Source organism: Roseateles sp. P1_C1_2 (genome assembly GCF_056406535.1).
Map to the genome: position 1 here is coordinate 1 of NZ_JBFUAB010000030.1, position 55,516 is coordinate 55,516.

The following is a 55,516-nucleotide window of genomic DNA, read 5'->3' on the forward strand; positions in this document are numbered from 1 at the left end:
TTTCTGGTCACAACCCTTCGGGAAGGCCCGTCGCCAGGGGCCACTCAGCGTTGCATCGCTGGCCCGCACGCGAGTGCGGGCGGCGCGCTGCGCCTTGATTGGCCCCTGGCGGCAGGCCTTCGCGACCCATTGCCGCAGTGTGAACAGGCCCTCGCCATGCGCTTTCGCTCGCCGTCGCTGGCCGAACTCCACGCCTTTGCCGCCGTGGCCGAGCTGGGCAGCTTTTCCGCGGCCGCCCAGGCCTTGTCCGTCACCCAGGGTGCCGTCAGCCGCGCGGTGCAGCGGCTGGAATCGGAGCTGGGCCTGGCGCTGCTGGCGCGTGGCGGCGCGCAGGTCATGCCGACGCCGGATGGCGCCAGCTACCTTGCCCGCATCAAGCCCGCCCTGGACACGCTGGAGCGAGCCGTTCCGCTGACGGCAGCGCCCGCCGGCCAGTCGCTGCGCATGGCACCCGTGCCCTCGCTGTACGCGCGCTGGCTGGTGCCACGGCTGCCGGCCTTGCAGGCCCAGCATCCCCAGCTCAAGGTCGAGTTCCGGCGCTGGCGCCACGACGACCGCTTCGAGCGCGACGATGTCGACTGCTGGGTCAACCCCAAGCCCAGCGCGCACAGCCGCTGGCCCGAAGGCGTCGTCGCGCAATACCTGCTGGGGCGCGAACTGGTGCCCGTGTGTCGTCCCGCGCGCGCTGCCCGGCTGACCCGGCCGCAGGATGTGCTGCAACATCCGCTGCTGCACCACAGCGCCCATCCCGGCGACTGGGCGCTCTGGCTCAAGGCCCAGGGCGTGCAGGCCGGCCCGCCCCAGTTGGCCTCGGGCTTCGACCTGGCCGCCGCGCTGATCGAGGCCGTCGTTGCCGACATGGGCATCGCGGTCGTGCAGCTCTGCCTCATCGAAAGGGAGCTGRCCGGCGGACAGCTGGTCGTGCCGTTTAGCGGCTGGGTGTCGTCGGGCCGCGGCTTCTATCTGTGCCGGCGGGCAAGCCAGGAGGGTTCATCCGACCTCCATGCCTTCGCGCAATGGGTGGTGGCCGAGAGCCGGCGCTGGCGGCGCGAGGCCCTGGCGGCGCTCGACTGACAGCGCACCGGCAAGGGACTTGCCGGCCATGGCACCATGCCGCCCCATGTCCCTTTACGTCGCCTGCCTCTGCGCCGCCTGGTGCCGCACCTGCGAGTCCTACCAGCAAGTCTTTGAAGCCGCCTGTGCCGAACTGCCGCAGGCCGGCCTGCATGTGCGCTGGATCGACATCGAGGACGAGGCCGAGCTGATCGGCGACCTGGACATCGAGACCTTTCCGACGCTGCTGATCGCCGACGACGCGCAGGTGCGTTTCGCCGGCCCTTTGACGCCGCAGCCGGAGACGCTCAAGCGTGTGCTGCGGGCGCATCTGGCGGATGCCAGCGCGGCCCAGGTCGATGCCGACTATCTGACGCTGGCGAAGCGCTTGCGCGCCTGACCCCGGCCGGGCTTGCCGCCATCCAACAGAATCCGGCGTCATGACGATGCGCCTTCTCCAAGCCCTGTGGCTCGCCGCCACCTGCAGCCTGCTCTCGCCCATGGCCTCGCTGGCCGCGCCCGGCGACCCCATCGCCGCCGGCCCAACGGCTGCCGGACAAGTTCGCTACGAGCTCGCGATCTACTACACCGACAAGCCCGCCAGGCCGCCGCTGCAGGTGCTCAAGGAGCGCCTGGCCGCGAGCAAGTCCGGGCCGAGGCTGGTCGACGCGCTGCCACGCCGGGCCGATGAGGCCGTCGTGCTGGCCCGCCTCGACACCGAGGCGCAGAAGAACTACCGGCCACCCGGCCTGGACATGCTCACACGCTTCGGCCGCGGCCTGTCGCGCGAACAGGCCGTCGCGCTGCAGGCCAGCAACACCGCCTTGGTGCTGCAGTTTGCCCATGCGCAGAAACGGGGCATGCCGGCCTATCGCCAGTCACTGCAGTTGATCGAGCAGGTCGCCAGGGAGACCCGGGGGCTGCTGTGGGACGAGGAGACCCGCGAAGTCTTCACCGCCGACGAATGGCACAAGCAGCGCCTCGAGACCTGGGAAGGCGACCTGCCCGACGTCAGCAAGCACACGGTCATCCACGCCTACCGGAGCAGCAAGCTCGTGCGCGCCATCACGCTGGGCATGGCCAAGCTCGGCCTGCCGGACGTCGTCGTCGAGGATTTCCCCTGGTCCATGAACCACCCCATGGGCAGCCTCGTCAACCTGCTGTCGCAAGCGCTGGCCGAAGGCGCGGTCATCGGCCCCAAGGGTCGCTGCGATGTCGACGCGAAGGCGCTGCGCCACACCGGCGTGCGCGCGGCGCAGACGACCGACCTGCTGCAAGGCAGCACCGGTCGCGCGCAGCTGATGCTGGTCGAGGGCCGGCCCGAGGATGGCGACCCGGCCAACCGCCTCGCCGAGATCCGCTTCACGGCCCAGGCCGGCAACGACGTCCACGCGGCGCAGCAGGCGCTGATCAGCTCGCTCTACGGCTCCAAGGACGCCATCTCCTACGTCAAGCACAACCAGGCCCTGACCGCCGCCAGCGAGGCCGCACGCGCCAGGCTGCCGGCCCTGCAGAAGGCTTTCGCCCAGGGCCTGGCGCCGGGTGAATACCTCCTCGTCAAGGCCCCCTTCGAAACACCCGCCGGCGGCAAGGAATGGATGTGGGTCGAGGTCACGGCCTGGAAGGGCGACAGCATCAGCGGGCTGCTGAAGAACGATCCCTTCAACATCCCGACCCTGCATGCCGGTCAGATCGTCACGGTGAAGCAGGGCGGGCTGTTCGACTACATCCGCCATTTCCCCGATGGCAGGCAGGAGGGCAACGAAACCGGCCGTCTCATCGAACAACAGGAGAAGGCCGGCCGCTGAGCCGCCGCATGGCCTGCCCATGCGCTCAACCAAGCCGTCAGTTTGGCAGCCAGTGCGAGAGCCGCGTCGGCGCGTTTCACGATGCGGCAGGGATGCCGCTTTTCATGGGGGAAGCGTAGGACTGCGCTGACAGAGACACGCGATACAAGCCGCTGTGACGACAAGGCCTCGACACCCAAAGTCGAGGCATGTCCGCACCGCCTCAACATCCGCCACATGACCTGACGCCCACGGGTGCTGCGCAAGCCTTTGTCAAGCTCGCCCATGGTGCCGAGGCCGCTGCGCCGCCGGTGCGGGCGGTGCAGTTCGGTGCCGACCGTTTCGCCGAGCATGGCCGCAGCCTGGCCGCCGCCCAGCGCGTCGACGACCCGCGCAGCCAGCCCCGGCCCTTCTCGCCGCGGCTGCGCAGCAATCTGCAGGTCTGGGCCGCAGCGCTCAGCGTGCTGTCGGAGGAAGGCCTGCAGGCCGACATCGACCCCGCGCATGCCTGGCTGCTGGACAACGCCCGCATCGTCCAGCAGCAGCTCGACGAGGTGCTGCACGACCTGCCGCGCAGCTATTTCCAGCGCCTGCCGCGCCTGGCGGACGAGCCTCTGCAGGGCCTGCCGCGTATCTACGGCGTCGCCTGGGCCTGGGTGGCTCACTCGGACAGTTCGCTGGACCTGGCGCTGCTGCACCACTTCCTGGCCGGCCACCACGAGGCCGAGGCGTTGACGCTGCGCGAACTGTGGGCCCTGCCGTCGACGCTGCGCGTCGTGCTGGTGGAGAACCTGCGCCGCCTGGCCGAGCGAGCCGCCTGGCGTCATCTGGCGCGTCGCTCCGCGCAACGCCTGTTCGAGGCCCTGCCGCATCTGGACGCCGCGGCCGTGCGCACGCAGCTGCAGCAATGGCAATCGGCCTGGCCGCGCGACTCCGCCATCAACGCACTGGCCCTGCGCCTGCATGAGCGCATGACCGACCGGGCCATGGGCCTGGCCGACCAACGCGATGCCGAGGATTCGTCCTGGGCCGCCGTGCAGGGCTGGCTGGCCGAGGTGCTGCCCGACCCCGCCACCGCCCAGGCCGCCGAGCAGGCCGAGAGCGCGGCCGACCACCAGAGCATCCGCAATGCCATCGGCAGCCTGCGCAACCTCGGCGCGGCCAACTGGGCCGGGTTGTTCGAGGCCGTTCACCCCACCCTGCGCGCGCTGGGCCGCATCGACGTCTACCGCCAGGAGCACGAGGCCACGCGCGACATGGCCATGCACGCCATCGAGGCGCTGACCGAGCGCCACAAGGTGCCCGAGGCCGACGTGGCCCAGGTGCTGCGCCTGCTCTGCAACGACCCCGGCTGGGCCGAGGATGCCGAAGAGCGCGCGCCGCTGTACTGGCTGTCCGGCCTGGGCTACGGGCGGCTGCTGGGCGAGTTGCGCCTCAAGCCCACCACCGGCGAGCGCTTCGTCGCCGCGCTGCGTCGCCACCGCGTCGCCCTCTACCTGACCAGCCTGGCCGGGCTGCTCATCCTGGCCGAGCTGACGCTGCTGCTGCTCGGCCTGCCCGCCGGCGCCCGCTGGCCCATGGTGGTGGCTGCCGTGCTGCTGTCGCTGCTGCCCGCCAGCGAGACCGTCGTCGCGCTGGCCAACCGCCTCATCAGCGAATCCGCCTCGCCGGCGCGCTTGCCGCGCCTGACCTGGCCGCAGGGCATCCCGTCCACGGCGCGCAGCCTGGTCGTCATTCCCTGCATGCTGACCCGGGCCAAAGGCATTGCGACGCTGCTGGCCCAACTGGAACGCCACCATCTCGCCAACCTCGAAGACGAGGCGCAGTTTGCGCTGCTCAGCGACTGGACCGATGCCAAGGCCGAGCATCAGCCGCAGGATGCCGCCCTGCTCGCCCAGGCACGCGCCGGCATCGAGGCGCTGAACCAGCGCCACGGCACGGCCAGCGAAGGCCGGCCGCGCTTTCTGCTGCTGCACCGCGAGCGGCGCTGGAGCGAGAGCGAGCAGCGCTGGATAGGCTGGGAGCGCAAACGCGGCAAGACCGAGGCCCTGGCAGCGCTGCTGGCCGGCCAGGCGCCCGAACTGCTGCCGGACCGCTTCGTCGACCTCGGCGAGCTGTCCACGCCGGCGCCCGGCATCCGCCACATCGTCACGCTGGACGCCGACACCGCCCTGCCGCCCGGCGCGCTGCGCGAGATGGTGGCCATCGCCGCCCACCCGCTGAACCGCCCGCGCCTGTTGCGTTCCCCCAGCGGTGCCGTCACCGTCGTGCGCGGCCACGGCATGCTGCAGCCACGCGTCGCCACGCCGCTGGCCACGGCCGCCGGCAGCTCCACGGTCCACGGCACCTGGTTCCACAGCCTGTTCGCCGGCCAGCCGGGGCTGGACCCCTACAGCGCCGCCAGCTCCGAGGTCTATCAGGACCTGTTCGACGAAGGCMGCGCCACCGGCAAGGGACTGATCGACGTGGAGGCCGCGGCCGCGGTGCTGGCGCACCGCCTGCCCGAGGGCCAGGTCTTGAGCCACGACCTGCTGGAAGGCTCGCTGATGCGCTGCGCCGGCGTCAGCGACGTCGTGCTGGTAGAACCCGCGCCCATGCACGCCGACGTGGCCGCTTCACGCATCCACCGCTGGACACGCGGCGACTGGCAGCTGCTGCCCTTCCTCGGCAACCGGCGCCGCTGGGGCCTGCGCGGCATCCATGTCTGGAAGATGCTGGACAACCTGCGCCGCTCCCTCGTGGCGCCCGCCGCGCTGCTGCTGCTGGTGGCCTCCTGGGTCGGCGTGGGCCTGACGCCGGCCTGGGCCCTGGGGCTGGTGGCCGCCACCTTCGGCGGCGGACCGTTGATGGGGGCCCTGGCGGCCTGCGCGCCGTCGGGTGAGCGCCTCTCGCTGCCGCGCTTCTACCGGCAGGGCGCCACCGAACTCGGGCGCGCCATCGGCGGCGTGGCGTGGCATATCGCCCTGCTGCCGGCGACGAGCTGGCTCAGCATCGACGCCATCCTGCGCGCGCTGTGGCGCCAGCGGGTCAGCCACCAGCACCTGCTGGAATGGACGACCGCCGACGCCGCCGAGGCCGCGGCGCGCACCGACTGGCGCTCGCTGTGGCGCCAGCACAAGCATGTGACCTTTGCCAGTGGCGCCCTGGCGCTGCTGCTGATGACGCCGGCCCTGATCGGCCGCCCTGTCGACTGGGACCAGGCCTTGCCGCTGCTGCTGGCCTGGACGTTGACGCCGCTGTGGACAGGCCTGGCCAGCCGCCCGCGCGCCCGCCCGCGCCGCGAGGCCATCAACGACGATGACCGCCAGTACCTGCTCAGCGTGGCGCGCGACACGTGGCGCTGGTTCGAGCGCTGGGTCACGGCCGAGGACCACGACCTGCCACCCGACAACGTGCAGTTCGACCCCGACATCGCCGTCGCCCACCGCACCTCACCGACCAATATCGGCCTGTATCTGCTGTCGGCCTGCTGCGCGCGCGAGTTCGGCTGGCTGCACGACGTCGGCCTGGCCGAGCGCGTCGGCCGCACGCTGGACACGCTGGACCAGCTGCCCCGCCACCGCGGCCACTTCTACAACTGGATCGACACCCAGCGCCTGGCCGTGCTGGAGCCACCCTATGTCTCGGCGGTGGACAGCGGCAACCTCTGCGCCCACCTGCTGGTCGTCGCGGCCGCCTGCGAGGGCTTCGCGCGCGGTGGCGAAGGCATGCCGCCGCCGCCGGCCGTGGCCGAGGCGCTCAACAGCGTCGCCACGCGCGCCCGTGCGATGGCGCTGGCGCATGAATTCGGCTGGCTCTACGACACCCAGCGCCACCTGCTGCACATCGGTGCCGTCGCGGCCGTGGGCTCCGAGCCCGGCACCGAGAGGCTGGACCAGAACCACTACGACCTGCTCGCCTCCGAGGCGCGCCTGGCCAGTCTCGTCGCCATCGCCAAGGGCGACATCCCGCCGGCGCACTGGGGCGCGCTGGGCCGGCCCTTCTTCTCGCGCGGCCGCGTCACCGGGCTGAAGAGCTGGTCGGGTTCGATGTTCGAGATGCTGATGCCCTCGCTGGTGCTGGACGAGCCCACCGGCAGCGCGCTGGCGGACGCCGCACGTGCCGCCGTCATGGAGCAGATCCGTGCCGGTCGCGCGGCCGGCCTGCCCTGGGGCGTATCCGAGAGCGCCTATGCCAAGCGCGACCACAGCCTGGCCTACCAATACGGCCCGCAGGGCGTGGCCAGCCTGGCACTGCGCGACACGCCTCCCGAGGAGATCGTYATCGCGCCCTACGCCAGCCTGATGGCGACCATGGTGATGCCGCGCGCGGCCGTCGCCAACCTGCGCGCGCTGCAGGCGCTGGGCGCCCGGCATGAAGGCGGCTTCATCGAAGCGCTGGACTACACGGCCAGCCGCCAGCCCGAGGTCCCCGCCGACGCGCCGCAGCCGAAGCAGCGCTTCCAGCGCATCGGCACGGCGATGAGCCATCACCAGGGCATGTCCCTCGTCGCGCTCACCGAAGTGCTGTGCGGCGGCGCGCCGCAGCGCTGGGCCGACGCCGAACCACGGCTGTGCGCGGTGCGCTGGTTGCTGCACGAGCGTGCGCCGCACAAGGTGGCCCCATTGCGCGAACCGCCGCCCCAGCCCACGCGCAGCGCACCCCGCCGCGCCCGCATCTCCCTCGTTGTGCCCGAGCTGCATGGTCGCGCCCTGCCGGCCACCGCCTGGCTGGGGAGCGGCAAGCTGAGCGCGATGGTGCGCGAGCATGGCGGCGGCACCCTGGTCTGGGGCGAGCCGGGCGGCCAGGTGCTGGTGAACCGCTGGCGCGACGACCTGCCGCAGGACCTGCTCGGCCACCATCTGCACCTGCGCGACCTGGACCTGCCCTGGAACGGCGCGCCCGAGTCCAGCCCCTGGCGGTCGCTGACGCTGCGCCCCACGCCGGGCCCGCAGTGGCGCTATGGCTGCCGCCTGCACCCGGCCAGTGCCCAGTTCACCGCCGAGGGTGAGGAACTGCGCGCCCACACCGAGGTCTGGGTGGCGGTGGAAGACGACGTCGAACTGCGCCGCATCACGCTGCGCAACCTCGCCCAGCGGCCGCGCCGCCTGGCCCTGGTGTCCAGCTTCGAGCCGGTGCTGGCGCCGGCCAAGGCCGATCTGGCCCATCCGGCCTTCGGCAAGCTTTTCCTGCAGGCGCGCTGGGAACCGGGCCAGCAGGCCCTGAACTGGCAGCGCCTGCCGCGCAGCCCCAACGAAGCGTCCCTGCATGCCGTGCATGCGCTGGTGGGCGTCGAGCTGGAAGGCGGCGCGCGCCTGGACCGCGTGCGTGCCGGCGCCGACCGCGCCCATTGGCTGGCCCGCGGCGGCCTGTCTGGCCAACCGGGCGGCGTCGTCGCACATGCCGGCGTGCAGGCGCTGCTGGGCACCGACGTGGCCGGGCTCAACACCGCGGCCGGCATGCTGGACACCGGCAACGACCCGATCTCACTGCTGCACCTGGTGCTGCAACTGCCGCCCGGTGCCAGCGTGACGCTGACGCTGGCCACCGCCGCCGCACGCGAACCGCAGACGCTCAGCCATCTGCTGGACAAGCTGCGCCAGCCGGCCCTGGTCGAACGGGCACTGACGCTGGCCCACACCATGGCCGGCGTGCGCACCCAGGGCGCCAGCCTGGCGCCGGGCGCCTGGCGCGCCGGCCTCATGCTGCAGACGCTGCTGACCTCGCAGGCGGCGCGCGAAACCCTGCCCCTGCCCGAGACCGGCTACGAGCGCGACGCGCTGTGGCGCCACGGCATCTCGGGCGACGACCCCATCATCCTGATGCGTGTGGCCGATCCGACCGGTGTCGTCATGGTGCGCGAGCTGTGTGCGCTGCTGCAGGCCCAGGGCAGCCCGCTGCCGGTGGACGTCGTCGTGCTGGACGCCGAGCCGCCGTCCTATCTGGCACCGGTATCGCGCGCGCTGCGTTCGCTGGCCGAGCAGCAGGTCCAGGGGCGCTGCCGCGTGCATGTGCTGTCGGACGAGACCGTGGGGCCGGACACCCGCTTTGCGCTGAACCTGCTGGCACGGGTGCGCTGGTTTGCCGACGGGCGCCCACTGGCCCAGCAGCTCGAACGGCTGGGCATCAATCATGAGCAGGCCGCCAAGGCCAGGCGCGGTGCCGGCGCGACGCTGGTGTCCACCCTCGCCGCCCCGCCAGGCGCCGAGACCCCGGCCAGTGACTTCGACGCCGACAACGGCGCCTGCCGCTTCGAGCTGACCGAGAGCGCCCAGCCGGCGCGCCCCTGGATCAACGTCATTGCCAACGAGGACTTCGGCTGCCAGGTGTCGGAGCGCGGCGCCGGCATGGCCTGGGCCGGCAACAGCCGCCTGCACCAGATCACGCCCTGGTCCAACGACGCGCTGCTGGACTCACCGGGCGAGTGGCTGATGCTGCACTGCCTGTCCAGCGGCAAGGCCTGGCTGCTGGGCCGCGCCAGCGCCAGGCAGGACGTGGCCCATCTGCCCGGTGCCACGGCCATGGCCTTCCAACTGCCCGGCATGGTGGTGCGCCTGCGCTGGACGGTCGACGCGGTGACGTCCGTCAAGCAATGCCAGGTGGAGCTGCATGCGGCGCCCGGCAAGCCGCCGCGGCTGCTGCGCCTGCTGGCGGCCGCGCAGTGGCAGCTGGGTGCCGACAGCAGCGCCCGCCGCAGCGTCGTCACCCGCCTGGAGCCGCCGCAGGGCGATGGCCCGCTGCTGGCCCTGGCCACGCAGGCCGACGGCCTCAACGGCTTTGGCGGCCACACGGCCTGGATGGCCCTGCGCCCGACCCGTGAAGGCGACACCACGGCCGACCAGATCGAGGCCCTCTCGAGCGACCAGGCCCTGTGGCCCTGGCCCGCGGATGCCGGCTTCACGCCCGACCTGAATCGCCCCCGCCCCTGGACGGCCACCATCGAGGCGAGCGGCGACCGCCGCCTGCTGTTCGACGACGAAGGCCGCCTCGTCATGCCGCATGCACTGGACGGCCAGGCCGGCCCCGCCACCGACCCCGCCGCGCTGCTAGCCGTGCCCATCCGGCTGGAGCCCGGCCACGCCTGGCACGGCACCGTGCTGCTGGGCCACGCCACCAGCCTGCCCGCCGCGCGCGAGCAGGCGGCCAGGGCCTGGGCGGCGGACCCGCTGCAGCGCCTCGCGGCCCAGCGCGACGTGTGGCGGCGCCTGAGCGCGCCCGTGCAGGTGGACACGCCCGACCCGTCCTTCGACGCGCTGATCAACCACTGGCTGCCGGCCCAGGTGCTGGGCTGCCGCATCTGGGCCCGCGCGGGCTTCTACCAGGCCGGCGGCGCCTTCGGCTTCCGCGACCAGCTGCAGGACGCGATGTCCCTGGTGCAGCACGCCCCCGAGCGCCTGGCCGCACAGATCCGCCGCCACGCGGCCCACCAGTTCCCGCCCGGTGACGTGCAGCACTGGTGGCACGACCCGGCCGGCGCCGGCGTGCGCACGCATTTCGCCGACGACCGGCTTTGGCTGGCGCTCGCGCTCGCGCTGTATGTCGAGCGCACCGCCGACACTTCGCTGGCCGACGAGATGGTCCCCTTCCTGCAGGGCCGCCCCGTGCCCGAAGGCGCCGAGGACATCTACGAAGTGCCCGCCATCAGTGATGAGCAGGCGAGCATCTACGAGCACGCGGCGCGCGCCATCGACGTCAGCCTGCCCGTTGGCGCGCATGGCCTGCCGCTGTTCGGCACCGGCGACTGGAACGACGGCATGAACCGCGTCGGCGCTGAGGGCCGCGGCGAATCGGTGTGGATGGGCTTCTTCCTGTGCGCCGTCATCGACGCCCTGCACCCGCTGGCCATCGCCCGCGGCGAACAGGCGCGCGCGGCCAGCTGGCGCCAGGCCCGCGACAAGCTCGCCAAGGCGCTGGATGTCGAAGCCTGGGACGGCCGCTGGTATCGCCGCGGCTGGTTCGACGACGGCAGCGTTCTCGGCACTCACACCGACACCGAGTGCCGCATCGACCTCATCGTGCAGGCCTGGGCCGTGCTCACCGGCGCCGCCGAGGCCGACCGCGCGCGCCTGGCCCTGGACAGCGCCTGGCGCGAGCTGCACGACCGCGATGCCCATCTGCTGCGCCTGCTGTGGCCGCCGCTGAAGGACCACCAGCCGCAGGCCGGCTACATCCAGGCCTACCCCGGCGGCGTGCGCGAGAACGGCGGCCAGTACAACCATGCCGCCACCTGGGCCTTGATGGCCAGCGCCAAGCTCGGCCAGGCTGAGCGTGCCTGGGCCGCCTTCACCGCCATCAGCCCGGCCCATCGCGGCGCGCATGGCGCGGCTTACGGACTGGAACCCTTTGCCGTGGCCGGCGACATCGAGGCGGCCGCACCGCATGCCGGCCGCGGGGGCTGGAGCTGGTACACGGGCGCGGCTGGCTGGCTGCTGCGCGCGGCCGTCGAATCGCTGTGSGGCGTGAAGCTGGCGGACGGCCTGCTGCGCGTGCAGCCCTGCCTGCCGCCGCACTGGGCCCAGGCGCGCGTGCGGCTGCTGCACCAGGGCCGGCGCATCGAGGTGATGCTACAGCGCGCACCAACCGGCGCGGGCACGGCGCCACCGGCCGGCTATCGCATCGTCACGCCGGGCTCGACGCTGGCGCTGGGCGAGGCCGACGGCGACCTGCGGCTGTGGGTGCCGGTCACGGACACCCAGCCCACCCGCCAGCCGGAACCGGCGGCGGCATTCTGAAAGCCAAAGAAGAAGCGGCCCCGTGGGGCCGCTTCGATGGCGCAGGAAGGGCTCAGACGACCAGGCTCAGAACCGCAGCCATGAAGACGCTGCCCATGACCACCGTCGTGAACAGCCTCTCGCCGATGGCCGAGTCCAGGGCCTCCAGGGAGCTCAGCATGCGCAGGCGGCGGTCCGACAAGGTGCGGCATTGGCGCAAGTGGGCACCCAGGCTTTCCAGGTGCTGACGCAGCAGATGATCGGTAGCGCGCGGCATGATGACCTCCTCTGAAAACAATGTCTCCAACTCTAGACAGGGTCGGGCCTGGTTGCATTCGGACACGATGGCACTCGCATGTAGGGCGAGTCCGACACGGCAGGGACCGCCATGAGGCACCATGAGGGAATGAACATCCGTCGGCAAGTCCTGCTGCTGCTGACCCTGCTGACGGCGTGGGTTGCTGCTGGGGCAAATGGCGTTCCTGGCGCTGCTGGCACGCCAGCGCTGCAAGTGGGCTCCAAGCGTTTCACCGAGAGCTATCTGCTCGGCGAGATCGTCACGCAGACCCTGGCCGCCCAGGGCATTGCCGCCGAGCACCGCCAGGGCCTGGGCAACACGGCCATCCTGGCGGCGGCGCTGCAGCAGGGCCAGATCGACCTCTACCCCGAATACACCGGCACCATCGTCCGCGAGCTGCTCAAGCGCGAGGCCGCGGCCGACGCGCAGGCGCCGTTGGCGCAGATCAACGCGTGGTTGAAGCCGCTCGGCCTGAAGGCCGCCGTGCCGCTGGGCTTCAACAACAGCTATGCGCTGGCCATGCGCGAGACGGACGCGGCGCGGCTGGGCATCGCAACGATTTCGGAATTGGCCCGCAAGGCGCCCGCGCTCAAGCCCGGCCTGTCGCATGAATTCCTGGCCCGCGCCGATGGCTGGTCGGCCCTGCAGGGCGCCTATGGCCTGAAGCAGCAACCGGGCGCCGGCCTGGACCATGGCCTGGCCTACCAGGCGCTGGCGAACGGCCAGGTCGATCTCATCGACGTCTACACGACCGACGCCCAGTTGGCCCGCCAGGCCGTGCGTGTGCTGCGCGACGACCGCGGCTTCTTCCCACGCTATGACGCCCTGCTGCTGCTGCGCGCCGGCGTCGACGAGCGGCCGCTGCAGGGCCTGGCCGGTCGCCTGACGGAGGCCGAAATGACCCGCCTGAACGCGGCCGCGGAGCTGGACCGACGCCCGTTTACCGATGTTGCGAAAAGTTTTCTGCAATCGGCGCCGGACACCGCGGCGCAGCAGGGCCTGCTGGACCGCCTGCTGGCGCCCGACCTGATGAAGCTGCTCGCCCAGCATCTGGCCCTGGTGCTGGCCTCGGTGGCGCTGGCCATCGCGGTGGCCGTGCCGCTGGGCATCGCCGCCCACCGCCTTCCACGCCTGGCCGCGCCGGTGATGGCCGTGACGGGGCTGCTGCAGACCCTGCCCTCGCTGGCGCTGCTGGCCTTCCTGATCGCCTTCGTCGGCCGCATCGGCTTCCTGCCGGCCCTGCTGGCCCTGTTCGTCTATGCGCTGCTGCCCATCGTGCGCAACACGCATGCGGGGCTGCAGGCGGTGCCCAGGGGGCTGAGCGAATCCGCGCTGGCGCTGGGCCTGACGCGCGGGCAGACGCTGCGCGCCATCGAGCTGCCGCTGGCCCTGCCGACCTTGATGGCCGGCGTGAAGACGGCGGCCGTCACCAACGTCGGCACGGCGACGGTGGCGGCCTTTGTCGGCGCCGGCGGCCTGGGCGAGCGCATCGTCGCAGGCCTGGCCGTCAACGACAGCACGCTGATGCTGGCCGGCGCCCTGCCCGCCGCGGCCCTGGCCGTGGCCGTGCAACTGCTGTTCGACGCACTGGAGCGGCAAGTCGCGCACAATGGGCCGAAAGAATCTCGGAACCGAGGGGCATGAACGCAAGGGCGCGATCGGGCTTGTTGCTCTGGGGCTGGCTGGCTGCAGCAGCGGCCCAGGCCGCCTGCACGCGCCCCATCAACGTGCCCATGTCCCCCATCGGCCTGAGCGTCAGCTTCGAGGAGGGCCAGGCCCAGGGCATCTACCCGACGGTGCTGCGCGAGCTGGCTGCGAACGCCCACTGCCGGATCGACATGCACAAGGTGCCGCGGGCCCGGCTGCAGAGCCTGTTCGACGCCGGCCAGGCGGACCTGCTCATCCCGGCCTCGGCCACGCCCGCGCGTGACGCCGCAGGCGAATTCGTGCCGCTGATCCAGGTGCGGGCCAGCCTGCTGACGCTGGACGCCGAGGCGGCGGTACCGCGCTCCCTCGCCGAACTGCTGGCCCAGCCGGACTACAAGCTCGTCGTCGTGCGCGGCTTCTCTTTCGGCCCGACCTACGACGCGGCCATCGCGACGTTGCGCCAACGCCAGCGCCTGGTCGAAGAGGCCGACGCCAGCGGCGTCGCCCGCGCACTGCGCCAGGGCCTGGCCCAGGCCACGGTCATGACGGCGTCCATCCTCGTCGGCACCCTGGTCATCGAGCCCGAGCTGGCGCCACTGCTGAAGCGCCTGCGCGTCGAGCCGCTGGACGAGCTGGGCTGGCACGCCAGCGGCCTCTATCTGTCGCGTCGCGCCCTGAACGAGGCCGACCGGCGCACGCTGCGCCAGGCGCTGGGCCAGGTGGCGCGCAGCGGCCGCGTCTGGCAGCTGTTCAACGAGCTGCACCCGCCCGGCAGCCTGGGCGTCAGCATCCGTCCGCTGACGCCCTGAGCCCATAACGCCCCGCTTCAGCGCACCTGGCTGCTGTAGTCCAGCGGCAGCCACTGCCAGCCCTTGCCGACCTGCCGCAGGCGGCCGACGCCAGGGAAGTTGAAGTGCGTCACCGCGACGAGGCTGCCATCCTTGGCCAGTTCGGCGAACACGCGGGCACGGGTCTTCGCGGCCTGGGGCTCGTCGGTGTCGAAGGCGATGGTGACTTCGGGCGCGGCCAGCTACACCGACGCGACATGGATGAGGTCGCCGACCAGCACCAGGCGCCTGCCTTCACTTTCGACCGCGTAGACGCTGTGGCCGGCGGTGTGGCCATGGGCCTGCAACGCGCGGATGCCGGGCAGGATCTCGCCATCGCGCACGAAGGGAGCGAAGCGGCCGGCCTGCACATAGGGCGTCAGCGAAGCGGCCGCGCCCTGGAAGAAGCCCTTCTGCTCCTCGCCGGCGACGCCGAGCCGCGCGGCCTGCTGACGGTGACGGCGCCGACGGTCTTCGGCCGCCGCCATGTCGTCGGGGCGCTGGCGAGCTTCCTGCGCCGCTACCCGGACATCGAGGTCGACCTGCATCTGGTCGACCAGATCGTCGACCTGTCCGAACAGCGCATGGACGTAGCTATCCGCATCGGCCTGCTGCCCGACAGCGATCTGCGCGCGACGACGCTGGCGCCGGTGCGCCTGGTCACCTGCGCCAGCCCGGCCTATTTGGCCCGCATGGGCCGGCCGAAGACACCCGAGGACTTGCTGCAACACGACTGCATCACCGTGGCCTCGCCGCCGGCGCCGAGCTTTGTCTGGCGCTACGCGGGCGTGAACCGCAACCAGCCGCTGCCGGTGCGCGGCAAGTTCAGGACGGACGACAAGGACGGCATGCTGCAGGCCGCGCTGCAGGGCCTGGGCGTGCTGCATATCGCGACCTGGGTGGTCTGCGACCCGCTGCGCTGCGGCGACTTGATCGCCCTCTTCCCTGAAGAAGCCCAGGCGCCGGCCTCGCCCGGCATGCCCGGCATCCACGCCGTGCGCCTCCCGGGGCGCAGCCACGCCACCAAGGCCAGGCTCTTCATCGACCATCTGCGCGCCGAGATCGGCGACACGCCCTGGTGGGACCGCATGCTGCAGACCGACGGCGCGTTGGCCACCGCATCCTGCTGATTGGGGATTCGCAGGCGGCGGCGGGCGCATAAGGTCGGCGCTTCCTACTTTCTCCGGGAGCACGCATCATGTGCATTGCCAAGAGCGTCGGGCAGGGTGCCCGCAATGACGTTGCCGACGTTCGCATCATCCAGATCCTGCTCAACATGAACAGCGAGGCCTGGAGTGGTGCGGCGCAGAAGAAGCTGGAGGTGGACGGCCAGATCGGCCCCAACAGCATCGACGCGATCCGCGCCTTCGAGACCCGCGCCATGGGCTTGGCGGAGTCGGATGGCCTCGTGACGCCGGGTGATGCCACCATGGCCCGGCTGCTGGCGGGCCTGCCGCCCGGCGCGACCAAGGAAAAGCTCGAGATCGTCATGCCGCGGGCGATGCAAAAGCGCATCGACCTCTACTTCGATCCGCTGGTGAAGGGCATGACGCGCTACGGCATCGACACGCCGCGGCAGATCGCCCATTTCATCGCCCAGCTCGCTCACGAGTCGGGCTCGCTGCTCTATGCCGAGGAGCTCGCCAGCGGCAGCGCCTACGAGGGCCGCACCGACCTCGGCAACAGCCAGGCCGGCGACGGCGTGCGCTTCAAGGGCCGCGGCCTGATCCAGCTGACCGGCCGCAACAACTACCAGCAGTACAGCAAGTTCACCGGCATCGACTACGTCAGCGACCCCACCAAGGTGGCGCTCGACCCCTTCGCCTGCGTGGATGTGGCCTGCTGGTTCTGGAAGGACCGCAACATCGGCCCGCTCGCCGAAGCCGACGACGCCAAGGCCGTCACCAAGCGCATCAATGGCGGCTACAACGGCCTGGATGACCGCCTGGAGCATCTGGCCCGGGCCAAGGCCTTGCTGGCCCTTTGAGGTCGTTCAGGCTGGGCCTTTGCGCCAAGCGGGCAAGAAAAAAGGACCTGGCTCTCGCCAAGTCCTTTTTCTTTCTTAATTTTGGTGGGCCCTGAGTGACTCGAACACTCGACCTACGGATTAAGAGTCCGCTGCTCTACCAACTGAGCTAAGAGCCCTGATTCAGCTTGATACTGCCTAGCTGAGCCAAAGATTGTAGCGTGATTCCGTCGAATCACCGCTCTAAATTCTGGTGGGACGTGCAGGATTCGAACCTGCGACCAACGGATTAAAAGTCCGCTGCTCTACCGACTGAGCTAACGTCCCGTGTCAAGCAGAGCCCGCCATTATAGGCAGGTTTTTGAGGGCTCCGCAAGAAGTTCGTGCGCGGTTGTCAAACCGGATTTCGATTCAGGTGCAGGCGCTGCAGTTCGGCGGCAGCGCACAGGCCGAAGGTCGCCGTGACGGTAACGCTGGAACCGTAGCCATGGCAGTTCAGACTGCCATCCACATCACAGGCATCACCCTCACCCTGCTGCGGCAGGTGCACTGGCTCGCGCGAGTAGACGCAGGCGACATCCATCTTGCCGGCCCGCGGCGCCGCGTGGTGCTTGCGCAGGCGCTGGCGCATTGAAGCCAGCAGCGGGTCGTGGGTCGTGGCGCTGAGATCGTCGAGTTGCACGCGATGCGGTTCGCGCTTGCCGCCGGCGGCGCCGACGGTGACGAAGGGCAGGCGCTGCTCACGCGCCCAGGCGGCGAGCGTGGCCTTGGCGCGAACCTGGTCGCAGCAGTCGATGAGGCCGTCGAACTCGGCGCCACCGATCAGGCCCGGCCAGTTGTCGGGCTCGACGAACTCCTCGATGACACGCACGGCGCAGCCGGGTTGGATGTCGGCGATGYGCTGGCGCAGCGCCTCGGCCTTGGCCATGCCGACGGTCGAGCCCAGGGCCTGGATCTGGCGGTTGATGTTGGATTCGGAGACCTGGTCCAGGTCGATCAGCGTGAGCTCGGCGACGCCGCTGCGCGCCAGGGCCTCGACGGCCCAGGAGCCGACGCCGCCCAGGCCCACGACCGCGAAACGCGCGGCGCGCAGGCGCTGGTAGGCGGCGTCGCCGTGCAGGCGGCGCAGGCCACCGAAGCGGCGCTCCAGATCAGCGTCGAGCTGATCCACAGTCGTCACTTCAGGGCGTGCAGGCGTTCCTTGCCCGCTTGCGCGGCCTCGGTGCCGGGATAGGCCTTGATGAGGTCTTCGAGGCTGCGGCGCGCACCCTTGTTGTCCTTCAGCTCGATCTGGCAGTTGGCCAGCGCGAGCAGGGCTTCGGCCGCGCGCGGATGGTCGGCGTTGCCGGCGATGAAGGTCTTGAAGGTGGCGATGGCGTCCTTGTAGTCGCGCTTGCCGTACTGGGCATTGCCGAGCCAGAAGCGCACCGAGTCGGTGTAGCCGCTGGCGGAGTAACGCTTCAGGAAGGCATTCAACGCGGCCACCGCCTCGGCGAAATCGCCGCGGCGCACGAGGCCGATGGCGGCTTCGTACTGGTTGCGCTCGTCGGGGTTGACCTGGAACTCGCGGCCATCGAGGCTGACCTTCTGCGGCTCCAGCGGCTTGAAGCGCGCTTCGACGGACTGCGACTGGTCGGTCAGCTTGCGCTGCGTGTCGGCCAGGTCGCGGGCGAGTTGCTCGTTGGCGCCGCGCAGCTTGGCGATCTCGGCGCGCAGCGCGTCGATCTGGCCGTTCAGGTCCAGCATGCTGCGGCGCAGCGGCTGGAGCTGATCCTGGACCAGGGCGTTGAGCTGCTCGTCGCGCCGCTTGGCGGCATCCTCGTTGGCCTTGACCTGGGCGCGAAGTTCGAGGATGGCCTTGCGGGCTTCATCATCCTCGAACAAGCCCGCCCTGGCGGGCTGCATGAAGGCCGCGCCCGCGGCCAGAGCCACGAGGGTCAGTCGCAGAGCGCGCATCACTTTCACTTGTCCTTGAGCTCGACGCGGCGGTTCTTGGCCCAGGCTTCTTCGCCGCCACCTTGAACGGCGGGGCGCTCCTTGCCGAAGCTGACGGCCTCGACCTGGCTGGCTTGGGCGCCGAGCAGCGTCAGCGACTTGGCGACGGCTTCGGCACGACGCTGGCCCAGGGCCAGGTTGTATTCACGACCACCGCGCTCGTCGGTGTGGCCTTCGAGGTTCAGCACGGCCTGGGAACGGGCCTTCAGGCGCTTGGCGTGCAGGTCGATCAGGCCGCGGTACTCTTCCTTGACCACGTCGCTGTCGTAGTCGAAGTAGACGACGCGATTGGCACCCTTGTTGACTTCCTGCGTGTACTGACTGAACAGGTCGACCGTCGGGACAGCGGTCTGCGCGGTCGTCGGCTTCTGCTCAGGAGTCGCCGGGGGCGGCGTGGGCTGGCGCGTCTCGACCGGCGCGGGATCGTCCAGTTTGACGGCGGAGCTGCAGCCAGCCAGAGCGGCGGCGGCAATCAGGGGGAGCGCAAAGCGGGTCAGTTTCATTCGAATAGTCTCCACAACAGACGGGGGCGGGGGGTGGGGGGCACGGCACCATGCGGCGGCGCGGGCGCTGCATTGTCCAACATGGTGCGAACTGTCAAGTTACTAGCGTGTAAATGGGCCCCAGGTGGGCTCACGAACCTCGGCAAGCGTAACCAGCAGGGGCGTCTTGATCTTGCCGTCCAGCGTCGTCGTCATCAGCACTTCCTTGCCGCCGGCGCGGCTCGCATAGACGATCAGCTTGCCGTTGGGCGCGAACGCCGGGCTCTCGTCGTCATTGGCCTCGCTGATCTGCTGGGACTGGCCGGTGCCGAGGTCCATCACCGACAGCCGGAAGGCTCCGCCCAGACGGGTGATGTAGGCCAGCGTGCGGCCATCGGGGCTGACGGCCGGGCTGATGTTGTAGTTGCCGCTGAAGGTCACGCGCTCGGCGCTGCCGCCGCTGGCCGGCATGCGGTAGATCTGCGGGCCGCCGCCGCGGTCGCTGACGAAATAAATCTTGCTGCCATCGGGCGAGTAGCAGGCCTCGGTGTCGATGGAGCCGCTCTGCGTGAGGCGGCGCAGGCCGGAGCCGTCACGGTTGATGACGAAAAGCTGGGTGCCGCCGTCGCGCGACAGGCTGAGCACGAGCTGCTGGCCGTCCGGTGACCAGGCCGGCGCGCTGTTCGTGCCCTTGAAGTCGGCCAGCACGCGGCGACCGCCGGTCTGCACGTCCTGGATGCGCACGGTGGCCTTGCGGCTCTCGAAGCTCACATAGGCCAGCTCGCGGCCATTGGGCGCCCAGGCGGGCGAGATGATGGGGTCGGGGCTGGTCAACGCGATCTTGGCGCCCTCGCCATCGGCATCGGCGACGACGAGGCTGTAGCGCGGGCCGGCCTTGGTGACATAGGCCATGCGCGTGGCGAACACGCCTTTGTCGCCGATGAGCTTTTCGTAGATGGTGTCAGCGATGCGGTGGGCGGCGAGGCGGGCATCGTCGGGATGGATGGCCTGGGCCTGGCCGACAAGCTCGGTCCCCTTGGCCACATCCCAGAGCTTGAAACGGATGTCCAGCCGCCCGTCGGCCAGGCGCGTGACCGAGCCCGCCGCGAGTGCATCGGCCTGGCGGGCCTTCCAGTCGGACCAGGCCGGGCTGCTCGTCTCGTTCAGGCCGGCGGGCGCGTCGACGCTGCGGAACAGGCCGCTGCGCTCCAGGTCGGCACGCACGATGGCCGCGATGGGCTGGGCCGAGGCCTTGGCATCGTCGCGGAAGTCGACGATGGCCACCGGGATGCGGGTGCCGCCGACGCCGGCGATGTCGATGCGTACCTGGGCCAACGCCGAGGCGGCAGGGAAGGCCGCGAGCGCGGCAAGGCTGAGACGGCGAGAGATCATGCGGTGGGCTTTGCAGTGCGGTCCGGAATTCTGCCGCAGCGCCGCGCCACCTCAGAGTAGGACGATGTCGTAATGTTCCGTCTGGTTGGTCGGCTCGGCGGTCAGCGAGATGGGCTTGCCGATGAAATCGGACAGGCCGGCCAGATGGGCGCTCTCCTCGTCGAGCATCATCTCGACGACATTGGCCGCGGCGACGACGCGGAACTCGCGGGGCGAGAACTGGCGCGCCTCGCGCAGGATCTCGCGCAGGATGTCGTAGCAGACCGAGCGCGCCGTCTTCACCTGGCCGCGGCCCTCGCAGGTCGGGCAGGGCTCGCAGAGCATGCGGGCGAGCGACTCGCGCGTGCGCTTCCTCGTCATCTCGACCAGGCCGAGCTGCGTGAAACCACCGACGGTGACCTTGGTGCGGTCGCGACCCAGCTGCTTGCGGAACTCCGCCAGCACGGCGGTCTTGTGCTCCTCGCGCGTCATGTCGATGAAGTCGACGATGATGATGCCGCCCAGGTTGCGCAGCCTCAGCTGGCGCGCGATCGAGCCCGCCGCCTCGAGGTTGGTCTTGAAGATGGTGTCGTCGAAGTTCTTGGCGCCGACGAAGCCGCCGGTGTTGACGTCGATGGTCGTCATCGCCTCGGTCTGGTCGAACACCAGCGAGCCGCCGGACTTCAGCTCCACCTTGCGCGCCAGCGCGCGGGCGATCTCGGCGTCGACATTGCACAGGTCGAAGATGGGCCGCTCGCCGCGGTAGTGCTCCAGCTTGGCCGTCGCGGCCGGCATGAAGGTCTCGCCAAAGCCGCGCAGCACGTCGTACTGCATCTTGGAGTCGATGCGGATGGAGCCGGTGCGCTCACTCGTCAGGTCGCGCAGCACGCGCTCGACCAGGCTCAGGTCCTGATGCAACAGGCTGGCCGGCGGCGTCGTCAGCGCACCCGCGCGGATCTGCTGCCAGGTCTTGCGCAGATAGGCGATGTCGGCGCCCAGTTCCTCGTCCGAGGCATCCTCCGCGTTCGTGCGCAGGATGAAGCCGCCGCCACCGCCCTGCTCCTTGGTGCCCACCAGAGTGACCATGCGCGCCCGCAGCGCCTCGCGCGCCTCGGGCGAGCCGATCTTCTGGCTGATGCCGATGTGCTCGTCCTGCGGCAGATAGACCAGCATGCGCCCGGCAATGCTGATCTGGCTGGACAGGCGCGCCCCCTTGGTGCCGATGGGGTCCTTGATGACCTGCACCGTCAGCGGCTGGCCCTCGAAGACGAGGCGCTCGATGGGTGTGGGCGGCACTTCGGCGCCATGGCCGTTCTGGTGCCGGCCATGGCCGAACTGCGAGGCACTGTGCAGGTCGGCGACGTGCAGGAAAGCGGCACGTTCCAGGCCGATGTCGATGAAGGCGCTCTGCATGCCGGGCAGCACGCGCACGACCTTGCCGAGGTAGACGTTGCCCACCAGGCCCCGTTCCAACGTGCGCTCGAGGTGCAGCTCCTGCACCGCGCCGTTCTCGACCACGGCCACCCGCGTCTCCTGCGGTGACCAGTTGATCAGGATGTCTTCCATCTCTAGCCTTTGAATGCTGATGCGTGCCGCCGGCCGAGGCGGCACGCATCAAAACTCACCGTCAAAACTCAAAGCCGAATTTGTCCAACAGCTGCGCCGTCTCAAAGAGGGGCAACCCCATGATGCCCGAGTAGCTGCCGGCAATCTTCACGATCCAGGCCGCCGCCTGGCTCTGGATGGCGTAGGCGCCAGCCTTGCCGAAGGGCTCGCGGCTGGCGACGTAGCGGTCGATCTGGGCGGCGGACAGCGGCGCGAAATCCACCTGCGACACATTCAATGCTGCCACGCGGCGCGTGGCATCGGCCACGGCCACCGCGGTGATGACGCGGTGGGTGCGGCCGGACATCAGCGCCAGCATGCGCGCCGCATCGGCATCGTCGGCAGGCTTGCCGAGGATGAGGCCGTCGACGGCCACCGTCGTGTCGGCGCACAGGATGGGCGCTGGCGCCAGGCCGCGCACATTGAGCCGGACCAGGGCTGCGTCGAGTTTGGCCGCCGTGACGCGGGCGCAATAGGTCTCCGGCACCTCATCCGCCTGGACTGCCTCCAGCGCCTCCGCATCCTCGTCGGCACCGGGCAGCAACAGCTCTTGCCGAACGCCCAGTTGCTCCAGCAGCTGGCGGCGGCGCGGGCTTTGCGAGGCGAGGTAGATGAACGGTCCGGCGACGGGCCGCCCCGAGCCGGACGCGCCCCCCTGGGGGGCCGACGACGAAGTCGTCTTGGGGGCTGTCATGTCACTCACGGTGGTAGGGGTGGCCGGTAGTCACGGTCCAGGCCCGATAAAGGCCTTCGGCCAGCAGCACGCGCGCAAAGGCGTGGGGCAAGGTCAGGTCGGACAGACGCAGCGTCTCGTCGGCCGTGGCCTTCAAGTCGGGATGCAGGCCGTCAGGCCCGCCGATGATGAGGGCGGCGTCGCGGCCCTCGCCCATCCACAGCTTGAGACGCTCGGCCAGTTGCACCGAGGTGCGGCGCTCGCCGCGCTCGTCCAGGATGATGCGGCGCACGCCTCTTCCTGATGACTGCAAAGCCGCTTCGATGCGCGCTGCCTCGGCCGCCATCAGTTGCTCGGCCGTCTTGCTGCCACGCGTCTCGGCCTTGACGGCCTTCAACTCCAGCTTGAGCTCGGGCGGAAAGCGCTTGGCGAAGTCCTCGTAGGCGGTGTCGGCCCAGGCCGGCTGGCGCTGGCCCACGGCAACCAGGAAGAGGCGCATCAGCCCCTCTTCGGAGCTGCCTTCTTGGCCGGGACCTTCTTGGCCGCTGGCTTGGCCGCGGTCTTGGCGGGTGCCGCCTTCTTCACGCCCACCGTGGTCTTGACGGGCGTCTTCTTGGCTGCGGGCTTCTTGCCGGCGGGTTTGGTCGCACCGACCGTCATGGTCTTGGTCGCCGGTGTTTTTGCACTCACCACATGGCTGGGCGCCTTCTTGGCCGCAGGCTTCTTGCCGGCGGGCGCCGCCTTCTTGGCCGCCGCGGCAGGCTTGCCGGGCTTGGCAGGCTTCACGCCCACCGGACCCAGCGGCTTGCCCGACTTCTTGGCGGCCGTCTTGCCAGGCTTGGCCGACACATCCTCGGACGCCTTCACCAGCTTGACCTCGGCCGAGCCGAGCTTGAGCTTGACCGGCTTGTCGCCCCAGATTTCCTCGAGGTGGTAGTAGTCGCGGATGGCGGGCTGCATCACGTGCACGACGGCGGCGCCGCAGTCCACGATGATCCATTCACCGTTGTCCTCGCCTTCAGTGCGCATGACCTGCATGCCGCGGCCCTTGACGGTCTCGCGCACGCTGGAGGCCAAGGCCTTGGTCTGCCGGTTGCTCGTGCCCGACGCGATGATGACGCGTTCGAACAGTGGCGACAGATGCTCGGTGTTGAACACGACGATGTTCTGGGCCTTCACGTCCTCGAGACCATCGACGATGGCGCGTTGCAGCTTGCGGATGTCCATTCAGTACTTCTTCTCGTAGAGGCGGTGCGAGGCAATATAGCTCGCCACCTCGGCGCCCACCATGGGGCTGATGTCCTCGCCGCGCGCAACAGCGTCGCGCACGGCGGTGGACGAAAGGGGGGTGTCGGGCAGGTCCAACACCTGCAGCCGGTGAGCCGGCAGGCCCGGCGGCGTGACGACGGCCTCGCCGGCGCGCGGCACGACGACCAGTGTCGCCAGCGTCGTGACGGTCTCGACCTGGTACCAGCTCGGCAGGCGCGAGTACTGATCCTGGCCGATCAGGAACATCAACTCGGCACCGGGGTTCTGGCCAGCGAACTCGCGCAGGGTGTCGGCCGTGAAGCTCGGGCCACGGCGATGCAGTTCACGCTCGTCGAGCACGAAGCGCGGTTCGCCGGCGATGAGGCGCTTGATCATGCCGGAGCGGTGCACGGCCGCGGCCATGATCTGGTCGGGCTTCTGCCACTGCCGGCCGGCGGGCAGCCAGACCATGCGCTCGGGCGCCAGCGCGTCCAGCGCAAAGCGGGCGAAGGCCAGGTGGCCAAGATGGGGCGGGTCGAAACTGCCGCCGAAGATGGCCAGCTTCACAGCCATAGCGCCGTCGGGGTTTCGTCGGCCCAGTCACGCGGGCGCAGAAAGTCGCTGTACAGCCGCGCCTCGGGCGTGCCCGCCTCGGGCGTCCAGTCGTAGCGCCACTTCACTTGCGGGGGCATGGACATCAGGATGGATTCGGTGCGGCCACCGGACTGCAACCCGAACAATGTGCCACGGTCCCAGACCAGGTTGAACTCGACATAGCGGCCCCGGCGGTACGCCTGGAAATCACGCTCGCGCTCGCCGTAGGCATAGCCCTGGCGGCGCTCGACGATGGGCAGATAGGCCTGCAGGAAGGCGTCGCCCACCGAACGGATCAGCGCGAAGCCGGCGTCAAAGCCGCCGTCGGCAAAGTCGTCGAAGAAGATGCCGCCGACGCCGCGCGGCTCATTGCGGTGCTTCAGGAAGAAGTAGTCGTCACACCAGGCCTTGAACCTGGGATGCAGTTCGGCGCCATGCGGCGCCAACGCATCGCGGCAGACGCGGTGGAAGTGCTGGGCATCGCGCTCATAGCCGTAATAGGGCGTCAGGTCCATGCCGCCACCGAACCAGGTCACGGCCGGCGCGTCGGGCGGCAGCGCGATGAAGGCCCGCACATTCATGTGCACGGTCGGCACGAAGGGGTTGTGCGGGTGCATGACCAGCGACACGCCCATCGCCTCGAAGGGCGCGCCGGCCAGCTCGGGGCGGTGCTGGGTGGCCGATGGCGGCAGCACCCGGCCCTTCACATGCGAGAAATTGACGCCGCCGCGCTCGAACACCGCGCCGCCCTCGATGAGGCGCGACAAGCCATCGCCCTCGAGCCGGCCGCCGGGCTCGCGCGTCCAGCCGTCGCTGACGAAGGCATTGCCGTCGGCCGCCTCCAGCGCGGTGACGATGCGCTGCTGCAGCCCAAGCAGATAGTCGCGAACGGCTTGCGTGTTCATGTGCGCGGGCGGATGGGGCTGGCCAGCTCGGGGCGCTTGCCGACACGCGGGCCGAGGTAGGCGGCGAAGGCCGCGAAGTCGGCGTCGACGTCGCCGGTCAGCTTGACGAAGCGCGTCAGCGACACCACGCGCTGCTGGAAATCGAAATAGCACAGCCCGACCGGCACGCCGGCCTGGACCGCCACCTGGTAGGCCCCGGTGCGCCAGCCGCTCTTCAGCGAGCGCGTGCCCTCGGGCGCCGCGGCCAGCCAGAAGCGCTCGCCGCGCGCCGCGGCCGCCTGCATCTGCTGGACCGTGTCACCCACGATGCCGTGCCGGCTGCTGCGGTCCACCGCCACGCCACCGATCCAGCGCACCCAGCCGCCCAGCAGCGGCACCTTGAAGAGGCTGTCCTTGCCCCAGAAGCGCAAATGCAGGCCGAGGGCCCATTTGGCCAGCACGCCGATGACGAAGTCCCAGTTGGACGTGTGCGGATAGACGAGGATGACGCCCTGCTCGGCCGGCAGGCCGGGAGACTCCACCGTCCAGCCGAACAGGCGCAGCAGCCCACGCGCCAGGCGGCTCTGGTGGCCGTGGGGGTGCAACGGCCCGGTCAGGACGGTGGGCGCCGTGGTCAACGCTTGAGGGCCCGGTGGCCGATGTCGGAACGGTACTGGCGGCCCGCGAACTGGATGCCCGAGGCCATGTCGTAGGCGCTCTGCGCCGCGGTGCGCACGGATTCACCTAGCGCCGTCACGCAGAGCACGCGGCCGCCGCTGGTGACCAGCGTGCCGTCGACCATCGCCGTGCCGGCGTGGAAGACCATGGCCTCGTCTTCGTCCTGCGGCAGTCCGCTGATGGCGTCGCCCTTGCGCGGGTTCAGCGGATAGCCCTCGGCCGCCAGCACGACGCCGAGCGCGACGCGGCGGTCCCATTGCAATTCGACCTCGTCCAGCGTGCCGTCGGTGGCGTGCATCATCAGCTCGAAGAGGTCGCTCTTCATGCGCATCATGATGGGCTGGGTCTCGGGGTCGCCCATGCGGGTGTTGAACTCGACGGTGCTCGGCTGGCCATGGTCGTCGATCATCAACCCGGCGTACAGGAAGCCGGTGAAGGGATGGCCGTCCTTGGCCATGCCGGCGATGGTCGGCTGGATGATCTCGTGCATGACCTTGGCATGCACATTGGGCGTGACGACGGGCGCGGGCGAGTAGGCGCCCATGCCACCGGTGTTGGGGCCGGCATCGCCGTCCAGCAGGCGCTTGTGGTCCTGGCTGGTGGCCAGGGACACGACCTGCTTGCCGTCGCAGACGACGATGAAGCTGGCCTCCTCGCCGGCGAGGAAGTCCTCGATGACGACACGCGCACCACCGGCGTTGTGCGTCACGCCGAGCTTGTTGTCTTCCAGGATCCACGAGATCGCCTCGTGGGCCTCGGCCAGCGTCATCGCGACGACGACGCCCTTGCCCGCCGCCAGGCCGTCGGCCTTGATGACGATGGGGGCGCCGCGGCCGTCCACATAGGCGTGGGCGGCGGCCGGGTCGGTGAAGGTCTCGTAGGCCGCCGTCGGGATGCCGTGGCGCTTCATGAAGTCCTTGGCGAAGGCCTTGGAGCTTTCGAGCTGGGCGRCGGCCTTGGTCGGGCCGAAGATGCGCAGGCCGCGCGCGCGGAACTCGTCGACGACACCGGCCGCCAGCGACGCCTCGGGGCCGACGACGGTCAGCGTGATCTTCTGGTCGACGGCGAAATCGGCCAGGGCCTTCACGTCGGTCATGCCGATCGGCACCGTCTGCAGCCGCTCGTCGCGGGCCGTGCCGCCGTTGCCGGGCGCGACGAACACCTGGCTGACACGTTCACCCTGGGCCAGCTTCCAGGCCAGCGCGTGCTCGCGGCCGCCGTTGCCAATGACTAAGACTCGCATCAGTTCAATTCAGCGTTGTGATAGACGGCTTGGGTGTCGTCCAGGTCTTCGATGATGTCCAGCAGCTTCTGCATGCGCTCGGCGTCCTCGCCACTCAACGGAACAGTGTTCTCGGCCCGCATCGTCACTTCGGACAACTCGGGCACCAGGCCGGCGGCTTCCAGCGCGGCCTTGACGGCTTCGTAGTCGGCGGGCGAGGTCAGCACCTCGATGGCGCCGTCGTCACCGCTGATGACGTCCTCGGCACCGGCTTCCAGCGCCACTTCCATGACCTTGTCTTCCGACGTGCCGGGCGCGAACAGCAGCTGGCCGCAATGCTTGAACTGGAAGGCCACGGAACCATCCGTGCCCATGTTGCCGCCGTACTTGCTGAAGGCGTGACGCACCTCGGCCACGGTGCGGACGCGGTTGTCCGTCATCGTGTCGATCATGATGGCCGCACCGGCGATGCCATAGCCTTCGTAGCGGATTTCTTCGTAGGTCAGGCCATCGATATTGCCGCTGGCCTTGTCGATGTTGTACTTGATGCGGTCGGCCGGCATGTTGGCCGCCTTGGCCTTGTCGACGGCCAGGCGCAGGCGCGGGTTGTCCTTGATGTCCGGGCCACCCTGGCGCGCGGCGACGCTGATTTCACGAATGATGCGGGTCCAGATCTTGCCGCGCTTCTCGTCCTGACGGCCTTTGCGATGCTGAATATTGGCCCACTTGGAATGTCCAGCCATGTGGCTCTAGCTCCTTTGGCAGCACGGCGCAGATGCCATGCAACCCTCGATTCTACGAGGCCGCCTCTGGATGCCACGCTGAACACACCCCCCTACCGTTCGGCGCGGGGCACCGCCCAGGCACCGGACGAACGGCCCCGGCAATTGGCGTGCGCGATGGCGCGCGAAACGTGATTGCCTTGATCGCGCGTCACGCAATCGTCGGCGCCGGCTACCCTAACCGCGGGGTCGCGCGGCATTCGCTGTCCCCCAAGCCCCTAGAAACGTCCCCCTAGGAGACGCCCCCTAGGAGCGGCAGTCGTCCTCTCGTTGAAGGGTGAAGCGCAAAAGGCCGGCGCCTAACTTTGATCGTCCCTGCTCGCCAGGTTCTCGTTCAAAGGAGGTTCTCATGATTCGCTTGCCCACTCACTTCAGATTGGCCGGTTGCCTAGGCGCCGTGCTGCTGGCCACATCCGCCCAGGCCGCTCCGACCTGCTATCACAACTACGGCGCCATCGATTCGATGAAGCCGAACAAGCTCTTCCTCTACTACCCGACGGCCAACGACGCCACCTTCCCGGCCTACGCGACCAACGTCTCGCCAGCGCGCACCTTCGCCATCGGCTCGCTGCCCGGCGCGCCCGCCGGCACCACGGCGCAATTGCGCGACCGCATCTTCGACGTGGTGGCCACCGACTACTGCGAGTTCAACGTGCAGGTGCTGCCACCCACGACGACCAACCCGGACTCGCTGGGGTCACCCCCGGCGCGGCGCAATATGGTTGCCATCGGCGCCGACACCGACCCGTCGCTGTTCGGCATTGCCGAGGCCGTCGACACCGGTGACGCCGATGTCGTCGACCACGCACGCGTATGGGCCGGCTCCTACGGCGTGTTCTGCAGCGCCGAGCTCTCCGGCGCCGGCAACACGCTGGACCGCTGGGCCCTGGGCATCGGCGGCACGACCGCGCACGAGGCCGGGCACAACTACGGGCTGTCGCACAGCGCGGTGGTGCACACCGGCGAGGACCCGTTCACCAACCACATCATGCCCGCGGGGCCCTCCATGCCGTGCACCAGCCGGGTCGGGACGCGGYGCCACTTCAGTGACCAGGACTTCGGCATCCTGGCCAACAACGTCGGCCTGACGCTGCAGTCGCTGGCCAACTGGGACTTCGTCAACCCCAATGCCGCCACGGCCTCGCGACTGCGCATGGAGGTGCTCAGCCACAGCGCCACGCTGACGCCGGTGTCCGTCTACCTCGGCTCGCTGAGCCCCTGGAATACGCCCAGCGTGGTGGCGTCCGGCACGCGCAGCTTCAAGGGCAGCAGCTACAACCGCTTCTTCGTGACCTGGCAGTCCGCCAAGGGCTGGGCCAGCCCGAACCAGCCCGGCAGCATCGCCGGCCAGGTGCGCGGCGCCGAGCAGTTCCACGTCGGCACGCATTTCGCCGAAGCGGACATCCTCAACACCTCGACCCAGGTCATCATTGCCGACGCGACGCTGCTGGATGCCGGCGGCTCGGCACTGCCCCTGCATCCCCGCGTGCCGACCTTCGACACCGGCACCCTGGCGTCGGACGGCAGCTTCACGCTGGGCCTGGCCAACCTCGCGGCGGCCAATCTGATCCTGCGCAACTGGCGCGGCTTCGTGCTGCCACGGCCCGCACACATCGACAGCATGCTGTTCGACCCCACCGGGGGCGTGAAGCTGTTCGACAACCAGCAGGACCCGATCGTTCCCTGGCGCCAGCTGCAGCTGCCGACGGCGATGGAGCTGCCGGCCGGCTCGACCGACAAGCCCGGCGAGGCCCGCTTCGAGCTCGGCAACCTGCTCAGGGAAGGGCACAACGTGCGCATCAAGTTCCGCGGCCCGGCCGCGGGGGATGCGACGGTCGGCGCACAGGAAGTCAACCCCGACGTGAAGGGCGCGCTGGCGACAGACCCCTTCCCCGGCGCTTCGGTCTTCCTCATGGGCGACCTGGTCGAGCCCAATGCGCTGCAGTGGGACGCCGAGAAGAAGAGCTTCGTCAACAAGGACCTGGTCACCCACGTCTTCCTGCAGGTGGCCGGCAAGCGCGCCAAGCCCGTGGACGGCATCCTGATCGGCCTGCTGCGCGGCAAGGTGGTCTGCTCCAACCTGAACACGCGGCAGTCGGTCAGCGCGCAGGCCGAGAGCGATGGCAGCTTCGACTGCGAGAAGGCCGGTCTCGTCTCCCTGCATGGGGAGAGGGTGCAGGTCTCGCAGGTGGGGCTGGTCAACACACAGCTGCCGGCCGTGCAGGTCGGCGGCCTGGACATCGCCAAGGTCACCTGCACCAACCTGCGCTCGCGCCAGTCCGTGTCGTTCAAGCCCGAAGTCAGCACCAATGCGCTCGACTGCGTGAAGGCCGGCCTGGGCGTCGAACAGCAGAGCACGCTGCAGATCACGCAAATCGGCACGGTGCGCTGAAGGCGCCGACCACCCCTCCCCACCCCAGTTGTCTGGAGACCCTGATGAAGCAACTCAAATTCACATTGGCCGCACTGAGCCTGGCGGCATCGACGGCGATGGCCGCCGGCGTCACCAACGGCGACTTCGCCAGCAGCCTGACGGGCTGGACCAAGGCCGGCAATGTCGCCGTCGACACCACCAGCCAGTTCGGCGCTCCACCGGTCGGGTTCGGCGCCCAGGCCGTGCTCGGCACAGCCGACACGTCAGGCTTCCTGTTCGGCGGCAGCGCGGTGGCCGCGGCCTCGCTGGAGACCTTCGTCGGGCTCGCCGCCGGCTCCCTCAGCGGCATGGGCGCCACCGTGGGCTCCGGGCTGAGCACGGACTTCACGGCCGCGGCGGGCGAGCGGCTGATCTTCCAGTGGAAGTTCATGAGCAACGACCCGCCGGGCACCCCCGCCGACGACACGGCCTACGTGGTGCTGGACAAGACCACAGTCATCAAGCTGACCAGCGTCAACAGCGCGACGTTCAAGGGCGGCTCGGCCTCGCCGCTGTTCGACGAGACCGCCTACCTGACCTTCACCAGCGCCCCGCTGACGGCCGGCGCGCACAGCGTCAGCCTGGGCGTGTTCGACGGCTTTGACACGCTCGGCGCCTCGGCACWGGCCGTCACCGACGTGCATCTGGCGCCAGTGCCCGAGCCCGCGTCGGGCCTGCTGCTGCTGCTGGGCGGCTCGATGCTGCTGGGTCTGGTCAAGCGCCGCTCAAGCTGAGCGCCTGCGGGCGCTGCAGCCTCCGGACAGCGGCTGCGGTGAGTCGAAGCGGTCAAGGCGGACCGCTAGACTCGCCGCAGCCTACCTGCCCCTGATCCGGAGACCCTGCATGCCCGCCGATCCCATCCTGCTGGCTCGCCACGAGCAGACCGAGTGCCTGCTGCTGCCCGCGCTGGCCAACCGCCACGGCCTCATCACCGGCGCCACCGGCACCGGCAAGACCATCAGCCTGCAAAAACTCGCCGAGAGCTTTTCCAAGCTCGGCGTGCCCGTCTTCATGGCCGACGTGAAGGGCGACCTGACCGGCATCAGCCAGGCCGGCAACCCGAGCGAGAAGCTGCTCGGCGTGCTGAAGGAGCGCGGCCTGGAGGCACCGGAGAAGCTGGCCTGCCCCACCACGCTGTGGGACGTCTTCGGCGAACAGGGCCACCCGGTGCGCGCCACCGTGTCCGACATGGGCCCGCTGCTGCTGGCCCGCATGCTGGCCCTGAACGAGACCCAGGCCGGCGTGCTGCAGATGGTGTTCAAGATCGCCGACGACAACGGCCTGCTGCTGCTGGACCTGAAGGACCTGCGCGCCATGCTGCAGCATGTCGGCGACAACGCGAGTCAGTTCACGACCCAGTACGGCAATGTCTCGGCCGCCAGCGTCGGCGCCATCCAGCGTGGCCTGCTGCAGATCGAGGCCCAGGGCGGCGACAAGTTCTTCGGCGAGCCCATGCTCAACATCGCCGACTTCATGCAGACCGAAGCGGGCCTCGGCGTCATCAACGTGCTGGCCGCCGACAAGCTGATGAACGCGCCGCGGCTGTATGCGACCTTCCTGCTGTGGATGCTCTCCGAGCTGTTCGAGACCCTGCCCGAGGTGGGCGACCTGGAGAGACCGAAGCTGGTGTTCTTCTTCGACGAGGCCCATCTGCTGTTCAAGGACGCGCCGGATGCGCTGGTCGAGCGCATCGAGCTGGTCGTGCGCCTGGTGCGCTCCAAGGGCGTCGGCGTCTATTTCGTGACGCAGAACCCGCTGGACATCCCTGACGCCGTGCTCGGCCAGCTGGGCAACCGCGTGCAGCATGCGCTGCGCGCCTTCACGCCGCGCGACCAGAAGGCCGTCAAGAGCGCGGCCGACACCATGCGCGCCAAGCCGGGGCTGGACATTGCCACCGCCATCATGGAACTGGCCGTCGGCGAGGCCCTGGTCAGCCTGCTCGACGAGAAAGGCCGGCCCAGCATCACCGAGCGCGTCTTCGTGCTGCCGCCCGGCAGCCAGATCGGGCCCATCAACCCGCAGCAGCGCCAGGGCCTGGTCGCCAACTCGCTGGTGGCCGGTGTCTACGAGAAGCAGCTGGACCGCGAATCCGCCTACGAGAAGCTCAGCGGCAAGGCCGCCGCGGCCACCACAACGGCGGCGCCGTCCGCGGGCGGCAAGGCCGCGCCCGCACCGGCTGAAGAAGGTGGCGGCATGCTGGGCGGCCTGAAGGACGTGCTCTTCGGCACCACCGGCCCGCGCGGCGCCCACCACGCCGGMCTGGCCGAGACCGCCGCCAAGTCGGCCGTGCGCAGCATCGGCTCGGCCGTCGGCCGCGAGATCATCCGCGGCGTGCTGGGCAGCATCCTGGGCGGCGGTGGCAGCCGGCGGCGCTGATCCAGGCGCCCCTCGCGCCGCGGCGGCCCCGCTCGTCGCAAGCCCATGGCATGGCCGCGCGGGCGGGATGATGCTGGCGCCATGACGCCCACGACCTCCCAGCACGACTGGCCGACCCATATCGGCGGCACGGTCGCGATCTGCTTCGTCGTCGGACTGCTGAACTATCTGATGCGCGGCGGCGGCTTCGGCCTGGCCATGCTGTATTCCTTCACCGTCGGCGCGCAGATCTCGCTCTACATCCAGCTGCTGATGGCCGGCGTCGCCTGGCTGCTGCGGCGCTGGCGCGGCGACCTGCCCGAGCTGCGCCAGGGCTGGATAGGCTGGGGCTGGATGCTGCCTTGTCTGCTGCTGGGCTCGCTGGTGGGCTACAGCGGCGGCCTGTGGCTGGGTGACCTGATCAGTGGCCAGCACGCCACCCAGCCCTGGGACATGCCCGGCGGCCGCGCGGCGCTGGCCCTCGGCTTCGTGCTGCTCGTGTCGGTGCTCGGCACGCTGTTCTTCTTCTCGCTGTTCCGCCTGCACTCGGCCAGGCTGGAGCAGGCTCAGGCGCAGCGCCAGGCAGCCGAAGCGCGGCTGACCCTGCTGCAGAGCCAGCTCGAACCGCACATGCTGTTCAACACGCTGGCCCATCTGCGCGTGCTGATCAAGCTGCGGCCCGACGAGGCCCAGCGCATGTTGGACCAGCTGATCGACTATCTGCGCGCCACGCTGCAGGCCAGCCGCGCCACCGAACACCCGCTGGCCGAGGAGTTCGAGCGCCTGTCGGACTACCTCGCGCTGATGCAGCTGCGCATGGGCGAACGGCTGCGCGTGAAGCTGGAGCTGCCGGCCGAACTGAGCGGCACCGCCATCCCGCCACTGCTGCTGCAGCCGCTGGTGGAGAACGCCATCAAGCATGGACTGGAGCCGCATGTGGAAGGCGGCGAACTGCGCGTGACGGCGGCGCGCGACGGCCAACGCCTCGTGCTCGAGGTGGCCGACAGCGGCACCGGCTTGATTGGCGCGACTGAGCTGGCGAGCACCGGCACCGGTTTCGGCCTGAGCCAGGTCCGCGAGCGCCTCGCCCAGCGCTATGGCGACGCCGCCCGCTTCGAGCTCAAACCCCAACCGGGCGGCGGCAGCGTCGCTCGCATCGAAATTCCAGCATGACGACAGCCCTGATCGCCGAAGACGAGCCCCTGCTGGCCGAGAACCTGCGCGCCGAGCTGGCCACGGCCTGGCCCGCACTGCAGGTCGTCGCCCAGGCCGGCAGCGGCACCGCAGCCGTCGAGCTGGCGCTGCAGCGCCGCCCCCAGGTCTGCTTCCTCGACATCCGCATGCCCGGCATGACGGGGCTGGAGGCGGCCCAGGCCATCACGGAGGACTGGCCCGAGGACGCGGGCGCCCTGCCCTTGTTCGTCTTCGTGACGGCCTATGACCAGTACGCGCTGCAGGCCTTCGAGACCGCGGCGGCCGACTACCTGCTCAAGCCCGTCACGCCTGAGCGCCTGGCCCAGAGCGTCGCCCGGCTGCAGGCCCGCCTGGCGCAACCGAGCACGGGCGACGCGACGCTGGCCTCGCTGCGCCAGCTGCTGACCCAGGCCGTGGCACCCGCACCGCGGCTCCGCCATCTGCAGGCCGCCGTCGGCGATGCCATCGAGCTGGTGCGGCTGGACGACATCGTCTACCTGGAAGCCGCCGACAAATACGTGCGTGCCGTGACGGCCGAACGCGACTACTGGGTGCGGGTGTCGCTGCGCGAGCTGCTGCCCCAGCTCGACGCCGAGCGCTTCTGGCAGGTGCACCGCTCCACCGTCGTTCACATCGACGCCGTCGCGCGCGCGCTGCGCCAGGAGAACGGCACCGTGCTGCTGGAGCTGCGCCAGCGGCCCGAGAAGCTGACCGTCAGCCGCGTGCACGCAAATCGTTTCAAGGCCCTTTAGCGCGCGATAGCGGGAAAACGATGGAAACCGTATAAACGGTTTTCATCGTCATGCCACACAAACCCACTCCACCCGAACGCGCCAAGCTCGTGCGCGACGGATTCACCATGCCCGAGGCCGACTACGCGCTGCTGAAGGAGCTGAAGAACCGGCTCCACGACGTGAAGCGCGAGGCCAAGAAGAGCGAGCTGCTGCGTGCCGGCCTGCAGGCACTCGCCTTGCTGGACGCCAAGCAACTTGCCGCAGCGCTGGACCGGCTGGCGCCGGTAAAGACGGGACGCCCACCCAAGCTATGAGCCCCTCGTCCAAGGACTGCCTTGGCCGGGACCGCTCTGCGGCCAGCGGCCGCAGAGCTTCGGCAGGCACAGCGCGCCCACCGGGCGCACTGTGTCCGGCCTCAGCCCCCGAGGGGACGGCGATGTTTGCCGGTTCGACCGGCAAACACATCGCCGGAACGGGCCGGCTAGGGAGCGGCCCGTCGCTCGGCCCGCAGATGTGCACAAGGCATGACAGAAGGAGAGCGCCATGAACGACGCAACGATCTGGTGGCAGCTGCTCTGCGCCATCGCCGGCCTGAACCTCATCGCCTGGACGGCCTCGACCGCCTGGCTGCACCGCCACCGCCCCGACGGCACCACCTGGCCCCACCAGCGCCTGCAGCTGCTGCTGTCGGCCCTCTATGTGCTGGGCTGCGGCTACCGCTCCTTGCTGCCGGTCTTCGACGTGCCGCGCGTCGTCATGGTGGATTCCTGGGCCTCCAGCGTGCTGGTCGGCCGCACGGTCGCCACCATCGCCGAGCTGAGCTTTGCCGCGCAATGGGCCCTGCTGCTGCGCGGCGGCGCGATCACGACAGGGCATCGCTTCAGCCTGTGGGTGTCGGGCGCCATCGTGCCGCTGATCGGCATTGCCGAAGTCAACTCCTGGTATGCCGTGCTGACGACGCGCAACATCGGCCATGTCCTGGAGGAGTCGCTCTGGGGCACGGCCGCCGTCCTCAGCGTGTTGGCCATGCTGGCCATGTGGCCCCAGGCCAATGCCCGCGGTCGCCGGTGGCTGCTCCTCGCCATCACCGCCGGCGGGCTCTATGCCGCCTATATGTTTGCCGTCGACGTGCCCATGTACTGGGCGCGCTGGCTGGCCGACGAGGCCGCCGGGCGGGCCTACACGACGGTGGCGGCCGGCGTCGCGGACGTGTCCAGCCGCTGGACCGTGTCCCACGATTGGGCTCATTGGCGCAGCGAGGTCGTCTGGATGACGCTCTACTTCAGCGTGGCGGTCTGGATCAGCATTGGATTGGCCCATGTGAGGCTGCCGCTGAGGGCTGAGCGGCCCCGTCCTTAGAATCGTCGCCATCGCGGGCCTGAAAAAGCGGCCCGCTTCCATTTCCAGAGCCGACGATGAGCAACCCCGCTGTACCCGCTGTGCCCGCCGCCCCCGCGACGAACTTCCTGCGCCAGCGCATCGAGAACGACCTCGAAGCCGGCACCTTCAGCGGCCGCCATTTTGCCGGCACCCCAGGCGACGCCGCCCATCACGCGGCTGGCCCGCTGGACGAAGCCCGCATCCGCACCCGCTTCCCGCCCGAGCCCAATGGCTACCTGCACGTGGGCCACGCCAAGGCCATCTGTCTGAACTTCGGCCTGGCGCGCGACTTCGGCGGCGCCTGCCATCTGCGCTTCGACGACACCAACCCCGAGAAGGAGGAGCTGGAGTACGTCAACGCCATCAAGGAGATGGTGCAGTGGCTGGGCTGGTCCTGGGGCGACAACCTGTTTGAAGCCAGCAGCTATTTCGACTTCATGTACGCCGCCGCGGAAGCCCTGGTCAATGCCGGCCACGCCTATGTGGACGAGCAGAGCGCCGAGGACATGCGCGCCAACCGCGGCGATTTCGGCCGCCCCGGCGTCAACAGCCCCTTCCGGGATCGCACGCCGGCCGAGAACCTGGCCCGATTCCGTGAAATGCGTGATGCGCGACACGCCGATGGCGCCATGGTGCTGCGCGCCAAGATCGACATGGCCTCGCCCAACATCAACCTGCGCGACCCGACGCTGTACCGCATCAAGCATGCGGAACACCACGCCACCGGCAACAAGTGGTGCATCTACCCGATGTACACCTTCGCCCATCCCATCGAGGACGCGCTGGAGCGCATCACCCACAGCATCTGCACGCTGGAGTTCGAAGACCAGCGGCCCTTCTACGACTGGCTGCTCGAGCACCTGGCCGACCTCGGCATGCTGGCTCGCCCGCTGCCGCAGCAGATCGAATTCGGCCGCCTCAACCTGAACTACGTCGTCACCAGCAAGCGCAAGCTGCGCCAGCTGGTGGAAGACAACCACGTCACCGGCTGGGACGACCCGCGCATGCCGACGCTGGTGGGCCTGCGCCGCCGCGGCTTCACGCCGGCCAGCGTGCGCGCCATGGTCGAGGCCACGGGTGCGAGCAAGCAGAACGCCTGGATCGACGACACGGTGCTCGACCAGGCCCTGCGCGCCGACCTCGAGCCGCAGGCGCCGCGCGCCTTTGCCGTGCTGCAGCCGCTGAAATTGAAGCTGACGAACTACGCCGAAGTCTTCGGCTCCACCGAGCACCGCGAGCCCTGCGAAACGGCGGCGCATCCGCACAAGCCTGAACTGGGCCAGCGCAAGTTCTCTCTCGGCCCCGAGCTGTGGATCGAGGCGGAAGACTTCGCCGAGGTGCCGCCCAAGGGCTACTTCCGGCTGTTCCCGGGCAACAAGGTGCGCCTGAAGGCCGGCTACATCATCGAATGCACCGGCGCCGAAAAGGACGCCGCGGGCAACATCACCGCCGCACTGGCCACCGTCATTCCCGACACCAAGAGCGGCACGCCGGGCGCCGACGCCGTCAAGGTCAAGGGCACCATCGGCTGGGTCGGTGCGCACGAGGCCGTTGCTGCCGAGGTGCGCCTGTACGAGCGCCTGTTCGCCGAGGCGCAGCCCGATGCCGGCGGCCGTGACTTCATCGAATTCCTGAACCCGAATTCGCTGCGCGTTGTGCAGGCCTTTGTGGAGCCTTCGCTCGCGAATGCAGCGTCAGATGCGCGCTGGCAGTTCGAGCGCCACGGCTACTTCGTGACCGACCGGGTGGATCACAAGGCAGACAAGCCGGTGTTCAACAAGATCACCGGGTTGAAGGACAGCTTCGCGAAGTAACGCGGCTCAGGCAGCCAGCAGGCTCGCTCCGCCACCCGTACTGATGACGCGATTGCGCCCTTCGCGCTTGGCCGCATAGCTGCGCGCATCGGCCAGCGCCTGTGCGTCCGCAGCTTCGCTGCTGTGGGCCACGCCGATGCTGGCGGTGATGCGCAGCTCCTGCTCCCCGACGGGGATGCGCAAGGCCTCGATGGCCGCGCGCAACTCGCCGGCCAGCGTGGCCGCATCGGCCGCGGGTGTGCGCGGCAGCAGCACGCCGAATTCTTCGCCGCCAACGCGCGCGACCGCGTCCAGCTTGCGGAAACTTCGCGCCAGCAAAGCGCCAACGGCCTTCAGCACCGCGTCGCCGGCCGCGTGGCCATGCGTGTCGTTGATCTTCTTGAAGTGGTCCAGGTCCAGGGCGATGACGGCATGGCCCTCGCCCCAGCGCTTCTCGCGCTCGCCCTCCAGCGCGTTGGCTTCGTCCCAGGCGCGGCGGTTCAGCAGGCCGGTCAGTGCGTCGGTGAGGGCCAGGCGCTGCAACTCTCCTTGAGCCTGTTGCAGCTCGCGCTGCTTGCGGCGCAGCTCCAGCAAGGCCATGGCCTGCTGGGCGAGTTGCTCCAGCCAGTCGAGCTGGCGGTCGGTCAGGCGGCGTGGGATGGTGTCCAGCACGGCCAGCGTGCCAATCGGATGGCCGCAGGAGGCGCACAGCGGCACGCCGCTGTACATGATGTAGCCCTTGTCCGCCGTCAGCGGCAGATCCCGGGTGCGCGGGTCGGCGCGCAGGTCGGCGATGTGCAGGCCCGCGGGGCTGTCGATGACGAGGGAGCAATAGGCTTGATCGCGGCCCATGTCGCCGCGCGGCACGCCCACCGAGGCCTTGGTCCAGACGCGGTCGTTGGCGACCAGGTTGATGACGGCCACCGGGCTGCCGGTCAGTTCGCTGGCCAGGCGGGCGATCAGGTCGAACTGGGGCTCGGCCTCGGTGTCGAGGATGTCGTAGTGCGACAGCGCCGCGAGCCGCTGCGCCTCGGGGCTGGGAGGGGCGGCCACGGGCCGGCTGGGCGCCGTCTCGCCACGGAACCAGCGCAGCGTCGCCGACGTCGTGGGTGTCTGTTGGGGCAATCGGGCGGTGGCGGGCATGGCGTCAGTCCTCGCGGCGGATCACGATGCCGGCATCTTGGGCCTCGGCCGCGCGCCGCGAAAGCCCACCCGGCGCAATTCAGCGGTGCGCCGGCGTCATCAATCGCGGGCGCCGCCGCAGCGCAGCACGATGGGCGTGGCGTATTCGCGGCCGACGACGGCGCGGGCGAACAGATAGTTCTGCCGTGCCCGGTCGCTCAGGGAATCCAGCCGCACGCCGCCCTGCGCATCACAGGGGAAGGTGAGTCCGCGGCCGGCCTGGAACAGGGACTCGAAGCGCAACTCGTAGTTGTCGCTCATCAGGGGCATGGGGCGTGAGTTCATGGGGCACCTCGTCTTGATTGCAGACTAGGCGCCGCACCCCCTCCCTGCGCGTGAAAAGGTCGCAGCTGGACTCGCCGCCCCCCGCAGTTGCTTGCCCGGGCGCCAAGATGTCACGCCTGTAGCAGCTGCTAACGCGGCGCCGCGCGCAGCACGTCCATCTGGAAGGGCCGGTCGTTCATCTCGACAACGGCCGGGCTGGGCACGTTCAGCGTCATCAGGCGCCGCTGTGGCAGGTTGAGCAGGGCCAGTGAAGGCTGCAGATGCTGGCGCAGGACGGCCTGCAGCGAGCCGTCGGCAAACGCCTGGCGCAGCCCCCGCGTTATGCGGTCGAGGGCAACGGTGTTGCCCGGATGGGTATAGAGGTATTGCGGCAGGTCATAGGACAGCAGCAGGCTGTCGTCCAGGGCCAGGCCCTTGAGCCCGGCATGGGCCTGCACTTCCTGGCCGATCTCCAGCACGCTGCGGCAGAACACGTCGGCCCGCCCGAGCGCCACCATCTGGAACAGCGCCTCGTAGGTGTTGATCTCGGCGACGGTGAAGCCGTTGGCGCGCAGGATGTCGGCGTCCGCCCAGCCGCGGCCCTGCACATGGCGCAGCCGGGCCACGGCGCCCAGCGTGTCGGCTTCGCGCACGAGGGCGCGGTGCGGCGCATGCACGAAGCAGGCGCGGTAGCGGTTCACGCCCAGATGGATGGGAAAGAGCACCGGCACCAGGCCGGCGGCGCGGCCGGCGTCGGGCCCGGTGACGACGAGGAAGTTCGGCGCGGCCTGTTGGGCGGCCTCCAGCAGCGCGCGCCGCTTGTTCATGGGTGCGGACAACTGCAGGCGGTAGGGGCCGTCGGTGGCGCGCGTCTTCTCCAGCGCCAGTTGCACCGCATCGCGGACGTAGGCGTTGCGCAGATCGGTCTCGCTGTCCGGCGCACGCAGCGTCAGCGTCAGCTCCTGCGCATGAGCCACTCCGGCCGCTGCCGCGAGCAGAGCGGGCAGGCCCTTCAACAGGCGGCGTCTTGGCAGGTTCGGCAGGTTGGACACTGGCTGAATGTAGCCCTGCCCGGCGTGCACGGGAATGGTGCCACCCCTGAGTCGACGCGTTATGGCGGCAGCCAGCCGCCGTGACTTTCTCCACGCAATTCGGCCCACCGCGCGGCGCGCTTGCAATTGCTCACATTCCGGCCGCGGCGGCCTCCCTAGCATCTCGTTCGGCCTTTCCAAAGGCTCTCGAACCCCATGCCGACCACCTCCACCACCCCACCCAACCGCCCGGCCCAGGCCCGGCTGCTCAGTGGCGCGGGCGGCCGCAGCGGCACCCGCACGGCGACGGACGCAACCACCTTCACCGCCACCATCCCCTTCACGCGGCCCCAGCCGGCGACGGCACGCCCGGCCGTGCCGCCCGCCCCCGCCTCGAACGCCCTGCCACGCTGGGCCAAGGGCGTCGTCATCGGCGGCGTGCTGCTGGCCGTGGCCATGCCGGCCACGGTGCTGATGTCGCGTTCCATGATCGTGCAGGAAGCACTGGCCGAGCAGAGCGGCTCCAAGGCCGCCATGGTCTGCACGGCCGGCGAAGGCAAGGCCGTCGACGACTCCAGCCTGCTCGGCTGGCTGTTCGGCGGCTCGTATTTCAGCTGCGGCGACTGGGAGACGCGCGAGGCGCGCGTGCAGCGCGATCGCGATCGCGATCAGGCCAACTACATGGCCCGCGAACGGGCCAAGCAGGGGCTGAATTAGTCGCTTGCCAAGTCCGCCATGCGGCGGACCTTGACCTTGCGGCCCTTCAGCTTGCCGAGCGACAGCCGGCGCACCGCTTCCTTGGCAATGCCACGTTCCACGGCGACATAGCTGTGGAAGTCGGTCACGTTGATCTTGCCGATCTGCGTGCCGGCAAAACCGGCCTCACCGGTCAGCGCGCCGAGGATGTCGCCGGGGCGGATCTTTTCCTTGCGGCCGCCGAGGATCTGCAGCGTGTCCATGGCCGRCAGCAGCGGGCCGCCGGGGGCGTCCTTGAGGCCGTCCAGTGGCTCCCACTTGAATTCCTGGCCCTGCAACTGCTCGATGCGGCCGATGCGGCCCATCTCGTCAAGGCTGGCCAGGCTCAGCGCCAGGCCTTCCGCGCCCGCACGGCCGGTGCGGCCGATGCGGTGCACATGCTGCTCGACGTCGGCGCTGATGTCGACATTGATGACGCAGGCCAGGTTGGCGATGTCCAGGCCGCGCGCAGCCACGTCGGTGGCCACCAGCACGGAAGCGCTGCGGTTGGCGAACTGGATCAGCACCTGGTCGCGGTCACGCTGCTCCAGGTCGCCGTGCAGGGCCAGGGCGATGAAACCCTGACCTGCCAGCACGGCCTCCAGATCGCGGCATTGCTGCTTGGTATTGCAGAAGGCGATCGTCGATTCGGGCCGGAAGGCGCGCAGCAGCTTGGGCACGGCGTCCAGGCGCTCGGCCTCGCCCACTTCGTAGGCGATCTGGCGGATGGTGGAGGCCGCGGCGCTGGCCGAGCCGGCGACCTTGACCGTCTGCGGATCGCGCATGAACTTGGCGGCAATCTCGGTGACGCCTTCGGGGAAGGTGGCCGAGAACAGCAGGGTCTGCCGGTTGGCGGGCGCTCGCTTGGCAATCGCCTTGATGTCGTCCAGGAAGCCCATGTCCAGCATGCGGTCGGCTTCGTCCAGCACCAGGGTGTTCAGCGCCGACAGGTCCAGGGTGTCACGCTCCAGGTGGTCGATGAGGCGGCCCGGCGTGCCGACGACGATGTGGGCGCCGAAGGACAGGCTCTCGATCTGCGGCTTCATGGGGTTGCCGCCGCACAGGCTCAGCACCTTGATGTTGTCGGCCGCGCGGGCGAGGCGGCGGATCTCCTGGGTGACCTGGTCGGCCAGCTCGCGCGTGGGACACAGCACAAGGGTCTGAACGCGCGGCAGGTCGGCCTTCAGCCGGTGCAGCAGGGCCAGCGCGAAGGCGGCCGTCTTGCCGCTGCCGGTCTGCGCCTCGCCGATGACGTCCTTGCCGGCCAGGGCCAGCGGCAGGCTGGCGGCCTGGATGGGGGTCATCTGCGCATAGCCGAGCTGGCCGAGGTTGGCCAGCATGGCGGGGCTGAGGGGCAGGCGGTCGAAAGCGGTATCGGTCATGCCGCGATTGTCGTTGGGGCTCAACCGCCCGCTCGTTTGACCGTCCAGCCCTCGGGCCGCGCCTTCAGCCAGGCCAGCACCTTGTCGAGGTGGTCGCCTTGGATTTCGACGACGCCATCCTTGACCGTGCCGCCGCTGCCGCACAGTACCTTGAGCTGTTTGCCCAGCGTCGTCAGCGCCGCGTCGTCCAGCGGCAGGCCCTTGATGACGGTGACGCCCTTGCCCTTGCGACCGGCCGTTTCACGGCTGACACGCACGATGCCGTCGCCCACCGGGCGGACCTTGGCCTTGCAGACGCATTGCGCAGCAGGTTGGCCGCAACCAGGGCAGACCCGGCCGACGTCGGTGGAATAGACAAGGCTCATGGCGCAGGCTTCAGATGCCGCTCGAAGAAGGCGTCCATCGTGCGGTAAAGGTGCAGGCGCGCAGCCCGGCCGGCGATGCCGTGGGCCTTGCCGGGGTAGATCTGCAGGTCGAAGGTCTTGCCGGCCGTCTGCAAAGCCTCGACCAGGCGCAGCGTGTGCTCGAACAGCACGTTGTCGTCGGCCGTGCCATGCACCAGCAGCAGCGGCCTGGACAGCAGCGCGGCGCGGGCCGGCAGGTTGGCGCTGGCATAGGTCGCGGCCTTGCCCCCCTCCGGCATACCAAGATAGCGCTCGGTGTAGGCGGTGTCGTAGAGCGTCCAGTCGGTCACGGGCGCGACGGCGACGGCGGCGGCAAACGGTGTGTCGGCGTCCAGCACGGCGCGAGCGCCGAGGAAGCCGCCATAGCTCCAGCCGAAGAAGCCGATGCGCGTTGCGTCGACGCTGTTCACGAGGCCGGGCAGCTGGCGCACGGCGGCGAAGAGGTCGGCGACCTCGTGCTTGCCGAAGCTGCGGTAATGGGCCCGCGTGTAGTCGCGGTCGCGGTGCTCCATGCCGCGCACGTCCAGCATCAGCACGCCGTAGCCGCGCTGCTGCCAGTAGGCGATCAGCGGCATGTCGCGGCCCCAGCCCCAGTTGACCGTGGCGGAACCCGGGCCGCCATAGGCCAGCACGATGGTCGGGTGCTTGCCGCCCTGGCGCCGTGCCGCGAAGAAGAAGGCGTTCAGCGGCGTGCGGCCGTCGGCGGCCATCAGGTCCAGCGCCAGCGGCACATTGGTGAAGGCCTCCAGCGCCGGGTCGGGGGCGTCACCGGCCAGCGTAATGACGCCTTGCTGGTCCAGGCCGCGCAATTCCAGCCGCGGCGGCTGGCCCCAGGCGGAGCGGGTGACCAGCAGGCGGGCGCAGGCGCTGTCGGCCTTGGCCTCGCGCCACTGGCGCTGGGCCCCGCCAGCCAGGGCCTGGGCCGGGCCGCCGGCCAGCGGCTGCAGATAGAGCTCGCGAGCCTTGCCGCGGTCGCCGGCGGCCGCGAAGACGACGCCACGTTGGCCCACGCAGACCGCATGCGCGACCGCCTCGGCCTGGCGGGTCAGCGGCGTGCGCTGCCCGGTCGCGCGGTCGAGCAGCAGCAACTGGCGCCGGCCCGAGGCTTCGCTGGACCAGAGCAGGCCGCGCGGCGTCTCGATGAGGTCGTCATGCACGTCGACCCAGGCGGCATCGGTCTCGACGGTAATGTCGCGTGGCGCGGCCTTGAACTCGGTCAACGTCAGCCGTGTCTGGTCGCGGTTGAACCATTGCAGCCAGGGCGTGCCATCCGCAAACCAGCCGGCGCGGCTGATGTACTCGGCCGTCGCGGGCAACGGCAGCTCGCGGCGCTGGCCGGTCGCGGCATCGATGACGAAGGCCGTGATCTTGGCATTGGCCTCGCCGGCGGCCGGGTAGCGCTGCTCGGTCATGGCCGTGCGGTCGGCAAAGATCTGGGCGCGCGTCTTGACGGCCACGCCGGACTCGTCGGCGCGCAGGGCCAGCAGGGACTTGCCGTCCTTGGACCACCAGAAGCCGCGCTGGCGCCCCAGTTCCTCGGCGGCAATGAACTCGGCCAAGCCCCAGCTCAGGGTGTCGCTGCCGTCGGTGGTCAGCTGGCGCGGCTTGACGGCCTCGCCCAGCGGCAGCACGAAGAGGTTGCCGCCCTGCACATAGGCCAGGGTCTTGCCGTCGGGGGCGCAGCGTGGGTCCTGCTTGGGCGCGTCGGGCGTGCTGGTCAGGCGCTGGGCTTGCGGGCCACCGGGGCCCAGGCGCACCAGGTAGAGGTCGCCCGACAGCGGGAAGAGCAAGGCGCTGTCGCCAGCACCGCACCATTGGTAGCCGGTGATGCCGCGCTGGTTGATGCGCTGGCGCTCCAGCGCCATCTTCTCGGCCTCGCTGAGCTTCTGCGCCGTGCCGCCGAGCAGGTCGGCGGCGGCCACCAGCTTGCGCGGCTCGCCGCCGGCGCTGGGTTGTGCCCACAGCTCCAGCACCTCGCTGTCGGCGGCGGAAGGACGCAGGAAGCTGACCCATTGCCCGCCCGGCGAGATCTCGGCCTGGCGCGGCAGGCGGCCGGCCAGCGGCGGGTCGGCGGTGATGCGTTCAAGGGTCAGCGCCGGAGGCTGGGCCAGGGCCGCGCTCGTGACGCAGACGCTGGCAAGCAGGGTCAGAAATGTCTTCATCCCCGCATGCTAGCGGCGTGGCTTCAGGCGGCGACTGCCTCGCTCGCGAGCTCGAAGCCCTCGTCCAGCCAACCGGTAATGCCGCCGGCCATGATCTTCACCGGCCGGCCCAGGCGCGCCAGGCGCAGCGCGCCGCGGGCGGCGCCGTTGCAGTGCGGGCCGGCGCAGTAGGTCACAAAGAGGGTGTCCATGGGCCAGGCGGCCAGCTTGCTCTCGACGAGCTTGCCGTGCGGGAAGTGGATGGCGCCGGGCACATGGCCGCGGGCGTACAGCTCGGCCGAGCGCACATCCAGCAGCACGAAGTCCGCTCCCTGGGTCAGTGCGTCATGCACGTCCCAGCAGTCGGCCTCGAAGGTGAACTCGGCGGCGAAGTGGGCCTCGGCCAGATGGGCAGGCGCGGCGGGGATGGCGGTGACTTGGCTGGGCATTTCGGGCTCCTGTTGATGAGTGCCGTCATGGTGCCGAGCAGCGCACTGCGCCACAATTGGCGCATATGACAAGCATCGCCAACATCACGCCAAAGACGACGGGGCCGCTTGTCGTCGCGCCGGTCTATGACGGCCTGTGCACCTTCGAGTTCGCCATCGCCGCCGAGATCTTCGGCCTGGCGCGGCCGGAGATGGGACCGGGCTGGTACCGCTTCGCCAGTGCCGCCATCGAGCCCGGGCCGCTGCGGGCGCATGGCGGCCTGAGCGTGACGAGCGACGGTGGCATCGAGCTGCTGGACCGCGCCGACCTCATCGTCATGGCCGGCTGGAAGGGTGCCGACGTGCCGGTGCCCGAGGCCTTCGCGAAGCGATTGCGCCAGGCCTGGCAACGCGGCGCGCGGCTGGCGTCGATCTGCTCGGGCGCCTTCGCGTTGGCCGCCACCGGCCTGCTGGACGGCCGGCGTGCGGCCACGCACTGGCGCTACGCCGACAAGCTGCGCGAACGCCATCCCTCGATAGCCGTCGACGCCGGCGTGCTCTACGTCGAGGAAGACCGCGTGCTGACCTCGGCCGGCAGCGCCGCCGGCATCGACCTGATGCTGCACATCGTGCGCGGCGATTTCGGCGTCGAGGCCGCCAACAGCGTGGCGCGCCGCCTCGTCATGCCGGCCCACCGCAGCGGCGGCCAGGCCCAGTTCATCGAGCGGCCCGTGCCGGCCGACCGCGGCCATCGGCTGGCCGGCGTGCTGGAGCAGGTGCGCGCCGACCTGCGCGCGCCGTGGACGGTGGAGCGCATGGCCGAGGCCGCCTTGATGAGTCCGCGCACCTTCCTGCGCCGCTTCACCGAGGCCACGGGCCAGTCACCCGGCGACTGGCTGATCGCCGAACGGGTGGCCGAGGCCCAGCGCCTGCTGGAGGCCAGTGCCCTGCCCGTCGAGCGCGTGGCCGCCGAGGCGGGCTTTGGCAGCGTGCAGGCGCTGCGCCACCATTTCCAGGCGCGGCTGGGCCTGGCGCCCCGCGCCTATCGGGCCGCTTTCGGCGCCGCCACATAGACGCTGCGCGAACAAGCTCATGCGCAACAGGTCCTTGCTTCGTTCCTATGATCCACGTCTTCCCCCGGCCACCTAGGAGAGCCCCATGTCCCTGCGAATCAATGACATCGCCCCCGACTTCACCGCCCAGACCACCCAAGGCGAGATCAAGTTCCACGACTGGATCGGCGACAAGTGGGCCGTGCTGTTCTCCCACCCCAAGGACTTCACGCCGGTGTGCACGACGGAGCTGGGCTATATGGCCAAGATCGAGCCCGAGTTCACCAAGCGCAACGCCRAGCTGATCGGCCTGTCGGTGGACCCGGTGGACAACCATCACCGCTGGGCCGCCGACATCGAGGAGACGCAAGGCCATCTGCCCAAGTACCCCATGATCGGCGACCATGACCTCAACGTCGCCAAGCTCTACAACATGCTGCCGGCCGACATCGACGGCACGTCCGAGGGCCGCACCGCGGCGACCAACGCCACCGTGCGCTCGGTCTTCATCGTCGGCCCGGACAAGCGCATCAAGCTGATGCTGACCTATCCGATGACGACGGGTCGCAACTTCGACGAGATCCTGCGCGTGCTGGACAGCATGCAGCTGACCGCCAAGCACAAGGTCGCCACGCCGGTGAACTGGAAGCAGGGCGACGACGTCATCATCGCCGGCTCGGTGTCCGACGAAGACGCCAAGACGCTGTTCCCGCAGGGCTGGAAGGCGCCCAAGCCCTATCTGCGCATCACCAAGCAGCCGAGCTGAGCACCTGCGCGATCTGTTACCACCCGGGGGCGATGCCGGCCGACATCGGAGTTAGGCTTTCTGGCCTGACTGGAGATTGCACATGGCCCAGCTCACCCCCGCCACCCAGCTGGCCGACAAGGCCAACATCCCCTTCCCCGGCGCCTCGGCCGAGTACCTGAAGGCTCGCAAGGCCCTGCTTGCCGAGGAGATCGAGTTCCGCCGCCACATGACGCGCCTGGCCGAGCAGCGCCGCGCGCTGCCGCCCGGGCCGGTCATCGACAAGGCCTATCGCTTCAAGGACGAACAGGGCTTCGAGGTCAGCCTGCTCGAACTGTTCGGCACCCAGCAGGCGCTGGTGACCTATTTCTGGATGTACGGCCCGCAGCGCGAGCGGCCCTGCCCGATGTGCACCAACTGGCTGGGCGCCGTGAATGGCAATGCGGCCGATATCAAGCAGCGCGTGGCGCTGAAGATCCTCGGCCGCTCGCCGGTCGAGCGGCAGTACGCCTTTGCGCAGCAGCGCGGCTGGCGCGACCTGAACTTCGTGCAGACCGTCGGCGACGACTACGCCAAGGACCTCGGCCTGCTGAACCCCGACGGCAGCGAGAACCCGGCCCTGGTCGTGTTCAAGCGCGACGGCGACCAGGTGCGCCTGTTCTGGTCCAGCGCCATGACCCGGGAGATGGCCGACCCGGACCAGGACCCGCGCGACGCGCCGGACATCGCGTCGCTGTGGTCCATGCTGGACCTGACGCCCGAGGGCCGCGACAAGGACTGGTACCCCAAGCTGCAGTACTAGGCGAAGAGCCGGCGCGCCAGCTCGCCGGCGTCGTTCACCGTGCGCAGCTCGGCATAGGCCGCGTCAGCCTCGGGGTAGGCGCGCTTCAGATAGTGCAGCCACTGCTTGAGCCGCCCGCCCTGGTGCTTGGCCGCGACATGGGCGCGCACCTGGTCGAAGAAGACCTGCATCAGCGGCAACAGCTCGCGCCAGGGCACCGGCTCGGTGCTCCGGCCCGCCACGCGCAGCGCCAGGCCGGGGTCGGCCACCATGCCGCGGCCCAGCATCAGGTGCTCGCAGCCGCTGCGTTCGCGCGCCAGCTCGGCATGCTCGACGCTCCAGATCTCGCCGTTAGCAATGATGGTCAGCGGCACGGCTTCGCGCACGGCGGCGATGCGCTCCCAGTAGGCCGGCGGCTTGTAGCCATCGGCCTTGGTGCGGGCGTGGACGACGATCTCCTGTGCGCCCGCCGCATGGATGGCGCGGGCGACGTCCAGCGTCCTGCTGTCGTCCAGATAGCCCAGGCGCATCTTGGCCGACACCATCACGTCGGCCGGCACCGCGCGGCGCACGGCGGCCACGATCTCGTGGATGAGCTCCGGTTCGTCCAGCAACACGGCGCCGCCGCGGTGGCGGTTCACGCACTTGGCGGGGCAGCCGAAGTTCAGGTCTATGCCCTCGGGCTTGAGCTCGGCCAGGCGGGCGGCGTTCTCTGCCAGGCAGTTCACGTCCGAGCCCAGCAGTTGCGGGTGCACCGGCACGCCGGCGGCGGTGCGGCCGCCGTTGTTCAGCTCCGGCACGATGCGCGTGAAGACGCGCTTGGGCAGCAGCTGGTCAGTGACGCGGATGAACTCGGACACGCAGCGGTCCACGCCGCCAACGCGGGTCAGCACGTCGCGCAGGATGTGGTCGAGCAGGCCTTCCATCGGGGCGAGGAGGATCATTTCGATTCCTCGAGATGCATGAGGTAGAGCCGCAGGTCGAACTCGAGCTGGAAGTAGTCCGGCTCCATGTGCTGACAGAGCTGATAGAAGGCCTTGTTGTGCTCCAGCTCGCGCAAATGGGCCAGCTCGTGCACGACGATCATGTTCAGCAGCGCGGCCGGCGCCTCCTTGAACAGCGTGGCGACGCGGATTTCGCGGCGCGTCTTGAGCTTGGCCCCCTGCACCTGTGTGCGGCGGGTGTGCGTGCCCAGCGCCTGCTGCAGCACGCGCAGCTTGGCGTCGAAGCCGACGTACTGCAGCGGGCCGGCATTGCGCATGTGGCGGTTCTTCAGCTCCTGCACCAGCTCGAACAGGGCCGTGTCGCTGCGCACCTCGTGGCGTTCGGGCAGGCGGCGGGCGAGATGGTCGGCAAGGCGGCCGTCCAGGCGGAGTTGCTCGGCTTGAGCGATCAGTTCCGGCGGGTAGCCGGCGAGGTAGCGGGCGGCGAGCATGGGGCGATTCAAATGGCGCGGCGCCAGGGAGGGCACCGCGCCGGGGGCAAGATCAGGCGGACAGCGTGTTCAGCTGGTCCAGGCTCGCTATTGTCGCGAGGCAGGCGCGCGCCACCTCCTGGCCCTTGGTGGAGAAATGCTCGGCGAAGAAGCGCTTGTGCTCGCCATGCTCGTGGAAGTGGTGCGGCGTCAGCACGGCGGAGAACACGGGCACATCGGTTTCGAGCTGCACATCCATCAGCGCCTGGATGACGGTCTGGGCGACGAAGTCGTGGCGGTAGATGCCGCCGTCGACGACCAGCGCGCAGGCGATGACGGCGTCGAAACGACCCGTGCGCGCGAGGCGCTGCGCATGCAGCGGGATCTCGAAGGCGCCGGGCACGTCGATGACGGTGACCTGTTCGGCGGGAATCCGACATCGGCCGAACTCGCTGCGGATGGCCGACACGGCGACGCCGACGATGTCCTTGTGCCAGCTGGCGGCCAGGATGGCCACGCGCGGCAGGCGGGTCAGATTGAAAACGGGATTGAGGGTCTGATTCATGGTGTCCTCTTGAAAGACGGTTTTTCCAGAATCAGGGCAAGCGCACGCAGCAGCGGCGTGCCCGCTCAACGCAAGCACGCCGGGGAACGCCGGGCGAGTTCATTGCGAGGCGGCGCGCCCTGGTTTGGGATGAGCTGCAAGGCGCAAACCACAGCCATGGCCGCTGCCATGGCGAGGATTTGCAACGCCGCAGATCGCCCAAAGCAGGGATACGCAGCCCGCAAGGGACTCGTTCGGCGTTTCCGCCACGCGATCTCTTTCATCCGGACTGTGACCGTCGGCCCTGGCATCGCACCAGGTCTGCTGACCCTTCGCCGATTGCGCGGCAAAGGCGCTCGCGGGCTCGCGCTCAACTTCTTTTCATCGAGCGCATACCGCCGGTGGGGAATTCCGCCCCGCCCTGAGAACGCTGCCGGTCTTGCGAACCGGCACGGCCATATTAGGGCCGGGACGGCATGATGGCGGTCATGTCCGAGACATTCCGAGTGACGCTGCAACCCGGCGGCGAGACCTTCACGGCCGCGGCCGACCAGACGCTGCTGCTGGCCGGCCTGGCTGCCGGGCTCAAACTGCCCTGGTCCTGCCGCACGGGCACCTGCCGCAGCTGCATCTCGCGCCTCGTCGAGGGGCGCATCGAATACCGCGTCGAATGGCCGGGCCTGTCCTACGAGGAAAAGGCGGATGGGTTCATCCTGCCCTGCGTCGCGGAGGCGCGCAGCGATGTGACGATCACTTCCGCGGCATGAGCAGCTTCTGCCCACCCTGGAGCAGCGTCACCGAAGCGGCCTGCCCCTCCTCGGCACCGAAGTCGAGCTGGGCGTCGACCTGGGGCACATGGGCGCGGCGCGGCGTGCTGGCCTTCAGCTCGAAAGCCGGTTGACCCGGCGCCTGGCCCTGCAGGCGTCCCCGTTCATCGATGAAGACACGCACCGAGAACTGCGGGGAGCTGTAGTCGCCCACCAGGGCCTGCATCTGGGCGGGGCTCAGCGTGATGAAGGCCAGCTCGGGCGGCAACTCGCCGTTGCGCACCCAGCGCTCGGCCTCGTTCTCGCCATTGTTGAAGACGCGGGCGGCGACGGGCCYGCCATCGGCGCCGCGCTCGATCTGCAGCCAGGTCAATGAATCGGGAAAGGCAAAGCGGTCACCGCCGAGAGCGATCAAGGCGTTGCTGCCACCGCTGCTGCGCTGGCTGTGCAGCACGCCCTCCTTCACGCGCAGCAAGCGCGTCTGCTTGTCTTCACGGGCATAGATACCTTCCGCGCTTTTCAGCTGCTCGGCCGGCACGGCCGCAGCCTTGGGTTCCGCAAAAGGCTCGCCGATCGCGAATGCCGCCAGCTTGCGCGCCACCAGGTCCATGTTGAAGCCCGGGCCGTCGGTGTTGCGCAGGATGGCAACCGTCGTCTGGCTCTGCGGCAGATAGTTCAGCGTCGACACGAAGCCGTGGATGCCGCCGCCGTGCGACAGCATGGGCTGGCCGCGCAGCGTGCCGGTACCAATGCCGAAGCCGTAGTTGAAGGCCTTGGCCGGGCTGACGGGCGTGATCATGCCGTCGTAGCTGGCCTTGCTGATCAGCTTGCCGCCGTGCAGGGCCTGGTTCCAGCGCCACAGGCCTTCGGTGTTGGCGATCAGCGCGCCGGCCGCATGGGGCTGGGTCATGCTGAGCAGGCCCGCTGGCGCCACTTCACGCCGCCCGTTCAGCGTGTAGCCCTGGGCCATGCCCTTGAAGAGCTTGTCGCCGGCCTGGTAGTGCACGCTCGTGATGTGGGCCGGCTGGAGCAGCAGCTCGTCGATGGATTGGTGCCAGCTCTTGCCCGAGATGGCCTCGACGACGGCGCCGAGCAGCACATAGCCGGAGTTGTTGTAGGCCCACTTCTCGCCAGGTGCGAAGTCCACCGGCTGGTCCTTGAACTCCTTGATCAGCTCGGCCGTGCTGAGGTCGCGGCGCACCAGGTTGCCCATATAGCCGGCGATGCCGGTGTAGCTCTTGACGCCCGAGGTGTGGTTGAGCAGTTGCAGCAGCGTGATCTGGCTGCCGTTGGGATAGTCGGGCAGGAATTTGGAAAGCGGGTCGTCCAGGCGGGCTTTGCCTTCGTCGATCTGCTTGAGCAGGGCCGCAGCGGCGAACTGCTTGGTGACGGAGCCGATGCGCATCAGCTGGTCGGGCTGCAGGGGCACGCCGAGCTCGACGCTGGCCATGCCGCGGGCGCCCTTGTAGAGCAGCTGGTCGCCGCGCGCCACCAGCACGGTCACGCCAGGGCCGTCCTTGCCGAGCTTGCTCTCGTCGAGCAGCTTGTCGGCATACGCGGCCATGGCCGCGGGCGTGGCGGGCTGGCCGGCCTGGACCGCAGTGATCAACAACGACAGCAGGACGGCGACGGAAATCGATGAGTGGCGCATGGGGGGCTCGCGAGTGGCGGGGACGGCGCGCAGCATCGCGGCAGACCGTGCTCCCGGCAAGCGGGCGTGCGACCAACGGCAGGAAGCGCGGCATGAGCCGCAACGGCCGTCCACAGCCGCTGTGGACAACCCCGTGAACAGCCTGCGGGCTGCAAGCCCAAGTCCTTGGCAGAACAGCAGTTTTATTGCTCTGCCTCAGATTGAGGCAGGCCGGCGCGGCGGGACAATTGCGGCCATGCACCGAACCATCTTCACGACTCCCGGGGTCAGCACCGTGCTGCGCGGCTTGTCCGTGGCCTGGCTCAAGCTCGCCGGCTGGACCGTGCAGGGCGAGTTGCTGCCCGAGGCGCGCAAGAGCGTCTTCATCGCCGCACCGCACACCAGCAACTGGGACCTGCCCTACACCCTCTTCACCGCCTTCGCGCTGCGGCTGACGCCCTACTGGATGGGCAAGGCCTCGATCTTCAAATTCCCGTTCGGGGGGCTGATGCGCTGGCTGGGCGGCATCCCGGTGGACCGCAGCCAATCCAACAATCTCGTCGCGGCCTCGGCCGAGGCCCTGCAGGCCGCCGACGGCCCGGTGCAGCTCATCGTGCCGCCCGAGGGCACACGCAGCAAGACCATCTACTGGAAGACCGGCTTCTACTGGATCGCCGTCACGGCCAAGCTGCCCATCGTCATGGCCCACATGGACTACCCGCGCAAGCTCGTCGGCCTGGGACCCATCTTCAGGCCGACCGGCGACGTCGATGCCGACATGGCGGAGATCAAGCGCTATTACGCCCAGTACAAGGGCAAGAACTCAGACCAGTTCACGCACGAATAGACAAGCCCCTCGCCGAGTCTCGCGCCGCTGAACGCGGGCGGGCCTGGTCGGTCCCCCGAGGGGACGGCGATTGACCGGGCATCAAGCCCGGTCAACATCGCCAGGCGGGCCGGCTTGGGGCGGCCCGGCGCTCGGCCCGAACACCAACGAAACTACCGATTTCGCTTCACGCAAACGATGCCCGCCACCCCTTCCAAAGACCCGCTGCACGGCCTCACGCTCGAGGCCATCGTGACCGCGCTGGTCGAGCATTTCGGCTGGGCCGAACTGGGCCAGCGCATCGAGATCAAATGCTTTCGCATCGACCCCAGCGTGGCGTCGAGCCTGAAGTTCCTGCGCAAGACGCCGTGGGCGCGCGCCAAGGTCGAGAGCCTCTATCTCTTCATGCGGCGCGAGCAGGCCCGCGCTGCGCAGCCACGCGCTTAGCGACCTGTATTCGGGCCGAGCGCCGGGCCGCTCCCAAGCCGGCCCACCAGGGCGATGTGCGCGCGGCTCGATGCCGCGTGCATCGCCGTCCCCTTGGGGGACCGACCAGGCTCGCCCGCGTTCAGCGCGGCGAGACTGGGCGAGGGGTCAACGAGTTTCCGGGAGTTCGATCTTCACTTCGAGCACTTCCAGGTCGCCCTGGCGCTCCATGTGGACCTTGATGTCGTCGGGGTTGATCGACACGTATTTGCTGATGACGGCGACCAGCTCCCTCTGCAGCTGGGGCAGATAGTCGGGGCTGGAGCTGCGGCCGTTGCGCTCGTGCGCCAGGATGAGCTGCAGCCGCTCCTTGGCGACGCTGGCCGAGCTCTTCTTCTCGCCGAGGAAAAAGTTCAGGAATCCCATTGCGCGGCTCCCATCACTTGGCGCCGAAGACGCGCTTGAACCAGCTGGGCTTCACGGCTTCGGTGAAGCGCATGGGCTTGTCCTCACCCAGGAAGCGCGCGACGACGTCCTTGTAGGCCTCGGCCACATCGGTCTCGGCCAGGTGGATGGCCGGCGTGCCCTGGTTGGAGGCCTGCAGCACGCTCTCGCTTTCGGGGATGACGCCGATCAGCGGCGTGCGCAGGATCTCGTGGATGTCGTCCAGGCTCAGCATCTGGCCGCCCTCGACCCGGTTCGGGTTGTAGCGCGTGATGAGCAGGTGCTCCTTGACCGGGTCGCCGCCTTCGATGGCGCGCTTGGTCTTGCTGCTCAGCATGCCCAGGATGCGGTCGCTGTCGCGCACCGAGGAGACCTCGGGGTTGGTCACCACCAGCGCCTCGTCGGCGTAGTGCATGGCCATCAGCGCGCCGGTCTCGATACCGGCCGGCGAGTCGCAGACGATGAAGTCGAACTCCATCGCCTTGAGTTCGTTCAGCACGCGCTCGACGCCTTCCTGCTTGAGCGCATCCTTGTCGCGCGTCTGCGAGGCGGCCAGGATGTAGAGCTTGTCGAGCTGCTTGTCCTTGATGAGCGCCTGGGTCAGCTTGATCTCTTCGTTGACGACATTGATCAAGTCGTAAACGACGCGACGCTCGACACCCATGATGAGGTCGAGGTTGCGCAGGCCGACGTCGAAGTCGATGACGCAGGTCTTGTGGCCGCGCATGGCGAGGCCGGTGGCGAAGCTCGCGCTGGTGGTGGTCTTGCCGACCCCGCCCTTGCCGGAGGTGACGACGACGATCTTGGTCATCTGGAGCTTTCCTGTTCGTTCAGTTCAATCGGTTTCAGAAGGCCAGCGGCAGCATCAGCAGCTTCTCGCCATCCAGCAGGACCTGGGCCGGCTTGCCCGCCACATCGGCCGGCAGCGGGTTCTCGGTCGTGCGGTAGATGCCGGCAATCGACAGCAGCTCCGCCTCGAGGCTGTGCGCGTAGATGCGTGCCGAGGTGTCGCCACGGGCACCGGCGATGGCCTTGCCGCGCAGCGGTGCATAGACATGCACGCTGCCGTCGGCGATGACCTCGGCGCCATGGTTCACGAGGGCCAGCACGACCAGGTCGCCGCCCTTGGCATAGATGCGCTGGCCGGAGCGCAGCGGCTTGTCGATGACCATCGTCGGCGCGGGCGCGGCGGGCTTCTCGATGAATTTCTCGACGGTGATCTCTCGCACCACCTCGCGCACGGTCTCGGCGGGCGCCATGGCAGCGCGTTCGCTGACCGGCTCGTCGGCCGCGTCGGCCAGGCCCAGCTCGTGCGCCAGGGCCAGTTCCTCGGCCGTTGCACCCGCCACGGCGACGGGTTGCAGCTGGCTGTTGCGCAGCAGGTCGACGATGGCCTTCAGGTCGACGGGGGCCGGGCCCTCCAGCGCCAGCGGTGCCTGGCCTTCAACGGGTGCGGTCGCGGCGGCCGGTGCGCGCGTCAGCTGGCTCAGGTCGATGACGACCGGCTCATGCTCGAAGCCGCCGGCACCGGCGCGCTGGGCCCAGTCGGCCGCCAGCTCGTCCATGTCGGCGCTGTGCAGCACCAAGCCCAACAGGCTGAAGCGGCGCGACTTCAATTCGAAAGTGCCGGCGCGCGCTGCGCTCTTGCC

Annotated in this window: 53 protein-coding genes, 2 tRNA genes and 1 riboswitch (1 of these 56 cut by a window edge); of the genes, 23 read left to right on the forward strand and 32 right to left on the reverse strand. The window is 69.5% G+C overall.

Features of this window, described 5'->3' with window-relative positions; all coding sequences use genetic code 11:
- The first annotated feature begins 156 nt into the window (after positions 1 to 156).
- The 4 genes from AC1D2H_RS25880 to AC1D2H_RS25895 all read left to right on the forward strand — a co-directional run bounded on the left by AC1D2H_RS25880 (position 157) and on the right by AC1D2H_RS25895 (position 11,551).
- Positions 157 to 1,074 carry a LysR substrate-binding domain-containing protein gene (locus tag AC1D2H_RS25880; RefSeq protein WP_478012888.1) on the forward strand — a complete coding sequence of 306 codons (918 nt, stop codon included), beginning with the start codon at positions 157 to 159 and terminating at the stop codon, positions 1,072 to 1,074.
- 46 nt (positions 1,075 to 1,120) lie between these two features.
- Positions 1,121 to 1,453 (forward strand): thioredoxin family protein, encoded by a 333-nt coding sequence (locus AC1D2H_RS25885; protein ID WP_478012889.1) that lies wholly within the window; start codon positions 1,121 to 1,123, stop codon positions 1,451 to 1,453.
- Positions 1,454 to 1,493: 40 nt separating this feature from the next.
- Positions 1,494 to 2,861: a DUF2314 domain-containing protein gene (locus AC1D2H_RS25890; RefSeq protein ID WP_478012890.1), complete on the forward strand. Its 1,368-nt coding sequence runs from the start codon at positions 1,494 to 1,496 to the stop codon at positions 2,859 to 2,861.
- A 188-nt stretch (positions 2,862 to 3,049) separates the two neighbouring features.
- Positions 3,050 to 11,551 carry a GH36-type glycosyl hydrolase domain-containing protein gene (locus tag AC1D2H_RS25895; protein ID WP_478012891.1) on the forward strand — a complete coding sequence of 2,834 codons (8,502 nt, stop codon included), beginning with the start codon at positions 3,050 to 3,052 and terminating at the stop codon, positions 11,549 to 11,551.
- A 52-nt stretch (positions 11,552 to 11,603) separates the two neighbouring features.
- Here the strand turns inward: AC1D2H_RS25895 and AC1D2H_RS25900 are convergent, their stop codons facing one another.
- On the reverse strand, positions 11,604 to 11,807 hold the full coding sequence (locus AC1D2H_RS25900; RefSeq protein WP_477931788.1) for a hypothetical protein: 204 nt from the start codon (positions 11,805 to 11,807) through the stop codon (positions 11,604 to 11,606).
- A gap of 129 nt (positions 11,808 to 11,936) precedes the next feature.
- On the opposite strand from AC1D2H_RS25900, the gene AC1D2H_RS25905 reads away from it, so the two are divergent.
- Both AC1D2H_RS25905 and AC1D2H_RS25910 read left to right on the forward strand, forming a co-directional pair.
- On the forward strand, positions 11,937 to 13,472 hold the full coding sequence (locus AC1D2H_RS25905) for a glycine betaine ABC transporter substrate-binding protein (protein ID WP_478012892.1): 1,536 nt from the start codon (positions 11,937 to 11,939) through the stop codon (positions 13,470 to 13,472).
- A complete protein-coding gene (locus tag AC1D2H_RS25910; RefSeq protein WP_478012893.1) occupies positions 13,469 to 14,284 on the forward strand; it encodes a substrate-binding periplasmic protein in 816 nt (271 codons plus the stop codon). Before AC1D2H_RS25905 ends, AC1D2H_RS25910 begins: the two co-directional genes overlap by 4 nt.
- 17 nt (positions 14,285 to 14,301) lie before the next feature.
- Here AC1D2H_RS25910 and AC1D2H_RS25915 read toward each other — a convergent pair whose 3' ends face one another.
- On the reverse strand, positions 14,302 to 14,436 hold the full coding sequence (locus tag AC1D2H_RS25915) for a hypothetical protein (RefSeq protein WP_478012894.1): 135 nt from the start codon (positions 14,434 to 14,436) through the stop codon (positions 14,302 to 14,304).
- Positions 14,437 to 14,505: 69 nt separating this feature from the next.
- A complete protein-coding gene (locus AC1D2H_RS25920; RefSeq protein WP_478012895.1) occupies positions 14,506 to 14,790 on the reverse strand; it encodes an MBL fold metallo-hydrolase in 285 nt (94 codons plus the stop codon).
- Here AC1D2H_RS25920 and AC1D2H_RS25925 point away from each other — a divergent pair.
- Both AC1D2H_RS25925 and AC1D2H_RS25930 read left to right on the forward strand, forming a co-directional pair.
- Positions 14,758 to 15,432: a substrate binding domain-containing protein gene (locus AC1D2H_RS25925; protein ID WP_478012896.1), complete on the forward strand. Its 675-nt coding sequence runs from the start codon at positions 14,758 to 14,760 to the stop codon at positions 15,430 to 15,432. The genes AC1D2H_RS25920 and AC1D2H_RS25925 overlap by 33 nt on opposite strands.
- A 68-nt stretch (positions 15,433 to 15,500) precedes the next feature.
- Positions 15,501 to 16,289, forward strand: a complete 789-nt coding sequence (locus AC1D2H_RS25930; RefSeq protein ID WP_478012897.1) for a glycoside hydrolase family 19 protein — start codon at positions 15,501 to 15,503, stop codon at positions 16,287 to 16,289.
- A gap of 82 nt (positions 16,290 to 16,371) precedes the next feature.
- On the opposite strand, the gene AC1D2H_RS25935 is transcribed toward AC1D2H_RS25930, so the two are convergent.
- From AC1D2H_RS25935 to AC1D2H_RS26005, 15 genes are all read right to left on the reverse strand, one after another.
- Positions 16,372 to 16,447: transfer RNA gene (locus AC1D2H_RS25935), tRNA-Lys, on the reverse strand.
- Between the two features lie 72 nt (positions 16,448 to 16,519).
- Positions 16,520 to 16,595 (reverse strand) — tRNA-Lys (locus AC1D2H_RS25940).
- Between the two features lie 67 nt (positions 16,596 to 16,662).
- Positions 16,663 to 17,448 carry a tRNA threonylcarbamoyladenosine dehydratase gene (locus AC1D2H_RS25945; RefSeq protein WP_478012898.1) on the reverse strand — a complete coding sequence of 262 codons (786 nt, stop codon included), beginning with the start codon at positions 17,446 to 17,448 and terminating at the stop codon, positions 16,663 to 16,665.
- On the reverse strand, positions 17,445 to 18,224 hold the full coding sequence (gene ybgF / locus AC1D2H_RS25950) for a tol-pal system protein YbgF (RefSeq protein ID WP_478012899.1): 780 nt from the start codon (positions 18,222 to 18,224) through the stop codon (positions 17,445 to 17,447). The genes AC1D2H_RS25945 and ybgF overlap by 4 nt, the downstream gene beginning before the upstream one ends.
- Before the next feature lie 5 nt (positions 18,225 to 18,229).
- A complete protein-coding gene (gene pal, locus AC1D2H_RS25955; protein WP_477931780.1) occupies positions 18,230 to 18,766 on the reverse strand; it encodes a peptidoglycan-associated lipoprotein Pal in 537 nt (178 codons plus the stop codon).
- A 102-nt stretch (positions 18,767 to 18,868) separates the two neighbouring features.
- Complete coding sequence (gene tolB, locus AC1D2H_RS25960) at positions 18,869 to 20,137, reverse strand: Tol-Pal system beta propeller repeat protein TolB (protein ID WP_477931779.1); 1,269 nt, start codon at positions 20,135 to 20,137, stop codon at positions 18,869 to 18,871.
- A gap of 51 nt (positions 20,138 to 20,188) precedes the next feature.
- Positions 20,189 to 21,682: a ribonuclease G gene (gene rng / locus AC1D2H_RS25965; RefSeq protein WP_477931778.1), complete on the reverse strand. Its 1,494-nt coding sequence runs from the start codon at positions 21,680 to 21,682 to the stop codon at positions 20,189 to 20,191.
- Between the two features lie 61 nt (positions 21,683 to 21,743).
- Entirely contained in the window at positions 21,744 to 22,415 is a 672-nt protein-coding gene (locus AC1D2H_RS25970; RefSeq protein WP_477931777.1) for a Maf family protein, read from the reverse strand.
- A gap of 1 nt (position 22,416) precedes the next feature.
- Positions 22,417 to 22,893, reverse strand: a complete 477-nt coding sequence (gene rlmH, locus AC1D2H_RS25975) for a 23S rRNA (pseudouridine(1915)-N(3))-methyltransferase RlmH (RefSeq protein ID WP_477931776.1) — start codon at positions 22,891 to 22,893, stop codon at positions 22,417 to 22,419.
- The gene (rsfS, locus tag AC1D2H_RS25980; protein WP_478012900.1) at positions 22,893 to 23,621 is read right to left on the reverse strand and encodes a ribosome silencing factor; all 729 of its coding nucleotides are present in this window, start codon (positions 23,619 to 23,621) and stop codon (positions 22,893 to 22,895) included. Before rsfS ends, rlmH begins: the two co-directional genes overlap by 1 nt.
- Positions 23,622 to 24,215, reverse strand: coding sequence for a nicotinate-nucleotide adenylyltransferase (nadD, locus tag AC1D2H_RS25985; RefSeq protein WP_477931774.1), 594 nt, complete (start codon positions 24,213 to 24,215; stop codon positions 23,622 to 23,624).
- Entirely contained in the window at positions 24,206 to 25,141 is a 936-nt protein-coding gene (gene hemF, locus AC1D2H_RS25990) for an oxygen-dependent coproporphyrinogen oxidase (protein WP_478012901.1), read from the reverse strand. Before hemF ends, nadD begins: the two co-directional genes overlap by 10 nt.
- Positions 25,138 to 25,758: a 1-acyl-sn-glycerol-3-phosphate acyltransferase gene (locus AC1D2H_RS25995; RefSeq protein ID WP_477931772.1), complete on the reverse strand. Its 621-nt coding sequence runs from the start codon at positions 25,756 to 25,758 to the stop codon at positions 25,138 to 25,140. Before AC1D2H_RS25995 ends, hemF begins: the two co-directional genes overlap by 4 nt.
- Positions 25,755 to 27,041, reverse strand: a complete 1,287-nt coding sequence (purD, locus tag AC1D2H_RS26000; RefSeq protein ID WP_478012902.1) for a phosphoribosylamine--glycine ligase — start codon at positions 27,039 to 27,041, stop codon at positions 25,755 to 25,757. The genes AC1D2H_RS25995 and purD overlap by 4 nt, the downstream gene beginning before the upstream one ends.
- Complete coding sequence (locus tag AC1D2H_RS26005) at positions 27,041 to 27,763, reverse strand: YebC/PmpR family DNA-binding transcriptional regulator (RefSeq protein WP_477931770.1); 723 nt, start codon at positions 27,761 to 27,763, stop codon at positions 27,041 to 27,043. Before AC1D2H_RS26005 ends, purD begins: the two co-directional genes overlap by 1 nt.
- A 388-nt stretch (positions 27,764 to 28,151) precedes the next feature.
- On the opposite strand from AC1D2H_RS26005, the gene AC1D2H_RS26010 reads away from it, so the two are divergent.
- The 8 genes from AC1D2H_RS26010 (at position 28,152) to AC1D2H_RS26045 (ending at position 37,692) form a co-directional block, all read left to right on the forward strand.
- A complete protein-coding gene (locus tag AC1D2H_RS26010) occupies positions 28,152 to 30,194 on the forward strand; it encodes a hypothetical protein (protein WP_478012903.1) in 2,043 nt (680 codons plus the stop codon).
- Between the two features lie 44 nt (positions 30,195 to 30,238).
- Entirely contained in the window at positions 30,239 to 30,949 is a 711-nt protein-coding gene (locus tag AC1D2H_RS26015) for a PEP-CTERM sorting domain-containing protein (RefSeq protein ID WP_478012904.1), read from the forward strand.
- Positions 30,950 to 31,058: 109 nt separating this feature from the next.
- Entirely contained in the window at positions 31,059 to 32,591 is a 1,533-nt protein-coding gene (locus AC1D2H_RS26020) for a helicase HerA-like domain-containing protein (RefSeq protein WP_478012905.1), read from the forward strand.
- Between the two features lie 81 nt (positions 32,592 to 32,672).
- Positions 32,673 to 33,743 (forward strand): sensor histidine kinase, encoded by a 1,071-nt coding sequence (locus AC1D2H_RS26025; RefSeq protein ID WP_477931766.1) that lies wholly within the window; start codon positions 32,673 to 32,675, stop codon positions 33,741 to 33,743.
- Positions 33,740 to 34,516 (forward strand): LytR/AlgR family response regulator transcription factor, encoded by a 777-nt coding sequence (locus tag AC1D2H_RS26030; RefSeq protein ID WP_478012906.1) that lies wholly within the window; start codon positions 33,740 to 33,742, stop codon positions 34,514 to 34,516. Before AC1D2H_RS26025 ends, AC1D2H_RS26030 begins: the two co-directional genes overlap by 4 nt.
- Positions 34,517 to 34,566: 50 nt before the next feature.
- Positions 34,567 to 34,812 carry a hypothetical protein gene (locus tag AC1D2H_RS26035; RefSeq protein ID WP_478012907.1) on the forward strand — a complete coding sequence of 82 codons (246 nt, stop codon included), beginning with the start codon at positions 34,567 to 34,569 and terminating at the stop codon, positions 34,810 to 34,812.
- A 229-nt stretch (positions 34,813 to 35,041) separates the two neighbouring features.
- A complete protein-coding gene (locus tag AC1D2H_RS26040) occupies positions 35,042 to 35,857 on the forward strand; it encodes a hypothetical protein (RefSeq protein WP_478012908.1) in 816 nt (271 codons plus the stop codon).
- A 56-nt stretch (positions 35,858 to 35,913) separates the two neighbouring features.
- Complete coding sequence (locus AC1D2H_RS26045; RefSeq protein ID WP_478012909.1) at positions 35,914 to 37,692, forward strand: glutamine--tRNA ligase/YqeY domain fusion protein; 1,779 nt, start codon at positions 35,914 to 35,916, stop codon at positions 37,690 to 37,692.
- A gap of 6 nt (positions 37,693 to 37,698) precedes the next feature.
- Here AC1D2H_RS26045 and AC1D2H_RS26050 read toward each other — a convergent pair whose 3' ends face one another.
- From AC1D2H_RS26050 to AC1D2H_RS26060, 3 genes are all read right to left on the reverse strand, one after another.
- On the reverse strand, positions 37,699 to 38,814 hold the full coding sequence (locus AC1D2H_RS26050) for a sensor domain-containing diguanylate cyclase (protein ID WP_478012910.1): 1,116 nt from the start codon (positions 38,812 to 38,814) through the stop codon (positions 37,699 to 37,701).
- A 99-nt stretch (positions 38,815 to 38,913) separates the two neighbouring features.
- Positions 38,914 to 39,138, reverse strand: coding sequence for a hypothetical protein (locus tag AC1D2H_RS26055; RefSeq protein WP_477931760.1), 225 nt, complete (start codon positions 39,136 to 39,138; stop codon positions 38,914 to 38,916).
- A 128-nt stretch (positions 39,139 to 39,266) separates the two neighbouring features.
- Positions 39,267 to 40,169: a hypothetical protein gene (locus AC1D2H_RS26060; protein ID WP_478012911.1), complete on the reverse strand. Its 903-nt coding sequence runs from the start codon at positions 40,167 to 40,169 to the stop codon at positions 39,267 to 39,269.
- Positions 40,170 to 40,364: 195 nt separating this feature from the next.
- On the opposite strand from AC1D2H_RS26060, the gene AC1D2H_RS26065 reads away from it, so the two are divergent.
- The gene (locus AC1D2H_RS26065) at positions 40,365 to 40,865 is read left to right on the forward strand and encodes a hypothetical protein (RefSeq protein WP_477931758.1); all 501 of its coding nucleotides are present in this window, start codon (positions 40,365 to 40,367) and stop codon (positions 40,863 to 40,865) included.
- Here the strand turns inward: AC1D2H_RS26065 and dbpA are convergent.
- The 4 genes from dbpA to AC1D2H_RS26085 are packed head-to-tail and all read right to left on the reverse strand — an operon-like array spanning position 40,862 to position 45,259.
- Positions 40,862 to 42,265, reverse strand: a complete 1,404-nt coding sequence (gene dbpA / locus AC1D2H_RS26070; RefSeq protein ID WP_478012912.1) for an ATP-dependent RNA helicase DbpA — start codon at positions 42,263 to 42,265, stop codon at positions 40,862 to 40,864. The genes AC1D2H_RS26065 and dbpA overlap by 4 nt on opposite strands.
- A gap of 20 nt (positions 42,266 to 42,285) precedes the next feature.
- Positions 42,286 to 42,630, reverse strand: coding sequence for a translation initiation factor Sui1 (locus AC1D2H_RS26075; protein WP_478012913.1), 345 nt, complete (start codon positions 42,628 to 42,630; stop codon positions 42,286 to 42,288).
- Positions 42,627 to 44,831, reverse strand: a complete 2,205-nt coding sequence (locus AC1D2H_RS26080; protein WP_478012914.1) for a S9 family peptidase — start codon at positions 44,829 to 44,831, stop codon at positions 42,627 to 42,629. The genes AC1D2H_RS26075 and AC1D2H_RS26080 overlap by 4 nt, the downstream gene beginning before the upstream one ends.
- 23 nt (positions 44,832 to 44,854) lie before the next feature.
- Positions 44,855 to 45,259 carry a rhodanese-like domain-containing protein gene (locus tag AC1D2H_RS26085; RefSeq protein ID WP_478012915.1) on the reverse strand — a complete coding sequence of 135 codons (405 nt, stop codon included), beginning with the start codon at positions 45,257 to 45,259 and terminating at the stop codon, positions 44,855 to 44,857.
- A gap of 65 nt (positions 45,260 to 45,324) precedes the next feature.
- On the opposite strand from AC1D2H_RS26085, the gene ftrA reads away from it, so the two are divergent.
- The 3 genes from ftrA to AC1D2H_RS26100 all read left to right on the forward strand — a co-directional run bounded on the left by ftrA (position 45,325) and on the right by AC1D2H_RS26100 (position 47,837).
- A complete protein-coding gene (gene ftrA / locus AC1D2H_RS26090; protein WP_478012916.1) occupies positions 45,325 to 46,311 on the forward strand; it encodes a transcriptional regulator FtrA in 987 nt (328 codons plus the stop codon).
- A gap of 85 nt (positions 46,312 to 46,396) precedes the next feature.
- Positions 46,397 to 47,056, forward strand: a complete 660-nt coding sequence (locus tag AC1D2H_RS26095) for a peroxiredoxin (RefSeq protein WP_478012917.1) — start codon at positions 46,397 to 46,399, stop codon at positions 47,054 to 47,056.
- Positions 47,057 to 47,138: 82 nt separating this feature from the next.
- Positions 47,139 to 47,837 (forward strand): DUF899 family protein, encoded by a 699-nt coding sequence (locus AC1D2H_RS26100; RefSeq protein WP_477931751.1) that lies wholly within the window; start codon positions 47,139 to 47,141, stop codon positions 47,835 to 47,837.
- Here the strand turns inward: AC1D2H_RS26100 and AC1D2H_RS26105 are convergent.
- The 3 genes from AC1D2H_RS26105 to AC1D2H_RS26115 are packed head-to-tail and all read right to left on the reverse strand — an operon-like array spanning position 47,834 to position 49,795.
- Complete coding sequence (locus AC1D2H_RS26105; RefSeq protein WP_478012918.1) at positions 47,834 to 48,760, reverse strand: tRNA dihydrouridine synthase; 927 nt, start codon at positions 48,758 to 48,760, stop codon at positions 47,834 to 47,836. The two genes, AC1D2H_RS26100 and AC1D2H_RS26105, sit on opposite strands and share 4 nt — an antisense overlap.
- Positions 48,757 to 49,251, reverse strand: coding sequence for a YgjP-like metallopeptidase domain-containing protein (locus AC1D2H_RS26110; protein WP_478012919.1), 495 nt, complete (start codon positions 49,249 to 49,251; stop codon positions 48,757 to 48,759). The genes AC1D2H_RS26105 and AC1D2H_RS26110 overlap by 4 nt, the downstream gene beginning before the upstream one ends.
- Positions 49,252 to 49,303: 52 nt before the next feature.
- On the reverse strand, positions 49,304 to 49,795 hold the full coding sequence (locus AC1D2H_RS26115; protein ID WP_477931748.1) for a 6,7-dimethyl-8-ribityllumazine synthase: 492 nt from the start codon (positions 49,793 to 49,795) through the stop codon (positions 49,304 to 49,306).
- 247 nt (positions 49,796 to 50,042) lie between these two features.
- A riboswitch (FMN riboswitch) is annotated at positions 50,043 to 50,207 on the reverse strand.
- A 55-nt stretch (positions 50,208 to 50,262) separates the two neighbouring features.
- On the opposite strand from AC1D2H_RS26115, the gene AC1D2H_RS26120 reads away from it, so the two are divergent.
- Positions 50,263 to 50,541, forward strand: coding sequence for a 2Fe-2S iron-sulfur cluster-binding protein (locus AC1D2H_RS26120; protein WP_478012920.1), 279 nt, complete (start codon positions 50,263 to 50,265; stop codon positions 50,539 to 50,541).
- On the opposite strand, the gene AC1D2H_RS26125 is transcribed toward AC1D2H_RS26120, so the two are convergent.
- Positions 50,525 to 52,192, reverse strand: a complete 1,668-nt coding sequence (locus AC1D2H_RS26125) for a serine hydrolase domain-containing protein (protein WP_478012921.1) — start codon at positions 52,190 to 52,192, stop codon at positions 50,525 to 50,527. The two genes, AC1D2H_RS26120 and AC1D2H_RS26125, sit on opposite strands and share 17 nt — an antisense overlap.
- Positions 52,193 to 52,427: 235 nt before the next feature.
- Between AC1D2H_RS26125 and AC1D2H_RS26130 the strand changes: the two genes are divergently transcribed.
- A complete protein-coding gene (locus AC1D2H_RS26130) occupies positions 52,428 to 53,018 on the forward strand; it encodes a 1-acyl-sn-glycerol-3-phosphate acyltransferase (RefSeq protein WP_477931745.1) in 591 nt (196 codons plus the stop codon).
- Positions 53,019 to 53,195: 177 nt separating this feature from the next.
- Entirely contained in the window at positions 53,196 to 53,444 is a 249-nt protein-coding gene (locus tag AC1D2H_RS26135) for a VF530 family protein (protein ID WP_478012922.1), read from the forward strand.
- A 147-nt stretch (positions 53,445 to 53,591) separates the two neighbouring features.
- Here the strand turns inward: AC1D2H_RS26135 and minE are convergent, their stop codons facing one another.
- The 3 genes in view from minE to minC are tightly spaced (at most 34 nt apart) and all read right to left on the reverse strand, a layout consistent with a single transcriptional unit that may run on beyond the window.
- Positions 53,592 to 53,849 (reverse strand): cell division topological specificity factor MinE, encoded by a 258-nt coding sequence (gene minE, locus AC1D2H_RS26140; RefSeq protein ID WP_477931743.1) that lies wholly within the window; start codon positions 53,847 to 53,849, stop codon positions 53,592 to 53,594.
- Between the two features lie 13 nt (positions 53,850 to 53,862).
- Positions 53,863 to 54,678, reverse strand: coding sequence for a septum site-determining protein MinD (gene minD, locus AC1D2H_RS26145; RefSeq protein WP_457354209.1), 816 nt, complete (start codon positions 54,676 to 54,678; stop codon positions 53,863 to 53,865).
- Positions 54,679 to 54,712: 34 nt separating this feature from the next.
- Positions 54,713 to 55,516, reverse strand: partial view of a septum site-determining protein MinC gene (gene minC, locus AC1D2H_RS26150; protein WP_478012923.1) — the 3' portion only. 33 nt of this gene lie beyond the right edge of the window; the window shows 804 of its 837 coding nt (coding positions 34-837); its start codon lies off the right edge, out of view; its stop codon occupies positions 54,713 to 54,715.

Coding starts and splice junctions, on each gene's coding strand:
- AC1D2H_RS25890 (WP_478012890.1), top strand. CDS start 1,494: ATGACGATGCGCCTTCTCCAAGCCCTGTGGCTCGCCGCCACCTGCAGC.
- AC1D2H_RS26055 (WP_477931760.1), bottom strand. CDS start 39,138: ATGAACTCACGCCCCATGCCCCTGATGAGCGACAACTACGAGTTGCGC.
- AC1D2H_RS26110 (WP_478012919.1), bottom strand. CDS start 49,251: ATGCTCGCCGCCCGCTACCTCGCCGGCTACCCGCCGGAACTGATCGCT.
- pal (WP_477931780.1), bottom strand. CDS start 18,766: ATGAAACTGACCCGCTTTGCGCTCCCCCTGATTGCCGCCGCCGCTCTG.
- AC1D2H_RS26105 (WP_478012918.1), bottom strand. CDS start 48,760: ATGATCCTCCTCGCCCCGATGGAAGGCCTGCTCGACCACATCCTGCGC.
- AC1D2H_RS25910 (WP_478012893.1), top strand. CDS start 13,469: ATGAACGCAAGGGCGCGATCGGGCTTGTTGCTCTGGGGCTGGCTGGCT.
- AC1D2H_RS25920 (WP_478012895.1), bottom strand. CDS start 14,790: ATGGCGGCGGCCGAAGACCGTCGGCGCCGTCACCGTCAGCAGGCCGCG.
- AC1D2H_RS26050 (WP_478012910.1), bottom strand. CDS start 38,814: ATGCCCGCCACCGCCCGATTGCCCCAACAGACACCCACGACGTCGGCG.
- nadD (WP_477931774.1), bottom strand. CDS start 24,215: ATGGCTGTGAAGCTGGCCATCTTCGGCGGCAGTTTCGACCCGCCCCAT.
- AC1D2H_RS26030 (WP_478012906.1), top strand. CDS start 33,740: ATGACGACAGCCCTGATCGCCGAAGACGAGCCCCTGCTGGCCGAGAAC.
- AC1D2H_RS26025 (WP_477931766.1), top strand. CDS start 32,673: ATGACGCCCACGACCTCCCAGCACGACTGGCCGACCCATATCGGCGGC.
- AC1D2H_RS25905 (WP_478012892.1), top strand. CDS start 11,937: ATGAACATCCGTCGGCAAGTCCTGCTGCTGCTGACCCTGCTGACGGCG.
- AC1D2H_RS26035 (WP_478012907.1), top strand. CDS start 34,567: ATGCCACACAAACCCACTCCACCCGAACGCGCCAAGCTCGTGCGCGAC.
- AC1D2H_RS25930 (WP_478012897.1), top strand. CDS start 15,501: ATGTGCATTGCCAAGAGCGTCGGGCAGGGTGCCCGCAATGACGTTGCC.
- rlmH (WP_477931776.1), bottom strand. CDS start 22,893: ATGCGCCTCTTCCTGGTTGCCGTGGGCCAGCGCCAGCCGGCCTGGGCC.
- AC1D2H_RS26130 (WP_477931745.1), top strand. CDS start 52,428: ATGCACCGAACCATCTTCACGACTCCCGGGGTCAGCACCGTGCTGCGC.
- AC1D2H_RS26045 (WP_478012909.1), top strand. CDS start 35,914: ATGAGCAACCCCGCTGTACCCGCTGTGCCCGCCGCCCCCGCGACGAAC.
- AC1D2H_RS25900 (WP_477931788.1), bottom strand. CDS start 11,807: ATGCCGCGCGCTACCGATCATCTGCTGCGTCAGCACCTGGAAAGCCTG.
- hemF (WP_478012901.1), bottom strand. CDS start 25,141: ATGAACACGCAAGCCGTTCGCGACTATCTGCTTGGGCTGCAGCAGCGC.
- AC1D2H_RS26120 (WP_478012920.1), top strand. CDS start 50,263: ATGTCCGAGACATTCCGAGTGACGCTGCAACCCGGCGGCGAGACCTTC.
- AC1D2H_RS26135 (WP_478012922.1), top strand. CDS start 53,196: ATGCCCGCCACCCCTTCCAAAGACCCGCTGCACGGCCTCACGCTCGAG.
- rsfS (WP_478012900.1), bottom strand. CDS start 23,621: ATGGACATCCGCAAGCTGCAACGCGCCATCGTCGATGGTCTCGAGGAC.
- minE (WP_477931743.1), bottom strand. CDS start 53,849: ATGGGATTCCTGAACTTTTTCCTCGGCGAGAAGAAGAGCTCGGCCAGC.
- AC1D2H_RS26065 (WP_477931758.1), top strand. CDS start 40,365: ATGCCGACCACCTCCACCACCCCACCCAACCGCCCGGCCCAGGCCCGG.
- AC1D2H_RS26115 (WP_477931748.1), bottom strand. CDS start 49,795: ATGAATCAGACCCTCAATCCCGTTTTCAATCTGACCCGCCTGCCGCGC.
- AC1D2H_RS26085 (WP_478012915.1), bottom strand. CDS start 45,259: ATGCCCAGCCAAGTCACCGCCATCCCCGCCGCGCCTGCCCATCTGGCC.
- AC1D2H_RS26100 (WP_477931751.1), top strand. CDS start 47,139: ATGGCCCAGCTCACCCCCGCCACCCAGCTGGCCGACAAGGCCAACATC.
- AC1D2H_RS26005 (WP_477931770.1), bottom strand. CDS start 27,763: ATGGCTGGACATTCCAAGTGGGCCAATATTCAGCATCGCAAAGGCCGT.
- AC1D2H_RS26075 (WP_478012913.1), bottom strand. CDS start 42,630: ATGAGCCTTGTCTATTCCACCGACGTCGGCCGGGTCTGCCCTGGTTGC.
- ybgF (WP_478012899.1), bottom strand. CDS start 18,224: ATGCGCGCTCTGCGACTGACCCTCGTGGCTCTGGCCGCGGGCGCGGCC.
- ftrA (WP_478012916.1), top strand. CDS start 45,325: ATGACAAGCATCGCCAACATCACGCCAAAGACGACGGGGCCGCTTGTC.
- rng (WP_477931778.1), bottom strand. CDS start 21,682: ATGGAAGACATCCTGATCAACTGGTCACCGCAGGAGACGCGGGTGGCC.
- AC1D2H_RS26040 (WP_478012908.1), top strand. CDS start 35,042: ATGAACGACGCAACGATCTGGTGGCAGCTGCTCTGCGCCATCGCCGGC.
- AC1D2H_RS25970 (WP_477931777.1), bottom strand. CDS start 22,415: ATGACAGCCCCCAAGACGACTTCGTCGTCGGCCCCCCAGGGGGGCGCG.
- AC1D2H_RS25885 (WP_478012889.1), top strand. CDS start 1,121: ATGTCCCTTTACGTCGCCTGCCTCTGCGCCGCCTGGTGCCGCACCTGC.
- tolB (WP_477931779.1), bottom strand. CDS start 20,137: ATGATCTCTCGCCGTCTCAGCCTTGCCGCGCTCGCGGCCTTCCCTGCC.
- minD (WP_457354209.1), bottom strand. CDS start 54,678: ATGACCAAGATCGTCGTCGTCACCTCCGGCAAGGGCGGGGTCGGCAAG.
- AC1D2H_RS26080 (WP_478012914.1), bottom strand. CDS start 44,831: ATGAAGACATTTCTGACCCTGCTTGCCAGCGTCTGCGTCACGAGCGCG.